50 protein-coding genes (2 of these 50 cut by a window edge) are annotated in these 57,226 nt (G+C 65.2%); 23 read left to right on the top strand and 27 right to left on the bottom strand.

The features are described 5' to 3' along the window. Together BMW89_RS22195 and BMW89_RS22190 are read left to right on the top strand one after the other, a co-directional pair. Positions 1-684: the 3' portion of a glycine/sarcosine/betaine reductase selenoprotein B family protein gene (locus BMW89_RS22195; RefSeq protein ID WP_092029137.1), read on the top strand. The gene continues 246 nt to the left of window position 1, outside the view; the window shows 684 of its 930 coding nt (coding positions 247-930); its start codon lies beyond the left edge, outside the window; the stop codon is at positions 682-684. A gap of 37 nt (positions 685-721) precedes the next feature. Further along, positions 722-1,915 carry a CaiB/BaiF CoA transferase family protein gene (locus tag BMW89_RS22190; protein WP_092029136.1) on the top strand — a complete coding sequence of 398 codons (1,194 nt, stop codon included), beginning with the start codon at positions 722-724 and terminating at the stop codon, positions 1,913-1,915. A 12-nt stretch (positions 1,916-1,927) separates the two neighbouring features. On the opposite strand, the gene BMW89_RS22185 is transcribed toward BMW89_RS22190, so the two are convergent. Further along, positions 1,928-2,686, bottom strand: a complete 759-nt coding sequence (locus tag BMW89_RS22185; protein ID WP_092029135.1) for an SOS response-associated peptidase — start codon at positions 2,684-2,686, stop codon at positions 1,928-1,930. A 63-nt stretch (positions 2,687-2,749) separates the two neighbouring features. On the opposite strand from BMW89_RS22185, the gene BMW89_RS22180 reads away from it, so the two are divergent. The 4 genes from BMW89_RS22180 (at position 2,750) to BMW89_RS22165 (ending at position 4,667) form a co-directional block, all read left to right on the top strand. After that, positions 2,750-3,250 (top strand): hypothetical protein, encoded by a 501-nt coding sequence (locus BMW89_RS22180; RefSeq protein WP_092029134.1) that lies wholly within the window; start codon positions 2,750-2,752, stop codon positions 3,248-3,250. A 3-nt stretch (positions 3,251-3,253) separates the two neighbouring features. Further along, on the top strand, positions 3,254-3,688 hold the full coding sequence (locus BMW89_RS22175) for an NUDIX hydrolase (RefSeq protein WP_092029133.1): 435 nt from the start codon (positions 3,254-3,256) through the stop codon (positions 3,686-3,688). Positions 3,689-3,742: 54 nt separating this feature from the next. After that, positions 3,743-4,120 carry a TIGR02301 family protein gene (locus tag BMW89_RS22170; protein WP_092029132.1) on the top strand — a complete coding sequence of 126 codons (378 nt, stop codon included), beginning with the start codon at positions 3,743-3,745 and terminating at the stop codon, positions 4,118-4,120. 280 nt (positions 4,121-4,400) lie between these two features. Further along, on the top strand, positions 4,401-4,667 hold the full coding sequence (locus tag BMW89_RS22165) for a hypothetical protein (RefSeq protein ID WP_092029131.1): 267 nt from the start codon (positions 4,401-4,403) through the stop codon (positions 4,665-4,667). Positions 4,668-4,672: 5 nt separating this feature from the next. Here the strand turns inward: BMW89_RS22165 and BMW89_RS22160 are convergent, their stop codons facing one another. Both BMW89_RS22160 and BMW89_RS22155 read right to left on the bottom strand, forming a co-directional pair. Continuing rightward, a complete protein-coding gene (locus BMW89_RS22160; RefSeq protein ID WP_092029130.1) occupies positions 4,673-5,542 on the bottom strand; it encodes a sulfurtransferase in 870 nt (289 codons plus the stop codon). A gap of 154 nt (positions 5,543-5,696) precedes the next feature. Then, positions 5,697-7,031: a dihydroorotase gene (locus BMW89_RS22155; RefSeq protein WP_092029129.1), complete on the bottom strand. Its 1,335-nt coding sequence runs from the start codon at positions 7,029-7,031 to the stop codon at positions 5,697-5,699. Between the two features lie 101 nt (positions 7,032-7,132). Here BMW89_RS22155 and ygfZ point away from each other — a divergent pair, with 101 nt between their 5' ends. The 6 genes from ygfZ to BMW89_RS22125 all read left to right on the top strand — a co-directional run bounded on the left by ygfZ (position 7,133) and on the right by BMW89_RS22125 (position 13,629). Next, on the top strand, positions 7,133-8,008 hold the full coding sequence (ygfZ, locus tag BMW89_RS22150) for a CAF17-like 4Fe-4S cluster assembly/insertion protein YgfZ (protein ID WP_092029128.1): 876 nt from the start codon (positions 7,133-7,135) through the stop codon (positions 8,006-8,008). Then, on the top strand, positions 8,005-8,631 hold the full coding sequence (locus BMW89_RS22145) for a DNA-3-methyladenine glycosylase I (protein ID WP_092029127.1): 627 nt from the start codon (positions 8,005-8,007) through the stop codon (positions 8,629-8,631). Before ygfZ ends, BMW89_RS22145 begins: the two co-directional genes overlap by 4 nt. Next, positions 8,628-9,242, top strand: a complete 615-nt coding sequence (locus BMW89_RS22140) for a YfbR-like 5'-deoxynucleotidase (RefSeq protein WP_092029126.1) — start codon at positions 8,628-8,630, stop codon at positions 9,240-9,242. Before BMW89_RS22145 ends, BMW89_RS22140 begins: the two co-directional genes overlap by 4 nt. 125 nt (positions 9,243-9,367) lie before the next feature. Further along, positions 9,368-9,874: a tyrosine phosphatase family protein gene (locus BMW89_RS22135; protein ID WP_092029125.1), complete on the top strand. Its 507-nt coding sequence runs from the start codon at positions 9,368-9,370 to the stop codon at positions 9,872-9,874. 19 nt (positions 9,875-9,893) lie between these two features. Beyond that, positions 9,894-10,862, top strand: a complete 969-nt coding sequence (locus tag BMW89_RS22130) for an NUDIX hydrolase (RefSeq protein WP_092029124.1) — start codon at positions 9,894-9,896, stop codon at positions 10,860-10,862. A gap of 49 nt (positions 10,863-10,911) precedes the next feature. Continuing rightward, positions 10,912-13,629: a DUF2339 domain-containing protein gene (locus BMW89_RS22125; RefSeq protein WP_092029123.1), complete on the top strand. Its 2,718-nt coding sequence runs from the start codon at positions 10,912-10,914 to the stop codon at positions 13,627-13,629. 3 nt (positions 13,630-13,632) lie between these two features. Here the strand turns inward: BMW89_RS22125 and BMW89_RS22120 are convergent, their stop codons facing one another. From BMW89_RS22120 to BMW89_RS22085, 8 genes are all read right to left on the bottom strand, one after another. Continuing rightward, a complete protein-coding gene (locus tag BMW89_RS22120; RefSeq protein ID WP_177196255.1) occupies positions 13,633-15,321 on the bottom strand; it encodes a methyl-accepting chemotaxis protein in 1,689 nt (562 codons plus the stop codon). 279 nt (positions 15,322-15,600) lie between these two features. Then, positions 15,601-17,571 carry a methyl-accepting chemotaxis protein gene (locus BMW89_RS22115; RefSeq protein WP_092029121.1) on the bottom strand — a complete coding sequence of 657 codons (1,971 nt, stop codon included), beginning with the start codon at positions 17,569-17,571 and terminating at the stop codon, positions 15,601-15,603. A 206-nt stretch (positions 17,572-17,777) separates the two neighbouring features. Next, on the bottom strand, positions 17,778-19,514 hold the full coding sequence (locus BMW89_RS22110) for a methyl-accepting chemotaxis protein (protein ID WP_092029120.1): 1,737 nt from the start codon (positions 19,512-19,514) through the stop codon (positions 17,778-17,780). A 205-nt stretch (positions 19,515-19,719) separates the two neighbouring features. Next, positions 19,720-21,462: a methyl-accepting chemotaxis protein gene (locus tag BMW89_RS22105; protein ID WP_092029119.1), complete on the bottom strand. Its 1,743-nt coding sequence runs from the start codon at positions 21,460-21,462 to the stop codon at positions 19,720-19,722. Positions 21,463-21,693: 231 nt separating this feature from the next. After that, positions 21,694-21,927: a DUF6894 family protein gene (locus tag BMW89_RS22100; protein ID WP_092029118.1), complete on the bottom strand. Its 234-nt coding sequence runs from the start codon at positions 21,925-21,927 to the stop codon at positions 21,694-21,696. Positions 21,928-22,081: 154 nt separating this feature from the next. Beyond that, on the bottom strand, positions 22,082-22,681 hold the full coding sequence (locus BMW89_RS22095; protein WP_092029117.1) for a hypothetical protein: 600 nt from the start codon (positions 22,679-22,681) through the stop codon (positions 22,082-22,084). 113 nt (positions 22,682-22,794) lie between these two features. Continuing rightward, positions 22,795-23,781, bottom strand: coding sequence for an acrylyl-CoA reductase (NADPH) (gene acuI, locus BMW89_RS22090; protein ID WP_092029116.1), 987 nt, complete (start codon positions 23,779-23,781; stop codon positions 22,795-22,797). A 41-nt stretch (positions 23,782-23,822) separates the two neighbouring features. After that, on the bottom strand, positions 23,823-25,076 hold the full coding sequence (locus BMW89_RS22085) for an MFS transporter (protein ID WP_092029115.1): 1,254 nt from the start codon (positions 25,074-25,076) through the stop codon (positions 23,823-23,825). 339 nt (positions 25,077-25,415) lie between these two features. On the opposite strand from BMW89_RS22085, the gene nadA reads away from it, so the two are divergent. The 3 genes from nadA to nadC are packed head-to-tail and all read left to right on the top strand — an operon-like array spanning position 25,416 to position 29,041. Then, positions 25,416-26,534 carry a quinolinate synthase NadA gene (nadA, locus tag BMW89_RS22080; RefSeq protein ID WP_092029114.1) on the top strand — a complete coding sequence of 373 codons (1,119 nt, stop codon included), beginning with the start codon at positions 25,416-25,418 and terminating at the stop codon, positions 26,532-26,534. 9 nt (positions 26,535-26,543) lie between these two features. Beyond that, complete coding sequence (locus BMW89_RS22075; RefSeq protein ID WP_092029113.1) at positions 26,544-28,151, top strand: L-aspartate oxidase; 1,608 nt, start codon at positions 26,544-26,546, stop codon at positions 28,149-28,151. 11 nt (positions 28,152-28,162) lie between these two features. Then, the gene (nadC, locus tag BMW89_RS22070; RefSeq protein WP_092029112.1) at positions 28,163-29,041 is read left to right on the top strand and encodes a carboxylating nicotinate-nucleotide diphosphorylase; all 879 of its coding nucleotides are present in this window, start codon (positions 28,163-28,165) and stop codon (positions 29,039-29,041) included. A gap of 157 nt (positions 29,042-29,198) precedes the next feature. On the opposite strand, the gene BMW89_RS22065 is transcribed toward nadC, so the two are convergent. The 3 genes from BMW89_RS22065 to BMW89_RS22050 form a co-directional block, all read right to left on the bottom strand. Beyond that, entirely contained in the window at positions 29,199-30,665 is a 1,467-nt protein-coding gene (locus BMW89_RS22065) for a cell wall hydrolase (RefSeq protein WP_177196237.1), read from the bottom strand. 512 nt (positions 30,666-31,177) lie between these two features. Then, positions 31,178-34,114: a pyruvate, phosphate dikinase gene (gene ppdK / locus BMW89_RS22055; protein ID WP_177196236.1), complete on the bottom strand. Its 2,937-nt coding sequence runs from the start codon at positions 34,112-34,114 to the stop codon at positions 31,178-31,180. A gap of 96 nt (positions 34,115-34,210) precedes the next feature. After that, a complete protein-coding gene (locus tag BMW89_RS22050; protein ID WP_007594951.1) occupies positions 34,211-34,366 on the bottom strand; it encodes a DUF3096 domain-containing protein in 156 nt (51 codons plus the stop codon). A 221-nt stretch (positions 34,367-34,587) separates the two neighbouring features. Between BMW89_RS22050 and BMW89_RS22045 the strand changes: the two genes are divergently transcribed. Further along, complete coding sequence (locus tag BMW89_RS22045) at positions 34,588-34,941, top strand: DUF1236 domain-containing protein (protein WP_092029108.1); 354 nt, start codon at positions 34,588-34,590, stop codon at positions 34,939-34,941. A 275-nt stretch (positions 34,942-35,216) separates the two neighbouring features. On the opposite strand, the gene glyS is transcribed toward BMW89_RS22045, so the two are convergent. The 6 genes from glyS to BMW89_RS22015 form a co-directional block, all read right to left on the bottom strand. Continuing rightward, positions 35,217-37,316 carry a glycine--tRNA ligase subunit beta gene (glyS, locus tag BMW89_RS22040; RefSeq protein ID WP_092029107.1) on the bottom strand — a complete coding sequence of 700 codons (2,100 nt, stop codon included), beginning with the start codon at positions 37,314-37,316 and terminating at the stop codon, positions 35,217-35,219. Beyond that, a complete protein-coding gene (locus BMW89_RS22035) occupies positions 37,316-38,251 on the bottom strand; it encodes a glycine--tRNA ligase subunit alpha (RefSeq protein WP_092029106.1) in 936 nt (311 codons plus the stop codon). Before BMW89_RS22035 ends, glyS begins: the two co-directional genes overlap by 1 nt. A 194-nt stretch (positions 38,252-38,445) precedes the next feature. Further along, complete coding sequence (locus BMW89_RS22030; protein ID WP_092029105.1) at positions 38,446-38,637, bottom strand: hypothetical protein; 192 nt, start codon at positions 38,635-38,637, stop codon at positions 38,446-38,448. A 104-nt stretch (positions 38,638-38,741) separates the two neighbouring features. Further along, positions 38,742-39,650, bottom strand: a complete 909-nt coding sequence (locus BMW89_RS22025; protein ID WP_092029104.1) for a S49 family peptidase — start codon at positions 39,648-39,650, stop codon at positions 38,742-38,744. A 216-nt stretch (positions 39,651-39,866) separates the two neighbouring features. Beyond that, positions 39,867-40,634, bottom strand: coding sequence for a tRNA1(Val) (adenine(37)-N6)-methyltransferase (locus tag BMW89_RS22020; protein ID WP_092029103.1), 768 nt, complete (start codon positions 40,632-40,634; stop codon positions 39,867-39,869). Continuing rightward, on the bottom strand, positions 40,627-40,854 hold the full coding sequence (locus BMW89_RS22015) for a putative signal transducing protein (protein WP_008131471.1): 228 nt from the start codon (positions 40,852-40,854) through the stop codon (positions 40,627-40,629). Before BMW89_RS22015 ends, BMW89_RS22020 begins: the two co-directional genes overlap by 8 nt. 133 nt (positions 40,855-40,987) lie before the next feature. On the opposite strand from BMW89_RS22015, the gene BMW89_RS22010 reads away from it, so the two are divergent. The 5 genes from BMW89_RS22010 to BMW89_RS21990 all read left to right on the top strand — a co-directional run bounded on the left by BMW89_RS22010 (position 40,988) and on the right by BMW89_RS21990 (position 45,692). Beyond that, entirely contained in the window at positions 40,988-41,995 is a 1,008-nt protein-coding gene (locus BMW89_RS22010; protein WP_092029327.1) for a polyprenyl synthetase family protein, read from the top strand. Between the two features lie 354 nt (positions 41,996-42,349). Next, a complete protein-coding gene (locus tag BMW89_RS22005; protein ID WP_092029102.1) occupies positions 42,350-42,865 on the top strand; it encodes a winged helix-turn-helix transcriptional regulator in 516 nt (171 codons plus the stop codon). A 1-nt stretch (position 42,866) separates the two neighbouring features. Continuing rightward, positions 42,867-44,129, top strand: coding sequence for a beta-ketoacyl-ACP synthase II (gene fabF, locus BMW89_RS22000; protein ID WP_092029101.1), 1,263 nt, complete (start codon positions 42,867-42,869; stop codon positions 44,127-44,129). 59 nt (positions 44,130-44,188) lie between these two features. Further along, a complete protein-coding gene (locus tag BMW89_RS21995) occupies positions 44,189-44,821 on the top strand; it encodes a LysE family translocator (protein ID WP_092029100.1) in 633 nt (210 codons plus the stop codon). Further along, positions 44,814-45,692 (top strand): alpha/beta fold hydrolase, encoded by an 879-nt coding sequence (locus BMW89_RS21990; RefSeq protein WP_092029099.1) that lies wholly within the window; start codon positions 44,814-44,816, stop codon positions 45,690-45,692. The genes BMW89_RS21995 and BMW89_RS21990 overlap by 8 nt, the downstream gene beginning before the upstream one ends. 101 nt (positions 45,693-45,793) lie before the next feature. Here the strand turns inward: BMW89_RS21990 and BMW89_RS21985 are convergent, their stop codons facing one another. The 3 genes from BMW89_RS21985 to BMW89_RS21975 all read right to left on the bottom strand — a co-directional run bounded on the left by BMW89_RS21985 (position 45,794) and on the right by BMW89_RS21975 (position 50,477). After that, positions 45,794-46,678 (bottom strand): 4-(cytidine 5'-diphospho)-2-C-methyl-D-erythritol kinase, encoded by an 885-nt coding sequence (locus BMW89_RS21985; protein ID WP_092029098.1) that lies wholly within the window; start codon positions 46,676-46,678, stop codon positions 45,794-45,796. A 25-nt stretch (positions 46,679-46,703) separates the two neighbouring features. Further along, positions 46,704-48,500, bottom strand: coding sequence for a tetratricopeptide repeat protein (locus BMW89_RS21980; protein WP_092029097.1), 1,797 nt, complete (start codon positions 48,498-48,500; stop codon positions 46,704-46,706). Positions 48,501-48,815: 315 nt separating this feature from the next. Further along, positions 48,816-50,477, bottom strand: a complete 1,662-nt coding sequence (locus tag BMW89_RS21975) for an electron transfer flavoprotein-ubiquinone oxidoreductase (protein WP_092029096.1) — start codon at positions 50,475-50,477, stop codon at positions 48,816-48,818. A 134-nt stretch (positions 50,478-50,611) separates the two neighbouring features. Here BMW89_RS21975 and BMW89_RS21970 point away from each other — a divergent pair, with 134 nt between their 5' ends. Continuing rightward, entirely contained in the window at positions 50,612-51,418 is an 807-nt protein-coding gene (locus BMW89_RS21970) for a uracil-DNA glycosylase (protein ID WP_092029095.1), read from the top strand. A 131-nt stretch (positions 51,419-51,549) separates the two neighbouring features. Here the strand turns inward: BMW89_RS21970 and BMW89_RS21965 are convergent, their stop codons facing one another. The 4 genes from BMW89_RS21965 to BMW89_RS21950 form a co-directional block, all read right to left on the bottom strand. Next, positions 51,550-53,058 carry a glycosyltransferase family 39 protein gene (locus tag BMW89_RS21965; protein WP_092029094.1) on the bottom strand — a complete coding sequence of 503 codons (1,509 nt, stop codon included), beginning with the start codon at positions 53,056-53,058 and terminating at the stop codon, positions 51,550-51,552. Positions 53,059-53,157: 99 nt separating this feature from the next. Next, the gene (gene rnhB, locus BMW89_RS21960; RefSeq protein ID WP_092029326.1) at positions 53,158-53,913 is read right to left on the bottom strand and encodes a ribonuclease HII; all 756 of its coding nucleotides are present in this window, start codon (positions 53,911-53,913) and stop codon (positions 53,158-53,160) included. A 77-nt stretch (positions 53,914-53,990) separates the two neighbouring features. After that, the gene (locus BMW89_RS21955; RefSeq protein WP_092029093.1) at positions 53,991-54,446 is read right to left on the bottom strand and encodes a VOC family protein; all 456 of its coding nucleotides are present in this window, start codon (positions 54,444-54,446) and stop codon (positions 53,991-53,993) included. Positions 54,447-54,470: 24 nt separating this feature from the next. Beyond that, positions 54,471-55,634: a PA0069 family radical SAM protein gene (locus BMW89_RS21950; RefSeq protein WP_092029092.1), complete on the bottom strand. Its 1,164-nt coding sequence runs from the start codon at positions 55,632-55,634 to the stop codon at positions 54,471-54,473. Between the two features lie 210 nt (positions 55,635-55,844). On the opposite strand from BMW89_RS21950, the gene BMW89_RS21945 reads away from it, so the two are divergent. Then, a protein-coding gene (locus BMW89_RS21945) for a phosphoketolase family protein (RefSeq protein WP_177196235.1) crosses the window boundary here: on the top strand, positions 55,845-57,226 show its 5' portion. 1,006 nt of this gene lie beyond the right edge of the window; only the first 1,382 of its 2,388 coding nucleotides appear in the window; its start codon is at positions 55,845-55,847; its stop codon lies beyond the right edge, outside the window.

Here is a 57,226-nt window from a genome sequence, read left to right as displayed (position 1 = left end):
AATGGCAGCGCAAAGTTCTATCAGGTCTATGACGGCGACACGGCGAAGCAGCACGATCTGCGCATCTCGCATATCGGCTACGACCGCAAGCACACCACGGCGACCGACAACGGCACCTGGTTTCCGCTGCCGCAGCTTTTGAAGGCACACGCTGCCGGCCGGATCGGCGAGATCGCACCGCGCTTCTTCGGCGCGCCGACCAACCGCAGCCATCGCGTTACGCTCGACACCGACGCGCCGGAGATTTTGGCGCGCTGTCTGGCTGACAAGGTGGACGTCGCCGTGCTGGTGCCGAACTGTCCGGTCTGCCATCAGACCACCGCTTTGGTGGCGCGGCATCTCGAAGCCAACGGCATCCCGACCGTGATCATGGGCTGCGCCAAGGACATCATCGAGCACGCCGCCGTGCCGCGCTTCTTGTTCAGCGACTTCCCACTCGGCAATTCCGCCGGCAAGCCGCATGACGTCGCCTCGCAGGCGCAGACGCTGGAGCTGGCACTGAAGCTGCTGGAGACCGCGAGCGGTCCGCAGACCACCATGCAGTCGCCGCTGCACTGGAGCGAGGATGCCTCCTGGAAGCTCGACTACAACAACGTTGCGCAGCTCTCGCCGGAAGAACTGGCGCGCCGCCGCGCCGAATTCGACAAGCAGAAGGAGCTCGCGCGCGGCAACCGCGCCGCCTGAAATCCTCCGATAACAATAATCAAACGGGGAGAGAAACGTGACGCGACCGTTCGAGGGCGTGAAGATTCTGGACTTCACGCAAGTGCTGGCCGGCCCTTATGCCAGCTACCAGCTGGCGCTGCTGGGCGCGGACGTGATCAAGGTCGAGCGGCGCGAGGGCGAGGACATGCGCCGCACGCCGCTCTCGCGCGAATGGGCAGAACGCGGGCTGGCGCCGGCCTTCCAGGCCATCAACGGCAACAAGCGCAGCCTGACGCTGGATCTGCAAAAGCCTGACGCGATTGCGATCGTGAAGAAGCTGGCGGCGCAGGTCGATATCGTCATGGAAAACTTCCGCCCCGGCGTGATGGACAAGCTCGGCATCGGCTATGAGGCACTCTCCGCGATCAATCCGAAGCTGATCTATTGCGCGGTGTCAGGCTTCGGCCAGACCGGCCCGGACCGCCTGCGGCCCGGCTATGACGGCAAGATGCAGGCGCTGTCAGGCATCATGGCCATCACCGGCCATGCCGAGACCGGCCCGACCCGCGCGGGCTTTGCGGTGTGCGACGTGCTCTCGGGCGCGACAGCCGCGTTCGGGGTTTCGAGCGCGCTGTATCAGCGCGACCGAACGGGCAAGGGCCAGCTCATCGACGTCTCCATGCTGGAGGCGACGATGGCGTTTCTCTCCGGCCAGATCGCGGATTGGTCGGTCGCCGGTCACCGCCAGCAGCTGTCGGGCAACCAGGCGGTCAGCCGCAGGACCACGGCGAACCTTTTCAAATGCGGCGACGGCCACATCCTGCTCGCCGTCAACAACGAAAAACAATATCGCGCGCTGATGTCCGCGCTCGGCCGCGAGGACACGCTGTCCGATCCGCGCTTCGTCGACTGGTTCGCGCGCAACGAGAACGAGCCGGCGCTCCGCGCCATCATCGAGGAGGCGCTCGCAGCAAAGCCCGCGCGCGAATGGGAGACGATCCTGGAAGACGCCGGCGCGCCCTGCGCCAGCATCTGGAAGGTCGAGGAGGTCATCGACCATCCGCAGATCAAGGCACGCGGTGCGATCCAGGAGCTGGATACGCCCTACGGCCGCCTGCGCTTCGCCGGCAGCGGCTTCAAGCTCGCGCATGGCGGCGGCAAGCTGGACCGGATGGCGCCGGAGCTGGGCGCGGATACCGACGCGGTGCTGGGAGAGCTGGGATTCGATGCGGCGGAGATCGCGGGGTTGAGGGCGCGGGAGATTGTGTGAAGGCGCGGCCCTCTAAAACAACGACCCCTGCCCGTCATCCGCCGAGCCAACTGCTGTCTTCCGCACCACCTTCTTCGGCTTCACGGCCTCGACCTCCATCTCCTCCGCGCTGATCGGCAGCACGAGCTGATCATCGTCATTGGCGACGCGGTTGACGCGGGTGGAGACGGGGTGCCAGGCGAGTTCGCCGATGCGCGGCGCCGTCATAAGCGGCAGGATCGCATCGACCTCGTCGCCCCTGCTATCGAGCCAGCGTTCGAAATCGCGCGGGCTGATGGTCACGGGCACGCGGTCATGCAGCGCGGCCAAATCCTCGCCCGCCGCCGCCGTGACGATCGCGACGGTGTCGAGCTCCTCGCCGTTCGGCCCGACCCAGGTCTCGAACACTGCGGCAAAACCAAGCGGCTCGCCGTCGGCACGGTGGATGAAGAACGGCTGCTTGCGGCCGTCGACCGCCTTCCACTCATAGTAGCCGTCGGCCGGGATCAGGCCGCGACGCCGGCGAATCGCGCGTTTGAAGGCGGGCTTCTCCAGCACCGTCTCCGAGCGGGCGTTGATCAGCAGTGTAAATCCCTTGGGATCCTTGACCCAGCTCGGCAGCAATCCCCAGCGCATCAGACGGAAATGGCGAGCGCCGTTCTCGACCAGCACGACCGGAATCGGCTGCGTCGGGGCGACATTGTACCGGGACGGGAAATTCGGCTGCTCGATGTACCCGAACAGTTGCCGTAAAGCCGCGGGGGCCGAAGTTATGACAAAGCGTCCACACATCCCTGGGTGTCTATATAGGGTCCGTTCAGGTCCTTTTAACCCCGAACGTTAACACTGCGGCAGATGAGCTCAATGGCCTCCCAGCCGGCGCGAATGCATGGACAGACGGGACCCGAGGCCGCGGCCTGGGCCGAGCGGCTGCGCGTGGCCAACATCAACCCGCGGACCGGGCTTGCCACCGACTATCTCAACCATTTCAATGAAGCCGTGATGCTCCTGGAAATGGTCCCGGACATGCCGGAATGCGCTGAAGATTTTCTGACCTGGTCGCCGCTGTCCTACGCCGAGCATTTCACGGCGTCGAATTTCAAGGCACGGGATCTGGCCATCGAGGCTTATGAGAAGGCCGAGCCAAGCGTGCGCACCCAATTCGACCACATCACCGACACCATGACCTCGATCCTGACCGCGGTCGGCTCAGCCATGCGCGAGGTCGAGAAGGACACCACCCGCGTCCGCCTCGCCGAGCAGGCGGCGGCCTGGGTCAAGCCGCTGATCGCGGCCTGTGGCGGCATCATCAATGGCGGCGCGGAAGCCGACGTCGACAACATCATGGCGAATTGAGCTGTGGCCCCGGTCGTCCAGCCCACCCATCCCCAGCTCGCGGTCAGTGCCGCGATTTTTCGCGACGGCAAGGTGCTGCTGACCCGCCGCGCCCGCTCACCCGCAAAAGGGTTCTATTCGCTGCCGGGCGGCCGGGTCGAGTTCGGCGAATCGCTGCACCAGGCCCTGAGCCGCGAGGTCGATGAGGAGACCGGGCTCGAGATCGCGATCATCGGCCTTGCCGGCTGGCGCGAGGTGCTACCGGCCGCGCCCGGCGCCGGCCATTATCTGATCATGTCCTTTGCCGCCCGCTGGATGGCCAGGGAGCCAGCCCTGAATGACGAGCTCGACGATTACCGCTGGATCGCACCGGATGCTCTCGGCAGCCTCGGCGACCTCAAGCTGACCGGGGGGTTGGAAGAGGTCATCCAGTCGGCAGCCCGGCTGATCGGGCTCTGAGGGCCCATTCGGCCCGCCTTGCGTCCACCGCCCCGAGGGGGCATACAGCCGCCGATGTTCACGCGATTTCTGGCCGTTTTTGCCCTGATTCTCGCCTGCGCCGCGGTGCCCGTCCGGGCCCAGGACGTGGCGGCGCCGTTTGACGCCGATTTGCAGCGGCTGGCGGAGATCCTCGGCGGGCTGCATTACCTGCGCGGCATCTGCGGGTCCAACGAGGGCAATAAATGGCGCAGCGAGATGCAAGCGCTGATCGATGCCGAAACCCCCTCCGGCGAGCGCCGCACCCGCATGATGGCCGGCTTCAACCGCGGCTATAACGGCTTCCAGCAGACCTACCGCAGCTGCACGCCGGCAGCGACCGTCGCGATCCGCCGCTACATCGAGGAAGGCTCGAAAATCTCGCGCGATCTCACGGCGCGTTACGCGAATTGAGCTCTCTCTCCTCATCCTGAGGAGCGCGCTCTTCGCGCGCGTCTCGAAGGATGAAAGGCCCGGCTGCCGCATCGGGGCCTGCATGGTTCGAGACGCGTGCTTTGCACGCTCCTCACCATGAGGAATTGGCTGACGAACACGCCACCGGAACCCTGTCATCGTCTTTGTCCACCGCCATTAACCGTTCCTAAAGATGTGGCCTAGCGGTCGTTAATGCGCGTGCTACACCTCTTTGCACAGCGCATCGCCGTGGATCGCGCCCCAGCCCTGATCGAGTTTCATGAGCCAGCCGATTTCCTACGCCCCCGAACGCGCGCCGCTGCCCGATCACGAGCAGAAGCAGGCCGCACTAAGCTATCTCAATGAGGCCTGGGCCGAAGCGCGCCATGAGGGCGTCGACGGCGACTGCCTGGCGCAGGCGAGCCTGTTTGCGGCGTTCGCCGAACTCGTCGGCACCTATGGCGAGGACGCGGTGGCGAAATTCGTCGAGGGCTTTCCCGGCCGCATCCGCAACGGCGAATTCTCCGTCGACATTTCGAGGCAGTAAGCGCTTTAATCCGTCTCGATCGGCAGCGACGGATCTCTCGCCCACTCGCCCATCGAGGCATCATACAGCGTCAGCTTGTCGTAACCGAGCTGCGTCAGCATGAGCAGGTCGATCGTCGCCGAGATGCCGCCGCCGCAATAGCAGATCACATTCTTGTCGCGCGTGACGCCCGCGGCAGCGAATTTCGCCTCGGCATCCGCGAGCGTCGTCAGCGTCTTGTCGGCATTGGTGAGCGTTGCGGCTGATAAATTGACGCTGCCGGGCACGCGGCCGGGCCGGCCATAGCGGCTCGGCTCGAGGCCCTGATGAAATTGCGGCCCGAGCGCATTGACGATCACGGTCGAGGAATCGCCGATCCGCGCCTTCACGGTGTCCTTGTCGACGAAGAAGCCTGCGCGCGGTGCGGCCTTGAAGGTCGTGGCCGGATAACCCTTCGGCGCGCCTGTTACGACCGCCCGCCCCTCTTCCTTCCATTTGTCGAAGCCGCCGTCGAGCACCTGCGCATCGACACCGAGCGAGCGCAGCATCCACCAGAACCGCGTCGACCACATCATGGTGCCGATGCTGTAGAGCACGATGGTCTTGGACGCGTCGGCACCGTGGCGACCGAAGGCGGCCTCCAGCTGGGCGACATCGGGCATCATGAAGAACTGCTGCGCGGAGGTGTCGGAGAACTCGCCTTGCAGATCGAGGAAATCGGCACCGGGAATGTGGCCGGCCGCGAAGGTCTTGTCACCGGGGACAGCACGATAGGGAACGTCGCTGCCCGGCGGCACCGGCTCGTTATAGGTCGTGCAGTCGTAGAGGCGGAGATTGGGATCGCCGAGGTAGGCTGCGAGTTGCTCGGTAGTGATGAGGGGTGTCGGTTGGGGCATCGAACTGCTCTCCCTGTCGAGGGAGTGTAGCTCTCTCCCCTCGTCATTGCGAGCGTAGCGAAGCAATCCAGACTGCCGCCGCGGAAAGATTCTGGATTGCTTCGCTTCGCTCGCAATGACGGGGATGGTGCGTTCGTTCCCCGACAGACGCGCCTTACTGCTTCAGCGTCTCCAGAAACCGCACCGGCTCGCCTTGCGACGCCGTCACCAGCTCGCCCTGCCACATCACGCGGCGGCCGCGGATGAAGGTGCCGACGGGCCAGCCGGTGACGCGGACGCCATCGTACGGCGTCCAGCCGGCTTTCGAAGCGACCCATTTGTTGGTGATGGTCTCGCTGCGCTTCAAATCGACGATTGTGAAGTCCGCGTCGTAGCCAGCTGCGATGCGCCCCTTGCAGGCCATGTTGTAGAGGCGCGCGGGGCCGGCGCTGGTGAGATCGACGAAGCGTGCCAGCGACAGCCGACCCGCGTTGACGTGATCCAGCATCAGCGGCACCAGCGTCTGCACGCCGGTCATGCCGGAGGGCGAAGCGGGATAGGTCTTCTGCTTCTCTTCGAGGGTATGCGGGGCATGGTCCGAGCCGAGCACGTCGATGATGCCCTGCTCGATGCCGCGCCAGATGCCGGCGCAATGGTCAGCGCCGCGCACCGGCGGATTCATCTGCGCGAGCGTACCGAGCCGCTCGTAGCATTCGGGCGCAACCAGCGTGAGATGATGCGGCGTCGCCTCGCAGGACGCGACGTCCTTGTGGTCGCGCAGAAACTCTATCTCTTCCTTGGTCGAGATGTGCAGCACGTGGATGCGCTTGCCGGTCTCGTGCGCGAGCTTGACCAGACGCTGCGTTGCCATCAGCGCCGCGGCCTCGTCGCGCCAGACCGGATGCGAGCGCGTGTCGCCCTCGATGCGCAGCGGCTTGCGCTCGTTGAGGCGGTATTCGTCCTCGGCGTGGAAGGCGGCACGGCGGCGGATCACCTGAAAAATGCGGCGCAGGCTTTCGTCGTCCTCCACCAGCAGCGCGCCGGTCGAGGAGCCGATGAACACTTTTACGCCCGCACAGCCCGGCGCGCGCTCCAGCACCGGCAGATCCTGCACGTTCTCGCGGGTGCCACCGATGAAGAAGGCGAAATCGCAATGCATGCGGTGATGGGCGCGCTTCACCTTGTCGGTGAAAGTGGCTTCCGTCACCGTCAATGGCGAGGTGTTCGGCATCTCGAACACGGCGGTGACGCCGCCCATCACGGCGCTGCGCGAGCCGGTCTCGAGGTCTTCCTTCTGCTCCAGCCCAGGCTCGCGGAAATGCACCTGCGTGTCCATCACGCCGGGCAGGATGTGCAGGCCCTTGCAGTCGATCACCTCAGCAGCGGAGGCCTGCGACAGCGGGCCCAGCTCGGCGATCCGACCGTTGGTGACGCCGATATCGCGAACACCCTCGCCGTCCTGGTTGACGACGGTGCCGCCCTTGAGGATCACATCGAAGCGCTGGGTCATGGCTGAAGGCCTCTCTCGTCCCCAAGCGCAGGGCTTGAGGTCTTGTCGTTTATGCCTTGCGGGCTTACGTTCCGGAGCAACATGTCGCAAGAGATTTTCGCATGAAATCAGCGTTTCTTCCGGACCGGGGCGTGATCAAGGTCGCGGGCGAGGATGCGCGCAACTTCCTCAACGGCCTGATCACGACCGACGTCGACAAGTTGAAGCCGGGCCTGGGGCGATTCGGCGCGCTGCTGACACCGCAGGGCAAGATCATCGTAGATTTCCTGATCACGGAAGCGCCCGCCGGCCATGGCGGCGGGTTCCTGATCGACTGTCCGAAGGCGCTGGCCGAGGGCCTCGCCACCAAGCTGAAATTCTACAAGCTGCGCGCCAAGGTCACGGTGGAAAACCTCGATCTCGGCGTGCTCGCGGCCTGGGACGGCGCGCTTGCCGCGCAGCCGGACCTCGCCTTCGCCGATCCGCGCAATGGCGAGCTCGGCACCCGCATCCTGATCCCCGAAGATCTCAAGCAGAAGCTGTCCGATCTCATCGGCGCCGAGCTGGTCGATGCCGCCGACTACGAGGCGCATCGTATCGCGCTCGGCGTGCCGCGCGGCGGGCTCGATTTCATGTACAGCGATGCGTTCCCGCACGAGACCAACATGGACCGTCTGGCCGGCGTCGATTTCGACAAGGGCTGCTATGTCGGCCAGGAGGTCGTCTCGCGCATGCAGCATCGCGGCACCGCGCGCACGCGCAGCGTCAAGATACTGCTCGATGGGCCCTCGCCGGAGACCGGCGTCAGCGTTATGGCCGGTGACAAGTCCGTCGGCACGATGGGCTCATCGGCACAAGGAAAGGGTATCGCGCTGGTGCGCATCGACCGCGTCGCCGATGCGCTGGATGCCGGCCAACCGCTCACCGCCGGTGGCCTCGCTCTCACGCTAGCCGAACCCGACGTCGTCCGCATTCCCTTGAAGCAGCCCATCGCATGAGCCGTGCCCCCCGCCTGCATCCCGACGGAATCACACGTTGCCCCTGGCCCGGCGAAGACCCGGTCTATGTCGCCTATCACGACACCGAATGGGGCGTGCCGGAGTATGACGACCGTGCGCTCTATGAAAAGTTGATCCTCGACGGTTTTCAGGCCGGCCTCTCCTGGATCACGATTTTGCGCAAGCGCGACAATTTCCGCAAAGCCTTCGACGATTTCCAGCCGGAGAAGATCGCGCGCTACAACGAGAAGAAGGTCCACGCGCTGATGAACGATGCCGGCATTGTTCGCAACAAGGCCAAGATCGACGGCGCGATCCTGAGCGCGAAGTCGTATCTCGACATTATGGAGAAGGGCCCGGGCTTCTCGAAACTGCTGTGGGACTTCATGGGCGGAAAGCCCAAGGTCAATAATTTCAAGACCACCGCGAGCGTGCCGGCCTCGACGCCGCTGTCGACGCAGATCTCCAAGGAGCTGTCGTCACGCGGCTTCAAATTCGTCGGTCCGACCATCGTCTATGCCTTCATGGAGGCGACCGGCATGGTCAACGACCATCTCGTCGACTGCCATTGCCACGCGAGCTGCGGCAAGTCGCAGCGCAAGCCGCGCCTCAAGACCAAATGACGGCGAAGAAGTCTGCACGCGACGTGGCCTCCCGCGCCTGGCAGCGCATGCTGTCGGGCCGGCGGCTCGATCTGCTCGATCCCTCCCCGCTCGATGTCGAGATCGCCGACATCGCCCATGGGCTAGCGCGCGTCGCACGCTGGAACGGGCAGACGACCGGCGCGCATATCTTCTCGGTCGCGCAGCACACGCTGCTGGTGGAGACCGTGATGCGGCACGAAAACCCGCGCGTCGATGAGCGCATGCGGCTCGCAGCGCTGCTGCACGATGCGCCCGAATATGTCATCGGCGACATGATCTCGCCGTTCAAGGCGGTGCTCGACGGCCATTACAAGGCGGTGGAGAAGCGCCTGCTCGGCGCCATCCACATCCGCTTCGGCCTGCCGCCGGCGCTGCCCGACGAGATGACGCTGGCCATCAAGGCCGCCGATCGCGGCGCGGCCTATCTGGAGGCGACCGAGCTTGCCGGCTTCAGCGATGCCGAGGCCAAACGCCTGTTCGGCAGGGATCCCGGCCTCTCCGACAGCGTCCGGCGCGACTATCTCACGCCCTGGACCGCGGCGCGGGCCGAGAAGCAGTTTCTGGAGCGGTTTGGCGCGGTGTTTGCGTAGGTCTCGGTGGGCAAAGGCGCACTTGCGCTGTGCCCACCATCTTCTCGCGTTTGCGGCAAAAGTGGTGGGCACGCTTCGCTTTGCCCACCCTACGGCACCGGCTATAATCAAGAAAAAGGTCCGCCATGATCCACGTCTGTTCCCTCGCCGCCCTTCCCGAAACCGTCCGCCTCACCGGGGCCAGCCATGTGCTGACCGTGATGGCCAATGTCGAGCAGGTGGCGCGGCCGGTGTCGGTGCTGCCGGCCAACCATCTCAAGGTGTCGATGGACGACATTACCGAGGAGATGGACGGCTTTGTCGCGCCGTCCGAGGGGCATATCGAGCAAGTGCTGAATTTCGTGCGCGGCTGGGACCGCAATGCACCGCTGGTGGTGCATTGCTATGCCGGCATCAGCCGCTCCACCGCGAGCGCCTTCGCGGCGGTGTGTGCGCTCAATCCGGAGCGCGACGAGATCGAGATCGCAAAGAAAATCCGCGCGGCCTCCCCGATCGCCTCGCCGAACCGGCGCATCGTCGGCCTCGCCGACCGCGCATTGGGGCGCAACGGCCGCATGCTGCGCGCGCTCGACGAGATGGGCCCGGGCGCGATGATGGTGGAAGGCCGCCCCTTCGTGATCGAGCTCGAATGACAGCTGCGATTATCATCGCATGAGCGACAAGCTGCTGACCCCGATCGAGATCGGCCTGACTGCCGCGATCGTCGCGATCGAGGATCATGAGCCGCTGATCCTGACCGCACGCGGCAGCGACGGATTGGCCGGCCTGCCGTTCGGTCCGTTCGATGCGCCGAGCCATCGCACCTTCGAGATCGGCCTGCGCGCCTGGGTCGAGGAACAGGCGGGCCTGCGGCTTGGCTATGTCGAGCAGCTCTACACCTTTGGCGATCGCGGCCGCCATGCGGAGGCCGGTGACACCGGTGCGCATATGGTGTCGATCGGATATCTTGCACTGACGCGCGCTGTCGGTGGCGAACTCGCCGCTGATGGAGCGAGCTTCGAGCCATGGTATCGCTTCCTGCCCTGGGAAGACTGGCGCGAGGAGCCGCCGGCGATCATCGCGCGCGACATCATACCGGCGCTGACCAAATGGGCCGAAGAGGAGACGCCGGAGACGACGCGCGCATTGCCGCGCAAGGATCGCGTGCGGTTCTATTTCGGCCTCGACGGTGCGCCCTGGGACGAGGAGCGCGTGCTCGATCGCTACGAGCTGCTCTACGAGGCCGGGCTGATCGAGGAAGCCCGGCGCGACGGCCGGCCTGCGGCATTGGCGCGCAAGACGCTTCCCGCGCTCGGCACCTCGATGCGGTTCGATCACCGCCGGATTCTCGCCACGGGAATCGCGCGGCTACGCGCAAAACTGAAGTATCGTCCTGTGGTGTTTGAACTTTTGCCCGCCGAGTTCACACTCACTGAGTTGCAGTACACGGTGGAGGCGATCTCCGGCCGGCACCTGCACAAACAAAATTTCCGCCGCCTGGTCGAAACCGAAGCCCTGGTCGAACCGACCGGGGTGATGTCGACACAGACGGGCGGACGTCCGGCGGCGCTCTACCGCTTCCGGCGCGACGTGCTCCAGGAGCGGCCCGCGCCGGGCTTGCGCGTGCGCTCCCGGCGCTAGACTTTGAGATTCGCGACCGGCCCCTGCCCGCCGGTTGCCTGGAGGCTTCATGTTCGACGGCCCGTTTGACGTCTTTGCGCTGATCATTGCGATCGTCGCTATCCTGATCGCGATCAAGGCTTCCGGTCAGGCGGCCGAGCTGCGCCGCCGGCTGAGCTCGCTCGAAGAGATGTTTCACGCGCAACGGAGGGTGCAGCCGCCGCCGCTGATGCCCGCACAGGTGCAGGCTGAGGCGCCGGCGACGATGGCCGCAGAGCCGCCTCCACTCGCGCCTGAAGCCGAGGCAGCGCCGCCGCCGCTCGTCACCGAAGCTGTTACCCCGCCGCCGCTCGCAGCGAGCACGGAGGCCGCTGCACCGCCGCCGCCGCCCGCGTCGGCAGCAGATTCCAGAGAACCCGGCTTCGAGGAGCGTCTCGGCACCCGCTGGGTGGTGTGGATCGGCGGCCTTGCGCTGGCGCTCGGCGGCTTCTTCATGGTGCGCTATTCGATCGAGGCCGGCCTCATCGGCCCCGGCGTGCGCGTATTCCTCGGCGGCCTGTTCGCACTGGCGCTGCTGGCCGCCGGCGAATGGTCGCGGCGCAAGGAAAGCATCTCCAACATCGCCGCGCTGCCGATCGCCAACATTCCCGCGATCCTCACCGCGGCCGGCACGGCGGTGGCGTTCGCGACCATCTATGCGGCCTATGCGCTCTACGGCTTCCTCGTGCCTGCGACGGCCTTCGTGTTGCTCGGAATCGTTGCGATGGGCACACTGGCCGCCGCGCTCTTACACGGGCCTGCGCTTGCCGGCCTCGGCGTGGTCGGCGCGTTCGTGACGCCGGTCCTCGTCTCCAGCGGCAAGCCCGATTACTGGGCGCTCTACGTCTATCTCGCCGTCGTCACCGCCGCGAGTTTTGGTCTCGCCCGCATCAGACTGTGGCGCTGGCTCGCGGTGACCACCATCGCCTTCGCTTTGCTCTGGGTCTTCCCGGGCCTCGACACCGGCGATTTGCAGGTCGCGCCGCACGCCTTCCATGTCATCGCGGGTTTTGCGCTCGCCGCACTGCTGGTCGTCTGTGGCTTCATGTTCGGCCCGACCATCGAGGACGGGGAGATCGAGCCGGTATCGTCGAGCTCGCTCGGCGCTTATCTGTTCGGCGCGATGTTGATCGTGTTGTCGAGCGCGCATGCTGATCTCGCGCTGATCGCCTTCACGCTCCTCGTCGGCGCGACACTGTTCGTTGCGTGGCGTGCACCCTCAGCTACAGGCGCGCTGGGCGCCGCCGCTGCGACCGTCTTCATCGTGTTCGCCGAATGGGCGGTGCTCGCCAACCCTGACATGCTGGTGCTGCCGGGCGGCCCGATGCCCGGCGTCGGACCGGTCGCGACCGATGGCTCGGTGACGCTGCATCTGGTGACGGCCGCGATCTTCGCCGCCGGCTTCGGTATCGCGGGCTTTTTCGCGCAGGGCCGGTCGAGCTCGGCAATCATTCCGGTGGTGTGGTCGGCCGCGGGTGTCGCCACGCCAATCGCGATCCTCGTTGCACTCTATGCCCGTATCGCTCATCTCGACCGCTCGATCCCGTTCGCGATCCTCGCGGTGCTGCTCGCCGCCGCCTTTGGCGCTGCGACCGAGGCGTTGATGCGCCGCGAAGATCGGCCGGGCGCCCCGACCTCCATCGCGCTGCTCGCAACCGGCACGCTCGGTGCGCTGGCGCTGGCGCTGACCTTCGCACTGGAAAAGGGCTGGCTCACCATCGCGCTGGCGTTGATGTCGCTCGGCACCGCCTGGATCTCGCTACAGCGGCCGATCCCGGTCCTGCGGCGGCTGGCGGCCATCTTCGCCGCGATCGTCACCGCGCGCATCGCCTATGATCCGCGCATCGTCGGCGATGCCGTCGGCACCACGCCGATTTTGAACTGGCTATTGTGGGGTTACGGCCTGCCGGCGGCCTCGTTCTGGGGAGCCAGCATCTTCCTGCGCCGCCGTGGCGACGACGCGCCGCTGCGCACGGTCGAGGCCGCCGCGATCCTGTTCACGGCCCTGTTCGCCTTCATGGAGATCCGCCATTTTGCGACCGGCGGCAACATGACGTCCGCGCCCTCGCTGCTCGAATGCGCGCTTCAGGTCTGCATCGCGCTCGCCATGGCAATCGGGCTGGAACGCCTGCGGTTGCGCAGCCGCAGCGTCGTGCACAATGTCGGCGCGGTCGTGCTCACGGCGATCGCCGGCCTCATCAGCGTGTTCGGCCTCTTCATCCTGGAGAACCCGCTGATCTGGCACGTCGATGTCGGCGGTGCCGTGTTCAACCTGCTACTGCTCGGCTATGCGCTGCCCGCGGTATTGCTGCTGCTGCTCTCCTATGCGGTGGTCGGCGCGCGCGGCAAGGTCTACGCCAACACCATCGCCGCCAGCGCGCTGCTGTTTGCGCTTGCCTATGTCACGCTGGAGATTCGTCGCTTCTATCACGGCCCGATCCTCTCCACCGGCGAGACGACGGGTGCCGAGCAATACACCTATTCGATCGGCTGGCTCGGCTTCGGCGTGGTGCTGCTCGGAATCGGCATTCTCGTCAACTCGGAACGGGCGCGGCTGGCGTCAGCCGCAGTGATCGCGCTGACGATACTGAAGGCCTTCGTGATCGACATGTCGACGCTGACAGGCGTCTACCGTGCGCTGTCGTTCATGTGTCTCGGCATCGTGCTGGTCGCGATCGGCTGGCTCTACCAGCGCATCCTGTTCCGGCGGCAGATCGCGCCGCCGCCGGCCCCGCAGACAGGAAGTTGAGGATCAGGCCGCGCGGACCGAATCCAGGAACTGCGCGACCTCGACCTTGAGGCGCGTGCTGTCGGTCGCGAGCGATTTCGCCGCCGACAATACCTCGCCCGAGGCCTCGCCGGTCTCGATCGCACCGCGCTGCACGTCGGTGATGTTCGACGAGACCTCCTGCGTGCCGACCGAAGCCTGCTGAACGTTGCGCGAGATCTCCTGCGTGGCCGCGCCCTGTTCCTCCACAGCGGCGGCGATGGCAGCAGCCACCTCGGACAGCCGTTCGATGGTGCCGCCAATCTCCTGGATGGCGCTGACGGATTCCTGCGTCGCTGACTGGATGCCGGAGACCTGCGCCCCGATCTCGCCGGTCGCTTTCGCGGTCTGCTCGGCCAGCGCCTTCACCTCGGAAGCGACGACGGCAAAGCCGCGACCGGCCTCGCCGGCACGCGCCGCCTCGATGGTGGCGTTCAGCGCCAGGAGGTTGGTCTGGCCCGCGATGGTATTGATGAGCTCGACGACGTCGCCGATGCGGGACGCTGCCTGCGACAGCGCGTTGACGCGGTCATTGGTGCGCGCCGCCTGCTCGACGGCTTCCGCCGCCATGCGCGCCGAATCCTGTACGCGACGGCTGATCTCGGTGATGGAGGACGACAACTCCTCGGAAGCCGACGCCACCGCCTGGACGTTGGTGGAGGCTTCCTCGGAGGCAGCCGCAACGACGGTCGCAAGCTCCTGCCCGCGCTGCGCCGTATTGGTCAGCGTGGTCGCGGACGCCTCGAGCTCGGTGGACGCCGCGGAGACGGTGCCGACGACTTCGCCGATCATGGCCTCGAATTTGCGGGTGATGGCATCGACGCGGCGGCCGCGCTCGATCTTGGCTTCGGCATCGGCCGCAGCGGCTTCGTCGGCGGCCTTCTTGGCGATCAGAGCCTGCTTGAAGATCTGGAGCGCATCCGCCATCGACCCGATCTCGGTCTTTTCGCCGCGATGCGGCACCTCGGCCGAGAGGTCGCCGTCGCCGAGCGACTGCATTGGACGGATGATTGAAGCAATGCCACGCGAGACGTCGCGCACGAGATAATAGGCGGCTCCGATCGCGATCACGACGGAGAGGACGATGATGCCGACCAGCACGCGAAAGATCGTGGCGTAGCTGTCGGCCGCCTGCTTGGTCTCGAGTTCGGCGCCGCGATTGTTCATCTCGATGCCCTTCGTCAGCAACGGATCGGCAGCCTGGGCCATCTTCGCGACCTTGGTCTGCAGCAGCTCGTTGGCGTCGGCCGGGAATTTACCGACGCTCTTGCGCGAGAGCGCCATCACGTCCTGCACGCCGTTCAGGTAGTCGGCCCACGCCTTGGTCCATTGCTGATAGAGCGAGCGCTCCTCGGCGGAGGTGATCAGCGGCTCGTAGACCTTGCGGGTCTGGTCGATGCGACCCTGCAGCGAGGTGAGGCGCTTGTCAGCAGCTTCCTTGCCTTCAGCGGTTTCCTGCATCAGGTGCAGGCGCAGCGCGACGCGCAGCTCGTTGACGTCGGCGCGGATCGAGCCGAGCGCGCGCACGCTCGGCAGCCAGCTCTCCGCGATCTCGACGGTATGCGAGTTGATGTTCTGCATGGTGCCGATCGCCGTGACGCCGACGCCGGCGAGCGAGAGCACGAGGACCGACAGCACGGTCAGAAGCTTGAAGACGATCGACAACTTCGACATCATGATAAATCCCGATGATACCTGGCAACGCGCAACCCACCTGCGCCGCAATCGTCACGGACGACAGGGCGGGGGCATTCCAACAATGCTGGCTGGTTCTTATCCGGTAGGATTGCGCACATAGTTGCAAACACCCGTTAACAGGAACCTACGTGAAACTACGGATTCGCTATCGCGGGCTTTCGATGCTCCACAATCATGCGTTGCAGTGCAGCAGACATCGCGCCATGCCACACCAGCGCACCGCGGCACGCCGCTCGAACGGGACGGTCGACGCCCTTACGCCGCCCGCACCGAGTCAAGGAAGCGCGTAACCTCGATCTTCAGCCGGTTGCTCTCCTGCGAGAGCGATTGCGCGGCCGAATGTACCTGCGCAGAGGCGGCCCCGGTCTCGCCGGCACCGCGTTGGACGTCGCCGATATTCGCCGAGACCTCGGAGGTACCCTGCGCGGCGTGCTGGATGTTGCGGGAGATTTCCTGGGTCGCTGCGCCCTGCTCCTCCACCGCGGCGGCGATGGCCGACGAAATCTCCGACATTCGCGCGATGGTGTCGCCGATTTCCTTGATCGCGCCGACCGAGTCCTGCGTCGCGGTCTGAATCGCACCGATGTGCTGGCTGATCTCGCCGGTGGCCTTCGCGGTCTGCTCGGCGAGTGCCTTCACCTCGCTCGCGACCACGGCAAAGCCTCTGCCGGCTTCGCCCGCCCGCGCCGCCTCGATCGTGGCATTCAGCGCCAGGAGATTGGTCTGACTTGCGATGGTATTGATCAGCTCGACCACGTCTCCGATACGGCCTGCCGCCTTCGTCAGCTCGGCGACGCGCGCATTGGTGCGCTGCGCCTGTCCGACCGCGACGTCGGCGACGCGGGCCGATTCCTGCACCTGGCGGCTGATCTCGGAGATCGATGAGGTCATCTCCTCGCTCGCCGAGGACACCGACTGCACGTTGGTGGACGCCTCCTCCGAGGCAGCAGCCACGGCGGTGGCAAGCCCGTTGCCGCGCTCGGCAGCCTGCGTCAGCGTATTCGACGAGGCTTCGAGTTCGGTCGCCGCCGACGACACGGTGTCGATGATCTCGCCGACCGCGCCTTCGAAGCCGTCGGCAAGGCGCTGCATGTCGGCCTTGCGTTGCGTGCGGCGGCGCGTGTCGGCCTCCAACTGCTCGGCGCGGAGCCGCTCGGCTTCGGTCATGTTGGTCCTGAAAACCTCGACCGCACCGGCCATCTCGCCGATCTCATCCTTGCGCCCGACGCCGGGAACGGAGATCGAAAGATCGCCGCGCGCGAGCTGCGTCATCGCATCGACCATGCCGGACAGCGCCTTCGAGATTGAGCGCCCCAGGACAAAGCCGATGACGCCGAGCACGACGATCGTAACGGCAAAGGCGATCATCATCCACAACCGCACGGCATCGCGGGTTGCGGCCTCCGCGGCGTCGGCCTGCCTGTACATGGCATCGACGGCGGTCCGGAACTCGACCATGACAGGCTCGATCTCGCGGAAGGTCTTCGCCATGCTGGCGTCGAGGGCCGCACTCTGCTGCGCGGTCTCGGCCCAGGCCGCGAACTCGGACTGATATTTCTGGAGCTTGGCCGTGATGTCGTTCATCACCGCCGTGGGGACTGCGACCACCTCTATCGCCTTGGAGAATTCAACCGCAGCCTTCTTCACCTCGGCAATGTATTTGGGGTCACGCCGCAGCATGAAGTCCTTTTCGTGCCGGCGCATCATCAGCATCCAGCTCGTCGTCCTGGGATCGTCGATCTCCTTCAGCTTGGATTCGATGTCGTGCACGGCGGCGCGGAGCGAGCCGGACAGGCCGAGCGTCTCGTTCAACCCGAGCCTGGTCTCGGCCGCCACCAGCGTCGCAAAATCCGACGCGTAGCGCTTGAAGCCCTCCTGGGCCCGCTTCATCTTGTCAGACAGCGTGCTCATGCCGCCGACCGCCATCAGCCGCTGCACCTCGTCGAAATCGCGGTTGATCGGCCCAATCAGCTCGGCATGCGCCCTGGCGTAACCCTCGGTCCGGCGCTGCTGAAAATTCTTCTCGTCGCGGCGCGCCTCCAGCATCTCGATCGAGAGCTGCTTGTCGAGATCTGCGATCGTCCGGGCGCCGTTGGCAACCGCGCGGGAGCCGTCCTGGGAGAGGCTGCCGATCTCGTAGATTGCGCCGAAGGCGACGAGGCCCAACAGTCCGAACAGTCCGATCGCCATGACCTTATGGGTAAGACGAATGGGAGGGCCGCTCATGTAATGTGCTCCAATAGGCTTGATACGCAATACAGGGAGGGCGGCAAGGCACCCGGAATATTGCGGGGATCATGACTGCGTCGGTTTTCCGGAAGGTTAACCGTGCGGCGCTTCGCGCCGCGCATCCAGCTGAAAGCACATGCGAACCGCCGCGCGGTCTCGCGCGACGGTTGTAGTCGATGGATGATGGATGAGGACGGCCGCCCTCAGGCGGCGCGCACCGTGCCGAGGAACTTGCCGACCTCGAGCTTGAGGCGGTTGCTGTCGCCGGACAGCATCTGTGCGGCGGACAGCACCTGCGAAGAAGCCGATCCGGTCTCGCTCGCGCCGCGCTGCACTTCGGTGATGTTGGACGACACCTGCTGGGTCCCTTCCGCGGCCTGCGCCACGTTGCGGGAGATTTCCTGCGTCGCCGCGCCCTGTTCTTCCACCGCGGCCGCGATCGCAGAAGAGATCTCCGACAGCCGTTCGATGGTGTGGCTGATGTCCTTGATGGCGCCGACCGAGTGCTCGGTCGCGGCCTGGATGCCCGCGATCTGCTGGCCGATCTCGCCGGTTGCCTTGGCGGTCTGCTCCGCCAGCGCCTTGACCTCGGAGGCGACGACGGCGAAGCCGCGACCGGCTTCACCGGCGCGCGCCGCCTCGATCGTGGCATTGAGCGCGAGCAGATTGGTCTGGCCTGCGATAGTATTGATCAGCTCGACCACGTCCCCGATCCGCGTCGCCGCCTGGGACAGCTCACCAACGCGGTCCGTGGTGGTACGAGCCTGGCTGACCGCCTCGCTCGCCACGCGCGCCGATTCCTGAACCTGACGGCTGATCTCGGTGATCGAGGACGACAGCTCTTCGGTCGCCGACGCCACCGACTGGACGTTGGTGGAGGCTTCCTCGGAAGCGGCTGCGACCATCGTTGCGAGCCCTTGCCCACGATCGGCGGTCGCGGTGAGCGTCGAGGCAGAAGCCTCGAGCTCGGTCGCGGCCGAGGATACGGTCTCGACGATCTCGCCGATCGCGGCTTCAAAGCCGTCGGCGAGCTTGTGCATTTCGACCTTGCGCTGCGCAGCGGCGGCCTGATCCTGCCGGGTCTTGGCCTCCGCTTCCTCGCGCGCCTTCTGTTCCGATACGATCTTGAACTTCTCCACGGCCGCAGCGACGCCGCCGACTTCGTCCTTGCGGCCGAGACCGGGCAGCACCACGGAAAAATCGCCGCCTGCGAGCTTGTCCATGGCTCCGGTAAGCGCGCGGATCGGCCGCGCGATGGTCAGGAACGACATCAGCCAAGAGCCGAGGAGGACGAGCGCGGCGAACGCACCGACCACCATTCCGATCTGTTCACTCGACGCCATCACCTGCGCGGAGCCGGCGATCTCCTCTTCACCCCTGTGCTTGGCGAAATCCGCAATCTGACCGGCAACCTGATCCATTTCTGCGGCAATCGGGAGGCTCAGCTCGCGGGTGAGGCGCGCCCCTTCCTCGATGAGTTTCGCAAGACGGGCGGTCGCGTCCGAACCGGTTGCGGCGATCGCCTCACTGCGGATCGACGCGACTTGTTGGGCCGCCTTGAGATAATTCGCATTAAGGCTTTTGAGCTTCTCCATTCGCGCGCGGTTCTCTGCCGACTGCGACAGCTTCAACATCGCGTCGGCAACTTTGCCCAACGTCGCGGAGCGCTCGATGAGAGCATCGCCCGCCTTCTGCAACTCACCCGGGTTGTTGGCGAGCCGGATATCCCGGACGCTGAGCTGCATACTGCGCACCGAAAGCTTGGCTTCGATCGCGCCGCGCGCCAGCTCCAGCTGCGCGAATGCGGCCTGGTTGGATCGGCGCACGTTGCCGTTTCCGATCACCTGGCTTGCGATGATGGTGAGGACCAGCAGGATGCCGAAGGCTGACGCAAGCGCCAGCTTGGTCCCGATCCGCAAGTTCTGAACAAGGCTCAACATGGGCAGATTTCCCCCGGGAAATGCGCAGCCGAGTCATTGCCGACCGCCCGCGGCGTTGATCGCCCTTGCCCAAAAAATATGCGACCGCCATTCCAATTTGGTTAACGGCGGCTCCCGGGGAAATACTGGATCGGCGCGTAAACCCCTAAAAATCCAGCACGGAATGCGCGCTTGATGAGTTAACCACACCCCTGGGATAGGAACGTCACGCGGCCCGCACCGTCTCCAGAAATCTTCCGACCTCAAGCTTGAGACGATTGCTGTCGCCGGACAGCATCTGCGCGGCGGACAGGACCTGTGAGGATGCCGAGCCGGTCTCGCTTGCACCGCGCTGCACGTCCGTGATGTTGGACGAGACCTGATGGGTCCCTTCCGCCGCCTGTTGCACGTTGCGGGAGATCTCCTGCGTCGCTGCGCCCTGTTCTTCCACCGCGGCCGCGATCGCAGAAGATATCTCCGACAGCCGTTCGATGGTGTTGCTGATGTCCTTGATGGCGCCAACCGAGTGCTCGGTCGCGGTCTGGATGCCGGCGATCTGCTGACCGATCTCGCCGGTCGCCTTGGCGGTCTGCTCCGCCAGCGCCTTGACCTCGGAGGCGACGACGGCGAAGCCGCGACCGGCTTCACCGGCGCGCGCCGCCTCGATCGTGGCATTGAGCGCGAGCAGATTGGTCTGGCCTGCGATGGTGTTGATCAGCTCGACAACATCGCCGATCCGCGTCGCTGCCTTGGACAATTCGCTGACGCGCTCGGTCGTGGTACGGGCCTGACCGACGGCCTCACTCGCCACGCGCGCGGATTCCTGAACCTGCCGGCTGATCTCCGTGATCGAAGAGGACAGTTCCTCTGTTGCCGATGCCACGGACTGCACGTTGGTGGAGGCTTCCTCGGAGGCTGCGGCAACGACGGTGGTGAGCTGTTGGGTGCGCTCGGCCGTCGATGTCAGCGTGGTGGCGGATGCCTCGAGCTCGGTCGAGGCCGATGACACCGTGCCGACGATCTCGCCGACGGCGCCTTCGAAACTGTCAGCGAGCCTGCGCATCTCGGATTTGCGCTGCTCGGACGCGGCCTGGTCCTGCCGCGCCTTGGCTTCCGCTTCCTCGCGCGCCTTCTGCTCGGACACGATCTTGAATTTCTCGACGGCGCCGGCGACCTCGCCGACCTCGTCCTTGCGGCCAAGGCCGGGCAGCACAACGGAGAAGTCGCCTCCGGCAAGCTTCTCCATCGCCACCGTCAGCGCCCGCATAGGCCGCGCGATGCTGAAGACGGAGAAGATGCACGCGCCGATCAGGACCAGCGCGACCAGCATGCCGGTGATGAACGAGGTCCGCGCCACCGACGCAGCTTCCGCCTCGGCCTCGGCACGCGCCTCACCGCTTCTCTGCTTCGCGAAGTCGGTGATCTGGTTGGCCAGCTCCGAAATCTCTGCGTTGATCGGCACCAGCGTCTCCTTGCGGAAGCGATCGACCTCGGCGGTCAGCTTTGCGAGTTGCGCCGCTGCTTCGCCGTCCTTCTTGCCGTCGAGCGCGAGCTCTTGCTTCCGGATCGCCTCGATCTGCTGTTGCCCCTTGCCGAAGTTGCCGATCAGCACGGTCAGACGATCGATCCGCTTATGGTTCTCCGGCGAGCGAGACAGCTTGGCCATTTCGCCGGCGAATTTCAGGGCTGCCGTCTGTCGATCGTTGAAATAGGTAACGGCCTTCTGCATCTCGGCAGGCGAGGACGACGTCAGGATATCGCGAATACCGATCTGCATCCCGCGGACCGAGGCCTTCGCCTCCGCAGCGTTCTGCGCGATCGACTGCTGCCCCGATGCGCCATTGCTGAGCTTCTGGACCTCAGTGCCTCCGCTCATCTGGAGATAGATCATCAGCGCGACGAGGGCGATGGTCAGCGCGGAGGTGATGGCGAGCTTGGTGCCAATTCGCAGGTTCTGAATGAACGACATTGAACTATTCCTGGGATACGCATTGGCGCGACGAAGCGCGTGAACAATCCGGAGAGGCTAACTGCGAGGTTGCTCATTAACGTTAAGTGCGGCCCCGATCCCTTAGGTAGAAGTACGGAAAAGGCTGCTCAACACGGCGGATTTGCACAGCTTTCACGCGCAACCAAACGAACCTTCGCGGATTTGCAGGCACCGCATTCGTTAACGCCGGCGCCGTTGTTCGCAGCCGAATCAGCTCACCGCCTCTCCCACGAGGCTGATGCGAAAGACGGGCTTCTTGTCCTCATCGAGCAATTCCATGCTCCACTTGGCGTTCGGCTTCAGGTTACGGACGATGCTGCCGAGCAGGTTGGCAGAAACCTCGGTCATCTCGGTCCAGGCCGCGGCGCGATCCTCGAACTCGTACGGCTGATCGGCGGCGCCGGAATAGCGTCCGGTACTGATGCGGAAAAAGTACAGCGACATCGTCAAAACCTTGCGCCCCCCGGCCGTACGCAAACTGCGGCGCGAACAGCTACCAACGCATGAAAACCGCCGTCCGTATGACTACGGCGCGGCGGCTTGATGCGCGATGGATGTCTTCACCGAAAAGATGCGCGGACTGTCCCGCGCGGCCTGTTCACTGGGTGGAACGGCGCAGTTCCAGCGGAGCGTCGTTCTTTGCGGGCTCCGATTTCACTTCCGACTTCACCGGATCGAGGCGGCTGCTCTCGACACGCGGCGTCTCGATGCGCGCGGCGACTTCGGTGTTCGTCGCGCCGACCGACCCGGTGTGCTCCGAAGAGCGCAGCGAACGCGGACGCGCCACGGCACGCGCCATCAGCATCTGATTGCCACCCTGGTGGTGGAAGTCGCAATAGGCGAAGCCCATGCCCGACACCGAGCCGCGGAAGCTGCGATCGTCGGTCTTTTCCAGGTTGAAACAGGGCTCGAACGGAATGCCCTTGATCGCGGCGCAGACGTTCTGGCCGCGGATCTGGAGCGTGTTGCCGGGCAGGCGGAGATGTTTCACCGGGCCTGCACCCGAGAACTGCACCGCGCCAGCGGCGCCGAGATCGTCCAGGATGCGGCCTGCGCCGCGGGTGCCGTCGAAACAGGTGAAGGCGAACACCTTGCCGGCGACGAAGCGGCGCGCCTCGTCGGCATTCATGCCACCGGCAATGGCCGGCGCAAACGTCATGGCCGCCGTGACAGCCCCCAACACAATACGCGCAAGCATGCTCAACTCCGAACCAACCCCAGCAGCGGGCGATGCCTTATCTCTTTACCCGCTGCTTACCATACTAACCAAGGCGACATTGAAGCAGCTTGGTTGGCAAAGTCTGAACGCCGTCAGACAATTTTTACCACGATGCGGCCGCGGACCTGGCCGGCCAGGATTTTCGCACCCCATTCCGGAACTTCGGCGAGCGGAATTTCATGAGTGATTTCAGATAGTTTTGTCCGATCAAGGTCCGAGGCAAGGCGTTGCCAGGCAGCCTTGCGCAACTCGATCGGGCACATCACGGAATCGATGCCGAGAAGGCACACCCCGCGCAAAATGAAGGGTGCGACAGAGGACGGCAGGTCCATGCCGGCGGCGAGGCCGCAGGCCGCGATCGCCCCGCCGTACTTCGTCATCGACAGGAGATTCGCCAGCGTCGTCGAGCCGACGCTGTCCACGCCGCCCGCCCAGCGCTCCTTGGCAAGCGGCTTGGCCGGTGCCGACAATTCGTTGCGGTCAATGACTTCGGCAGCACCGATCTCTTTCAGATAGTCCGCTTCCGAGACGCGACCGGTCGAGGCGATGACGTGGTAGCCGAGCTTCGACAGCACCGCGGTCGCGACCGAGCCGACGCCGCCAGCCGCGCCGGTCACCACAACCGGGCCGCTCTTCGGCGACAGGCCATTCTTCTCCAGCGCCAGCACCGACAGCATCGCGGTGAAGCCGGCGGTGCCGATCGCCATGGCGTCGCGTGACGAAAGCCCTTGCGGCAAGGCGACCAGCCAGTCGCCCTTCACACGCGCCTTCTCGGCATAGGCGCCGAGATGGGTCTCGCCCATGCCCCAGCCGGTGCAGACGACCTTGTCGCCCGGCTTCCACGCTGGATGCGAGGAGGCTTCGACCGTTCCGGCGAAATCGATGCCGGCGATCATCGGAAAGCGGCGCACCACGGGCGCCTTGCCGGTGAGCGCGAGGCCGTCCTTGTAGTTCAGCGTCGACCATTCGACGCGGACGGTGACATCGCCGTCCATCAGCTCGGCCTCGTCGAACTGCGCGAGCGTGGCGGTGGTGCCCTTGTCCGCCTTGTCGATCCGGATCGCCTTGAATGTGGCCACGACTGCACTCCCTGACTTTGTTTCAGGGATTGTTTAGCCGATCAGGCAGGCTGCGCAACCGCTCGCTGGACCGGTTTTTCCACTATCGGAAGATTGATCAGCGCGGAGAGCACGCCGAACAGGATCGAGAGCCACCAGATCGGCGTGTAGGAACCGAACTTTTCGAACACGATGCCGCCGAGAAAGACGCCGAGGAAGCCGCCGACCTGATGGCTGACGAAAGCAAAGCCATAGAGCGTTGCGAACCAGCGTGTCCCGAACATCAGCGCCACCAGCGCCGAGGTCGGCGGCACGGTCGACAGCCAGGTCAGGCCTGAGACCGCGCCGAACGCGATCGCCGAGAACGGCGTGATCGGGAACGAGATGAAGGCGAGCGTCGCAAGCGCGCGGGTGAAGTAGATGGTCGAGAGGATGAAGCGCTTGGGCATATAGTTCTGGAGATAGCCGACGCTCAGCGATCCCATGATGTTGAACAGGCCGATCGCCGCGATCACCCAGCCGCCGGTTTGCGTGGAGATGCCGTTATCGACCAGGAAGGCCGGCAGATGCACGGTGATGAAGGCGAGCTGGAAGCCGCAGGTGAAGAAGCCGAGCACCAGCAACACGTAGGAGCGATGGCCGAAGGCTTCCGCGAGCGCCTTCGTGAAAGTCTGCTCGTCTGCGGGCGCCGCGCCGGCGGAGCTTGCCACCGGCGGCGTCGAGAGTGCCAGCGACAGCGGAATGATCAGCAGCATCAGGAAGCCGAACACGGTGAGCGCCTGCTGCCAGCCGAAATTGTCGATCAGCGCCACACCGATCGGCGCGAACAGGAACTGCCCGAACGATCCCGCCGCGGTGCCGGCACCGAGCGCAAGGCCGCGCTTCTCGGCCGGCAACAGTTTTGTGAATGCCGATAGCACCAGATTGAACGAGCAGCCGGCGAGGCCGAAGCCGACCATCACGCCGGCGCCGATGTTGAGCGACAGCGGCGTCGACGAGTAGCGCATCAACAGCAGGCCGCCGGCATAGAGCAACGCGCCGACGGACATCACGCGGAACAGGCCGAAGCGATCAGCGACTGCGCCGGCGACCGGCTGGCCCAATCCCCACAGCAGGTTCTGAAAGGCAATCGCAAGGCCGAATACGTCGCGGCCCCAGGCGTATTCATGGCTCATCGGCTGCACGAAGAAGCCCAGCGCCGAGCGCGGGCCGAAGCCGAGCATGCCGATGGCGCAGCCGCAGAGAATGATGATCGCCGGCGTACGCCAGGTGGAAGAACGTGAGACCGGACCGAGCTCGCCTGCTTGAGTCGACATGGTGCTCCCCGTCTGTCGTTGGCGGATCCGGACTAGGCAGCCGCGAGTCACGCATTTAATGCAGATGCATGAAAATCCCAAGTCAAAAATGATTGCGTGCCACGAAGGGCTGCTGCGGGAGTATTGCGTTTCAACGCGGCCATGGACGACATAACGGAACCTGTCTTGACGGGAATGTGTGCGGGAGGACCTAGCGGTCTTGGGCCGCCCGTGTTATCTTCGATCTGCTCAGATTGAGTATATGTAAGCTCTGGCGAAACCGACCGGCCCTCTCGGCCGGATTTCTCAGGCTCAACATATACTCAACTAGAGCATAATTGCTACGCACGGGAGGCTTCGATGCCGATCACTGGAATTTACGGCCCCGACGACTTTGCAGGCCGGCCGCAGGGCCGAGTTACCGACCAGGTCACGACCGCCCCCCGCGCCGCGCCGGCGCGAACAGGGGCCGCGCTGCCGATGCCCTCGCTGGAATGGACGAGCGAGGTCGAGCAGGCGACCGCGCCGCTCTACGAGCGCGTCAAGCACGTGATCCCGCCGATCGAATGGCCGCTGATGGCGCCGACCATCAAGGCGATCAACGACCTGAAGCAGGCGCGCGGCGCGGTGATCCTCGCGCACAATTACCAGGCGCCAGAGATTTTTCACTGCGTCGCCGATATCGGCGGCGACTCGCTCCAGCTCGCGGTCGAAGCCACCAAGGTGAAATCAGGAATCATCGTCCAGTGCGGCGTGCACTTCATGGCGGAGACATCAAAGCTGCTCAACCCCGAGAAGACGGTGCTGATCCCCGACTCGCGCGCCGGCTGCTCGCTCGCGGCCAGCATCACAGGCGCGGACGTGCGGCTGCTGCGTGAAAGATTTCCCGGCGTGCCTGTCGTCGCTTACGTCAACACCTCCGCGGACGTGAAGGCCGAGGTCGACATCTGCTGCACCTCGTCGAACGCAGTGCAGGTGGTGGAGAGCCTGAACGCGCCGACCGTGATCTTCCTGCCCGACCGCTATCTCGCGACCTATGTCGCCTCGAAGACCGACGTGAAGATCATTGCCTGGAAGGGCGCTTGCGAGGTGCACGAGCGCTTCACCGGCGACGAACTGCGCGCCTATCGCGAGGCCGATCCCTCCGTGCAGATCATCGCGCATCCCGAATGTCCGCCGGACGTGCTGGCGGAGGCCGACTTCACCGGCTCGACCGCGCACATGATCAACTGGGTGCGCGAAAAGCGACCGCGGCGCCTCGTGATGATCACGGAATGCTCGATGGCCGACAATGTGCGGGCCGAGCTGCCTGATGTCGAGATGCTGCGCCCCTGCAATATCTGCCCGCACATGAAGCGCATCACGCTGTCCAACATCCTGGAGAGCCTGCTGACGCTCGGCGAGGAAGTGACGATCGATCCCGCGCTTGCGGAGCGTGCACGACGCTCGGTGGAGCGGATGATCAATCTGAAGAATTGAGAGCTGAACATGCAAGACAATATCCATAACCTCACCCGCAGCACCGACGACGTCGTCATCGTCGGCGGCGGCCTCGCCGGACTGTTCTGCGCGTTAAAACTCGCACCGCGGCCGGTGACGCTGATCTCGGCCGCGCCGCTTGGCCAAGGCGCATCATCCGCATGGGCGCAAGGGGGCATCGCCGCGGCGGTGGCGGAGGGCGATACGCCGGAAGCGCACGCTGCGGATACGATTGCAGTCGGCGGCGGCATCGTCGATGACGCCCTCGCGCTCGGGATTGCGCGCGAGGCTGCGCCGCGCATTCATGACCTGCTCGGCTACGGCGTGCCGTTCGATCGAGATCTTGAAGGCCGGCTCGCAGTGGGGCGGGAAGCCGCGCATTCGACACGCCGCATCGTGCATGTGCGTGGTGACGGTGCGGGCGCGGCGATCATCGCGGCGCTGAGCGAAGCCGTGCGCCGCACGCCGTCGATCCGCCTGATCGAAGGTCTCGTCGCCGAAGCACTGCTGACGGAGGACGGCGCCGTCACCGGGCTCCAACTGCGCGAGGCCGGCAAATTTGCAGCGAAACCGATAATGATCGCCTCGCGCGCGGTGGTGCTGGCGACCGGCGGCCTCGGCCATCTCTACGCCATCACCACCAACCCGCTTGAAGCCAGCGGCTCCGGCCTTGCGATCGCAGCCCGCGCCGGCGCCGTCGTCGCCGATCCCGAATTCGTGCAGTTCCATCCCACCGCCATCATGGTCGGCCGCGACCCGGCACCGCTGGCAACGGAGGCGCTGCGCGGCGAAGGTGCGACGCTGATCAACAGCAATGGCGAGCGCTTCATGACCGCACTCCATCCGTTGGGAGAGCTCGCGCCACGCGACATCGTGGCCCGCGGCGTGTTCGCCGAGATTGCGGCCAGGCGTGGTGCCTTCCTCGATGCGCGGCAGGCGCTGGGCACGCGCTTCACCGACAAATTTCCGATGGTGCATGCGAGCTGCATCGCCGCCGGCATCGATCCCGCCACACAGGCCATTCCGATCGCGCCGGCCGCGCATTATCACATGGGCGGCATCGCGGTGGACGCGCGCGGCCGCAGCTCGATCGACGGGCTCTGGGCCGGCGGCGAGGTATCGTCTACCGGCGCGCATGGCGCCAACCGGCTCGCCTCGAATTCGCTGCTGGAGGCCGTGGTCTATGCCGCGCGCATCGCCGACGACATCGCCGGCCGCGCGATCCCCTCGCCTGCCCGCCTCCCCGATGCGCTGGCGCCGTCGCGCGGCGGCGCACCGGATGCTGCGGTCGTGCAGCGGCTGCGCGCAATGATGAGCGCGCACGTCGGCGTGATCCGTGACGGTGATGGACTTGCGGAGGCCGTGCGCAGCTTTGCCGCGCTCGAATACGAAGCCACCAGCGTTGCCGTTCGCAACATGGCGATTTCGGCCCTGCTCGTCGCGGCTTCGGCCTGGACCCGGCACGAGAGCCGCGGCGCTCATTTCCGCATCGACCATCCAGCGGACGTGCCTGCGCTGGCGCAGAGAACAATGACCACGCTCGCCGCAGCGCGCGAGGTCGCAGAAAACCTCACCGAACGTCCGATGCCGCACACCGCGCAATCCATGATCGCCTGACGGAGTTTGTCATGATCACCCCGACCTCCCTGCTCTATCCCGACGCCTTCGTCTCTCCGCTCGCAATCGACGAGGCCGTGCAGCGCGCGCTCGACGAAGATCTCGGCCGCGCCGGCGACATCACCTCGCTGGCAACGATCCCGGAAGCAACAAAGGCGCAAGCCATCCTGGTCGCACGGCAATCCGGCGTGATCGCCGGCCTGCCGCTGGCGCTGGCGACGCTGCAAAAGCTCTCGCCCGACGTCGACGTGCGTGCCCATGTCCGCGACGCCGCGCGCGTCGCCCGCGGGCAGCACGTGCTGACGATCTCGGGGCCGGCGCGCGCCATCCTCACGGCGGAGCGGACGGCGCTGAATTTCGTCGGCCGCCTGTCGGGCGTCGCAACGCTGACGGCCGACTACGTCGCGCGCACCGAAGGCACGACAATGCGCATCTGCTGCACGCGCAAGACGACGCCGGGATTGCGGGCGCTGGAGAAATACGCGGTGCGCTGCGGCGGCGGCTTCAACCACCGCTTCGGGCTCGACGATGCGATCCTGATCAAGGACAATCACGTCGCCGTCGCCGGCGGCATCCGCCCCGTGCTGGAGCGCGCGCGGGCGCATGCGGGACATCTCGTCAAGATCGAAATCGAGGTCGATACGTTGGCGCAATTGCGCGAAGTGCTCGGCACCGGAATGGCTGACGCCGTGTTGCTCGACAACATGGATCTCGCGACGCTGCGCGAGGCGGTGCGGATGAATGAGGGGCGCCTCAAGCTGGAGGCATCGGGCAGCGTCACGCTGGACTCGATTGCGGCTATTGCGGCGACCGGCGTCGACTACGCCTCGTCAGGCGCGCTGACGCACTCGGCCCCGAACTTCGACTGCGCGCTGGATATCGAGGCGTGAGGCGGTATGCCCCCTCGCCCCGTTCTTACGGGGAGAGGGTTGGGGTGAGGGGCCTCTCTCCACATATGCGACTGTCGAGAGGCCTGTACCCCCTCACCCGGATTGCATCTTCGATGCAATCCGACCTCTCCCCGCAAGCGGGGTGAGGTAAGAAAGACTACCTTCGCTCGACCACGCCCATCTCGGCGGAGCTCTTGGCTTCCTGCGTAAGCTCGGCAGAAAGTGCTGCCGTCTGCGCAGGGGTGCCCCAGCTCGGTTCCTCGCTGCCGTCGCCCCAGGCGCGCGGCCGGTAGAAGGTGTGCACGCCGAACTTGTACATCTTCTTCATCTCGGCGACCCAGGACGGGCGCACCCAATAGGCGTGGTAGTGCGTGGACTTGCCGACTTCGGGCAGCCAGATCTGGCCGTCGAGCATCGCCTTCGATATCTTCTTGGCGCGCTCCCACATCTCGGGCTCGCGGATCACGTCGGGATTGTTGTCGCAGGCAAAGGTGAACTGGCAGGCGAGATGGCGGTGCTTGTTCTGATAGACCGCGCCGCACACGGTGTCGGGATATTTGCCGGAGAACACGCGGTTCATCACGACCTGCGCGACCGCCATCTGGCCGCGCACGGCCTCGCCCCGGGATTCGAAGTAGACGGCTTCGGCCAGACACTTCTCCGACTTCGCGCGCGACTTGTCGTCGAGTGCCAGCCGCTCCGCCGGCGATTTGGCGCGCTGGTTATCGGCGTTGACCTCGCCTTTCGGCGCGACGCTCTCACCGCTCTCGATGTCTTTCGCAATATCAGCCGTGGGCGGCGTCAGCGAGGCCGTCACCTTCATATCGGGGTCGGGCATCACGATCAGCGGCTCGGCGCCGGGCTGCCAGCTCTCGATGCTCTCGAGATTTCCGCCGAGCGAGGAACTGCCGAAAAAAAGATTCGAGGTTTTCACGCGGAAGGGATCGCGCGGCTGTGCCGCCGGAATGGTGGCCTGCTTCAGCGCGTCGAGCGGCTGGACTGCGAACGCGCGCGCGGCGTCACTGGCTTGTGGCGCGTTGGTGTATTGCGGCAACGGCGGAGCGCGCAGTGCTTCCGCAAGCTCGGGATCGAGCGCGGCTGCGGACTCAGGCGACATTGCTTGCGACATCACCTGTGGCAACGCGGCGGTCTTGGCGCCGAACACCGAGCTGTTGGACGTTGCGGGATCTTCCAGCGCCGGCACGGCAGCTGGTGCGCTCGCTTCGGGAGCCTGCGTCGGTGTGATCGTTGCGAGGCGATCACCCTTCATGGAACGATCGACCTTGGGAAAATCGGCGGCCTGGTAGCGCGGCGGCGCCTGCAGCGCCGGATTGCGGCCGATTGCGCCGGTGACGTCGCGACCATCGAGGCTTGCGAGGCGAACCATCGCGCTCTGCGGAATCGAGGTACCGATGGGGCGGGAAAAGCTGTAGGTGGCGAGCTGGATCGAGGACGCTGCGGAATAAACCTGCTTCTGCCAACGCTCGGCGACGCCGGGCTGACGGGCCAGCAAAGAGGCAATGTCCTGATAGCCGGTCTCTCTCGGCATCAATGCGAAGATGCAGAGACCGATGCCGAAGGACGCGAACCGCGCGCCCTTCGGATGGTTACGCAACACTGACATCAACACGCTCACGCTACACTTACGCTCGAAAAATCAAACCGCAGTACTTCCGTGCAATTTGATCTTTATCGTGGGTATCTAATTTAGGTTTCCGGGGCGTTAATTGGCGTTGCGCGCGCGGCACACTCAAGCGATTGCAGGTGTTTTCACGGAGCGATTGCGTGCGTGGTAAATGCCCGCTGACGTGAAACGGTAAACATCTGGTCAACGCGAATGGTGAAGGAACTCTTGCGCGTGCGTATCACTACGGGACGCGTGAGGTTCCGTTTGATTGCGCAACACATCCACATCGACGGTGTCATGCCCCGCGAAAGCGGGGCATCCAGTACGCCGCAGCTTCTCGCTTCCATCACCGCTTCCTCGGAGTACTGGATCGCCCGGTCAAGCCGGACGATGACAGCGAGAGTGTGATGGCCAGCGCTCGCAATGACGGTGGGGAGAGAGCGGTGCGCAAAATGAAAGAGGCGGGGTTTTGCCCCGCCTCTTCGATTTGAACGTTTCAACTCTTCTAGCTACGCCTGGCTCGCGACCGCCTTGCCCAGCGCGGCTTGCGCGGCGGCAAGTCGCGCGATCGGCACGCGGTAGGGCGAACACGAGACATAGTCGAGGCCGATGTCGTGGCAGAAGGCGACGGAGGCGGGATCGCCACCGTGCTCGCCGCAGATGCCCATCTTGAGCTTCGGGCGCGTCTTGCGGCCGCGCGCGACGCCGATCTTGACGAGCTCGCCGACGCCGACCTGGTCGAGCGCAACGAACGGATCGACCGACAAGATGCCCTTCGAGACGTAGGGACCGAGGAAGCTTGCCGCATCGTCGCGGCTGATGCCGTAGGTGGTCTGTGTCAGATCGTTGGTGCCGAACGAGAAGAACTCGGCGCTCTCCGCGATCTCGGCCGCAAGCAGGCAAGCGCGCGGCAGCTCGATCATGGTGCCGACCTGATAGGTCAGCTTGGTGTTGGTGTCGCGCATCACCGCTTTCGCGGTCGAATCGATCCGCGCCTTGACGAGGTCGAGCTCCATCTTGGTCGCGATCAGCGGCACCATCACCTCGAGGCCGACGGCCTTGCCGGTGCGCTTCTCGGCCTCAACCGCGGCTTCGAAGATCGCGCGCGCCTGCATCTCGGCGATTTCGGGATAGGCGATCGCAATACGGCAGCCGCGGAAGCCGAGCATTGGATTGAACTCCGACAGCTCGCGCGCGCGGTCGGCGAGACGCCTGGGGTCGGTGTTCATGGCACGCGCCACTTCCTCGACCTCGGCATGGGTGTGCGGCAGGAACTCGTGCAGCGGCGGATCGAGCAGACGGATCGTGACCGGCAGGCCCTGCATGATCTCGAACAGCTCGACGAAGTCGGCGCGCTGCATCGGCAGCAGCTTTGCGAGCGCAGCGCGGCGCGACTGCTCGTCCTCGGAGAGGATCATTTCGCGCACCGTGCGGATGCGCGTCTCCTCGAAGAACATGTGCTCGGTGCGGCAGAGGCCGATGCCTTCGGCGCCGAACTTGATCGCGGTGCGCGCGTCCTCCGGCGTATCGCCGTTGACGCGCACGCCGAGCTTGCGGACCTGGTCGGCCCATTTCATTAGCGTGTTGAACTCGCCGGAGAGCTCCGGCTCGATCATCGGCATGCGGCCGGCGAGCACCTGGCCGAGCGAACCGTCGATGGTGATGACGTCCCCGGTCTTGTAGGTGCGCGAACCGATGCTCATGGTGCCGCGGCCATAGTCGACGCGGATGGTGCCGCAGCCGGAGACGCAGGGCTTGCCCATGCCGCGTGCGACCACCGCAGCATGCGAGGTCATGCCGCCGCGGGTGGTCAAGATGCCTTCGGCGGCGTGCATGCCGTGGATGTCTTCCGGGCTGGTCTCGATGCGGACCAGAATCACCTTGCGCCCGTCGGCCTGGAGCTTGGTTGCTTCGTCCGAGGAGAACACGATCTCACCGGAGGCAGCTCCAGGCGATGCAGGCAGGCCAGTCGCGATCACGTCGCGCTTGGCGTCGGGATCGATGGTCGGATGCAGCAGCTGGTCGAGCGAGGCCGGATCGATCCGCATCACCGCTTCTTTCTTGGTGATCAGGCCTTCATTGGCGAGCTCGACCGCGATGCGCAGCGCCGCTTTCGCGGTACGCTTGCCGCCGCGGGTCTGGAGCATCCACAGCTTGCCCTGCTCGACCGTGAACTCCATGTCCTGCATGTCGCGGTAGTGCTTCTCGAGCAGCGTGTAGATCCGCGTCAGTTCCTTGAAGGCCTCGGGCATCGCCGCTTCCATCGACGCTTTGTCGGAGCCGGATTCCTTGCGCGCTTCCTCGGTGATATCCTGCGGCGTGCGGATGCCCGCCACCACGTCCTCGCCCTGCGCGTTGATCAGGAACTCGCCGTAGAGCTTGCTCTCGCCGGTCGAGGGATTGCGGGTGAAGGCAACGCCGGTCGCCGACGTCTCGCCCATGTTGCCGAACACCATGGCCTGCACGTTGACCGCGGTGCCCCAGGACTCCGGGATATCGTGCAGCCTGCGGTAGGTCACCGCGCGCGCGTTCATCCAGGATGAGAACACCGCACCGATCGCGCCCCAGAGCTGGTCATGCGGATCCTGCGGAAAGTCCTTGCCGGTCTCGCGGGCGACTGCGTCCTTGTACTTGCCGACCAGCTGGACCCAGTCATCGGCGGTGAGGTCGGTGTCGAGCGTATAGCCCTGGCCGTCCTTGAAGGTGTCGAGGATTTCCTCGAAGTGGTGATGTTCGAAGCCGAGCACCACGTCGGAATACATGGTGATGAAACGGCGATAGCTGTCATAGGCGAAGCGACGGTCGCCGGAGAGCTCCGACAGCGCTTCCACGGTCTCGTCGTTGAGGCCGAGGTTGAGCACGGTGTCCATCATGCCCGGCATCGAGGCGCGGCCGCCGGAACGCACCGAGACGAGCAGCGGGTTCTTGCCATCGCCGAAGATCTTGCCGGTCAACTTGCCGACATAGTTGAGCGACTTCTCAACCTGCGACTGCAATTCCTTCGGGTAGGACTTGTCGTGTGCGTAGAAATAGGTGCAGACCGAGGTCGGGATGGTGAAGCCGGGAGGAACCGGCAGGCCAAGATTGGCCATCTCGGCGAGGTTCGCGCCCTTGCCGCCGAGCAGGTCGCGCATCTCGGCTTTGCCCTCGGCCTTGCCGTCACCGAATGTGAACACCCATTTGCCGGCCTTGGCGGCGGCTGGCGCGGCCTTCTTCGGTGCGACCTTCGGCGCAACCGGCTTGGTCACAGCCTTTGCAGCAGCCTTGGCTGCGGGCTTCACAGCCGGCTTGGCAGGAGCCTTTGCGACAGCCTTGGCGGCAGCCTTTGCGACCGGCTTCGGCGCGCTCTTGGCCAGCGCCTTGCGGGCTGCCGGCGCGGCTTTCGCGGCGGCGGAAGACTTTGATTTCGCTAGAATTTTCTTAGGCTTCGAGGCGGCTTTGGCCATAGCTTGCACACAACCTGCGAGAGGAACGGGAGTTCGCGCGCCTTACACCACTTTGGGCAGGCCCGCGCAAGTCGAAGAGTTCCGGAGAATGAAGGCCTAGAGATGGAGCCACTTCAATAATCCGAGCCCGATCGCACCATTTATGATGAGAAAGATCGCAACGATCAGGTTGAGCAGCCGGGGCATGATCAGAATGAGCACGCCCGCAAGCAGCGACAGGATCGGCGAGATGTGGGCGACGGTGATGTGCATGGATGGTCTTTCCGTACGTTAAGGCGAATCGCGGCCGGATCATACCGGACCAGGTTCCGCGGGTAGAGACGCGCAAGACGCGAGCGGGTTCCCGGCTTCGCGAAATCTGCCCGAAAATGCCGCGAATGCGGCAGGGCATTTCCGGAACATCGCGCGCGTCACAGCATTGGCAACCGGTCGCGCCACTGGCGCCGGCTGAAATCATGTTGAAGGAGTAGCCCATGCGGAACAGGATTCTCGCTCTCGCTGCGCTTGGCGTCGCGCTCGGTGCGCCGATCGCGGCACAGGCGCAAACAGGTATCACGGTGGGACGCGCGCCTGTCGTGGTCGACAGCGGCCCGACGATTACGGTCGAACAGCGGCCGGCCTTCCGCGACTATGTCGTCGAACAACGTGTGCCGGCCTTCCGTATCCCTGATCGTGTCGTGGTCGGTGCCACCTTACCCGAAACCGGGGTCACCTATTACGACGTGCCGCAACGTTTCGGCGCCACCACCTATCGCTACACGGTAGTGAACGGCGAGACCGTGCTGGTCGAGCCGCGCTCGCGGCGCATCGTCGAGGTGATGGACTAGTTGAGTTCAACTCGATGTCCGGCGCGTCAAATCAGGCTGACGCGCATCGCGTAGTCGGACATCAGGCCCCGTCCGGTCGTCCCCCCGCCGGGCGGGGCTTTTTTGCGCGCATTTGTGCACACTCTCGTGTCCCGGACGCGGCGCAGCGCGTAGCGGTGCGACGCAGAGCCGGGACCCAGAATCTTTTTTGCGGCGGCATGGGCCCCGGCTCTGCAGCGCACCGCTGAAGAAGCACTGCGCTGCGTCCGGGGCACGAGAGCGTCAGGTACCGCGCCTCAATCCTGGATCTTCGAGAAATCCGCCACCGCACGCGTGGCGCTGCGGATTTCGTTGAGCAGTTTTAGCCGGTTCTCGCGCACCTTCGCATCGTCGTCGTTGACGCGCACCTTCTCGAAGAACGCATCGACCGGCGGACGCAGTTTCGCCATCGCGCTCATCGCAGCGGCAAAGTCTTCCTTGGCGACAGCGGCGCTCGCTTCCGCCTTGACCTCACCGATCGCCTTCGCCAGCGCCTTCTCCTCATCGAGGCCGTAGAGCGCAGCATCCGGTGAACCGTCGAAGCTGCGCTTGTCCTTCTTCTCCTCGATGCCAAGGATGTTGCTCGCGCGCTTAATGCCGGCGAGCAAATTCTTGCCGTCGTCGCTCTCGAGGAATTTTCCGAGCGCCTCGACGCGTCGGATGATCATCAGAAGATCGTCCTGGCCGCCGAGCGCGAACACGGCATCGACGAGATCGTGCCGCGCCCCCTGCTCGCGCAGCTGGACTTTTAGGCGGTCGGCGAAAAAGGCGAGGAGATCGCTCGGAAGCTTTTCGGCGTCGGCAGGCTTCGCTGACAAGCCGGCGAGTGCGGACGCCGCCACCTTCATGAGCGAAAGACGCAGCGCGTTCTCGGCGATCAACCTGATCACACCGAGCGCCGCACGACGTAGCGCATATGGGTCCTTGCTGCCCGTCGGCTTCTCATCGATCGCCCAGAAGCCAACGAGCGTATCGATCTTGTCAGCAAGTGCGACCGCCACACTGACCGGATCGGTCGGCACGCGATCGGTTGGGCCCTGCGGCTTATAGTGCTCTTCGCACGCAGCCGCGATGGACGCATCCTCGCCCTGCGCCAGCGCATAGTACTTGCCCATCAGGCCCTGCACTTCCGGAAACTCGCCGACGACTTCCGTCAGCAAGTCCGCCTTGGCGAGGTGCGCGGCACGCGTCGCCTTGGCGACATCGGCGCCGACCAGCGGCGCGATCTCCGCGGCCAGACGCCCGATGCGCTTGATGCGCGCCGCCTGCGTGCCGAGCTTCTCGTGGAAGACGATCTGCTCGAACTTCGGCAGACGGTCCTCGAGCTTGGTCTTCAGGTCCGTCTCGTAGAAGAACTTCGCATCCGACAACCGCGGACGGATCACGCGCTCATTACCGGCGACGATGGTCTTGCCACCGTCGGACGCCTCGATATTGGCGGTGAGGACGAACTTGTTGGTCAGTTTGCCGGTCTTGGCATCCCTGACGACAAAACACTTCTGGTTGTTGCGGATGGTGGCGCGGATCACCTCTTCCGGGATCGCGAGATATTCCTGCTCGAACGATCCCATCATGACGACAGGCCATTCGACGAGACCGGACACCTCGTCCAGCAGCGCCTGATCCTCGACCAGTTCAAAGCCTTGCGCGAAGGTCAGCTCCTTGGCGTCGGCGAAGATGATATCCTTGCGAGCCTGCGGATCAAGGATGACCTTGGCAGCCTTCAGCTTTGCTTCGTAGTCCTCGAACCGGCGGACCGAAATCGCAGCCGGCGCCATGAAGCGATGGCCGTAGGTGGTCTGGCCGGTCTCGATACCGTCGATCGAGAATTTTACGACATCGGGCTCTTCGGTCTCGAGCCCAAACGTCGCGGTGATTGCGTGCAGCGGACGCACCCAGCTGAGCGAGCCCGGCTTGCCGGAGCGCGCGCCCCAGCGCATCGATTTCGGCCAGGGGAAGGTGCGGATGATCACGGGCAGGATTTCCGCGAGCACGTCGATTGCGTCGCGGCCGGATTTTTCGATCAGCGCGATATAAAAATCGCCCTTCGGGTCGCGCTGGATCTTGGCCTCATCCAGCGACGACAAGCCTGTCGCTTTCAGAAACCCCTGCACGGCGGCATCGGGCGCGCCGATCTTGGGGCCTTTGCGTTCGGTCTTGAGGTCGGGCTGACGCGCAGGGATTCCATGCACGGTGAGCGCGAGGCGGCGCGGGGTCGAGAACGCCTTGGCGCCCTCGTAGACGAGGCCTTCGGCGACGAGCTTCTCGGTGACCATGCGGCGCAGATCGTCGGCCGCCTTGGCCTGCATGCGCGCGGGGATTTCTTCCGAGAACAGTTCAAGCAAAAGATCGGGCATCAAGCCGCTCCGCCCGCTTCAGTATGGATCCAGGCCTCGCCGCAGGCTTTTGCAAGTTCGCGCACGCGAAGAATGTAGCTCTGCCGCTCGGTCACGGAGATCACACCGCGCGCATCGAGCAGGTTGAAGACATGGCTCGCCTTGATGCACTGGTCGTAGGCCGGCAGCGCCATCAGATGCGCCTCGCGCTTGCCATCCTTCCATCCTGCATCGAGATATTTCTTGCACGCCGTCTCGGCCATCTTGAACTGCTCGAACAGCATCGTCGTGTCGGCGACTTCGAAATTGTGCTTCGAATATTCCCGCTCGGCCTGCAGGAACACATCGCCATAGGTGACCTTGGCGTCACCGTCGCGGCCGTTGAAGTTGAGGTCGTAGACGCGATCGACGCCCTGCACATACATCGCGAGACGCTCGAGCCCGTAAGTGAGTTCGCCTGCGACCGGCGCGCATTCGACACCTGCGACCTGCTGGAAATAGGTGAACTGGCTGACTTCCATGCCGTCGCACCAGCACTCCCAGCCGAGACCCCAGGCGCCCAGCGTCGGGCTCTCCCAATCGTCCTCGACGAAGCGGATGTCGTGCACTGACGAGTCGATGCCGATCGCAGCGAGCGACTTCAGATACAGCTCCTGAAGGTTCGGCGGCGACGGCTTCATGATCACCTGGAACTGGTAATAGTGCTGCATCCGGTTCGGGTTCTCGCCGTAGCGGCCGTCCTTGGGCCGGCGCGAGGGCTGCACATAAGCGGCGTTCCAGGGTTTTGGCCCGAGCGCGCGCAGCGTGGTCGCCGGATGGAAGGTGCCTGCGCCCATCTCCATGTCGTAGGGCTGCAGGATGACGCATCCCTGCTCGGCCCAGAAGGTCTGGAGCGCGAGGATAAAACCCTGGAACGAGCGTTCCGGGCGCATATGGGCGGGCAATGAAGCGTCCATCGTCAGATCGGGCTCTCGCGGGGGGTTGAATCGCGCGGGACCGTATCGACGGCGGGGGTGGGAATCAAGGCAAAGGGGGCTGGGAGAGGACCCAACCTCCGTCGTGCCCGGGCTTGTCCCGGGCATCCACGTTCTTCGTGGGGCGCCAAAGCCGTGGATGGCCGGGACAAGCCCGGCCATGACGCGTGTGGTCGCTAACCCGGCCGGTACGAACCGGTATTCGGATCACGCTTCAGCGTCTGGATATTCCCCATATGGGCGGCCTCGGCGACGCGCGAGAGGCGCATCTCCTCCAGCTCCTGGTTGATCCGGACAGCGGTCTTGTAGGCCCAGCGGACCACGGCAAGCCCGCCCAGGACGCCCGCGAATGCGACGAACGGCGGCATCTGTCGATCCTTGTTGAGTGCTCAGCCCCCACGCGCATTCTTGCGCAGTCGGGGCCGGGCCGCAATTGGCTCGGCCCGGACCAAATGGCGCGGGCGGGCTCCGCCTAGAACCCGAATTTCGCCCAAATCGCCCGCGTCTCGACCGCCGAGATCAGCTCGTCCGGCAGGCCGACCATTGATTCCATGGCCGAAAGCTGCCCCGCGCCGGGCGATTTCCGCCCCAAAAGGCTGGACAGCAGACCGGTCGGCTGGGCAATCACGGGGGTGAGAACCTTCTCGCCGTAGCGGCCACGAAGAGTTGAGCGGAGATCGCCGATGCTGTCGGCGAGCCCCAGCGCGATCGAACTCTCGCCGGCCCAGTATTCGCCCGTGAACAGCGTGTCGTCGGCGCCCTTGAGGCGTGCGCCGCGGCTCTCCTTCACCAGCGCAATGAAGATCTGGTGGATCTCGCGCTGAAGCGCCTTCAGCTTGGCGACATCATCAGGGTTCTCGGGCAGGAACGGATCGAGCATCGCCTTATGCGTGCCGGCCGTGTAGAGGCGCCGCTCGATGCCGAGCCGCTTGATCGCCTCCTGGAAACCAAAGCTGCCGCCGACCACGCCGATCGAGCCGAGGATCGAAGAGGGATCGCAGATGATCTCGTCGCCGGCACAGGCGATCATGTAGCCGCCGGAGGCCGCGACGTCCTCGACGAACACGAGCACCGGCAGCTTCTTCTCTGCCGCGAGCTGCTTGATGCGCAGATAGATCTGGCGCGACTGCACCGGCGAGCCGCCGGGTGAATTGATCACCAGCGCCACCGCCTTGGCGTTCCGATATGAAAACGCCCGTTCCAGCACGCGCGCGACGCCCGCGAGCGACATGCCTGGGCGCAGCGGCGTCACCGCACCGATCACGCCGGAGAGTCGCACCACCGGCACGACGGCCGTACCGGGGCGGAAGCGCGCCGGCAGATAGCGCATGAGCTTATCGGCCCAGCCGGAACTCTGGGAATCGTTCAATTGTTCGGCCATGCCGTTACCTCTGGTTAATCATTTCTTATCACGCGAGTGTCATTGGAAGTGCCTGGAACGTGTTTTGCAGTTTTCCCGTTGGGAAGCTGCAATGAAGCAGCGGAGGAAATGCCATGAAGATCTATCTGCTGATGCTGCTGATCGGTGCGCTGTTCATGGCGATCCGCTTGACGTCCCCGCAAGAACAGCAGTCGGAATCGCTTCCGCAGTAGGTCATCACGGTTCCACCAGGGGTAGAACCGCTCGTCCCTCCAGAATATCCGTCACCTCTTTTTTAGGCACGCGTGACTCATCGTTGAGCATGAGCCCCGGCAACAATCGCGTCGGAGCCCGGCCGCCTTTGATGGCGCGCACCAGCACGCGGATCGCGGGCCGTCCCGCCTCGCCGTGAACCGGCAGGATCGCGAGACTCCCGAAGCCGCGTGACAGCGCTGCCAAAACCTCCGTGATCCCATCTGCGCGCCAGATCAATGTCAGCGTGCCATTCGATCGAAGAATGCGCCGCGCTGTATGCACCCACGCATGCAGCGTCTCCTCCGTTGCCACATGCGCGCTTTGACGCATCTGGTCCGGCGAACCGCGATGGCGGGCGGGATCGTTGAAGGGCGGGTTAGTCAGCACAACGTCGACACTGTCGGGCCCGAGCCCATGTACCGCGAACGCCTGCGCATCGGCCGCGACGTCGAGCACCATCACCTCGGCGGCGATCGCGTTGGCCACCGCATTGGCGCGCGCGAGTTCCGCCAGTTCCGGATCGATCTCGACCAGGCTCAGCCCGATACCGGCGACGCGCCGGCCGAGCGCCAGCCCGGCGGTGCCGACGCCGGCACCGAGATCGACCACGCGATCGCCTGCCCGCGCCTCCGTCGCCGCCGCGAGCAGGATGGCGTCATGGCCAGCGCGATGGCCACTCCGCTTCTGCTTCAGCCGCAACTGCCCGCCGAGAAAGGCGTCCTCGGTGATATCTGTCAGCGCCTCAATCATCGCCGCGCAGTTCGTGGCTGAGACCGGCCTCGGTGAGGAGCGCCCGCGCCTCCTGGGCATCGTCCTCATGGACCAGGATCCGCCGCGGCAAAATGCCGAGCGAGCCCTCGATGATGCTCATGTTCTGATCCAGCACCAAATGGTGGATGTTGGCGCCGTCGAGCAGCGCGCCGATCGCCGACACCAGCACCATATCGTTGGTTCGAACCAGTTCACGCAAAACTGAGGTCTCCTGCCTGAAGGGGGCTAAAGGGGCAAATATCAATGGTTCCGCAGGCCTTGCCGCATCCGCTGCCAGTTTCTATTGTATTTCCATCAGAATAGCCCCTCCGGGGCAAATATTGGAGACCGGCGTGGCCGTCATCGTACCTTTCGAAACTCCCGGCGCGTCGATCGAACAGCTGGTTGCCCTTGTCGCCGGTGACATGGAGCGCGTCAACGCCACGATCCTGTCGCGGACCGGGTCTGATGTGACCATGATCCCGGAGGTCGCCAACCACCTCATCTCCTCCGGCGGCAAGCGTCTGCGCCCGATGCTGACGCTCGCCATGGCCAATCTCGCCGGCTACACCGGCGACGGCCACATCAAGTTAGCTGCCAGCGTCGAGTTCATGCACACCGCCACGCTCCTGCACGACGACGTCGTCGACGAGAGCGAGATGCGCCGCGGAAAACTGTCGGCGCGGATGCTCTGGGGCAACGAGGCGAGCGTGCTGGTCGGCGACTTCCTGCTGGGACAAGCTTTCCGCATGATGGTCGAGGTCGGTTCGCTCCGCGCGCTCGACATCCTGTCGGCCGCCGCCGCCACCATCGCCGAGGGTGAGGTGATGCAGCTTGCCGCCGCCAAGAACACCGCGACCACCGAGGACGAATATCTCGCCGTGATCCGCGGCAAGACCGCCGAGCTGTTCGCGGCCGCCTGCGAGGTCGGCCCTGTGATCGCCAACCGCCCCAAGGCCGAGCAGACCGCCTGCCGCTCAGTCGGCATGAATCTCGGCATCGCCTTCCAGCTGGTCGACGACGTGCTCGACTATGGCGGCAAGAGCGCAAAACTCGGCAAGAACACCGGCGACGACTTTCGCGAGGGCAAGATCACCCTGCCGGTCGTGCTCGCCTTCCGCCGCGGCAACGATACCGAACGCGCGTTCTGGATCAAGGCGCTCGAGCGCGGCGAGATCGGCGACAGCGATCTCGACCACGCCATCGGGTTGATGAACAAGCACCGTGCGCTCGAAGACACAATCAGCCGCGCCCACCACTACGGCGCCATGGCCGTCGACGCGCTGGCGCTGTTCCCGTCGTCACCGATGAAGAGCGCGCTGGAGCAGGTCGTGGCGTTCTGTCTGGCGCGGTCGCATTAGGCGACTGGCTTAAGCTTCCATCGATTCCGCGCCGCTCTTGATCCCGTCATCCTGAGGCGCTCGCGCAGCGAGCCTCGAAGGATACGCGGCCGAGATGCATCCGGGCCTTCGCCCTTCGAGGCTCGCTGCGCTCGCAATAGCTGAGCAAGGTGCGACGACACCGCTCCCTCTCGTGTCCCGGACGCGCTGCAGCGTGAAACGCTGCTGCGCAGAGCCGGGACCCACGCGACACCGAACGATGGGCGAAATGGGCCCCGGCTCTGCAGCGCACCGCCAAGAGGCGCTGCGCTGCGTCCGGGGCACGAGGCGGCCCGGTGACTTGCATTTTGCAAGTTACTCACCTACTTTCCCGCCATGCAGCCCAAATCCGCCTCCATCCTGGAATGCCCGGTCGGCCGCGCCGTGGAGACGGTCGGCGAGTGGTGGAGCATTTTGATCCTGCGGGATGCGTTTCAGGGCTCCACGCGGTTCGACGAGTTCGAACGCAATCTCGGCATCGCGCCGAACATCCTGTCGCGGCGGCTTGCCCATCTCACCAAGACCGGCATGTTCGTCCGCCGTCGCTACAACGAACGCCCGCCGCGTTACGAATATGTGCTGACCGACAAGGCGCGGGATTTCTTCCCCGTCGTCGCAACGCTGCTCGCCTGGGGCAACAAGCATCTGGCGCCGAAGGGCGAAGCCATCCTGCTGGCAAACCGGGACGATCGTCGTCCGTTCGATCCGATCGTGGTGGATGCCACCGACATGCGTCCGATCACGCTTGCCAATGCGGTCATCGTCGCGGGTCCCGGCGCCAGCCGATTGATGCGGCGGCGGCTCACCTCGCTCAAGGCCATGAACCCGGCCGTTGCGCCGGTGGGAGACTGACATGCGTCGTATCGTCGTGACAGGCATGGGCGCGGTGTCGCCGCTCGGCTGCGGTGTCGAACTGTCCTGGCGCCGGCTGCTCGCCGGCCAAAGCGGGCTGCGTCCCCTGCCCGAATGGGCACAAGCACTGCCTGCGCGCATTGCCGGTCTCGTCCCCGACAAGGCCGATGATGCCGAGGGCGGTTTCGATCCCGCGCAAGCCGCCGCGCCAAAAGACCAGCGCAAGATGGACCGCTTTATCCTGTTCGCGCTGCTCGCCACCGCAGAAGCGGTCGCGCAAGCCAAATGGACGCCGCAGGACGCGAGCGCGCTGGAACGAACCGCGACGATCATCGCCTCCGGCGTTGGCGGCTTCCCGGCGATGGCGGAAGCGGTGCGCATCACCGAGCACCGCGGCACGCGCCGGCTCTCGCCGTTCACAATCCCCTCGTTCCTCGCCAATCTCGCCGCCGGCCACGTCTCGATCAAATACGGCTACAAGGGCGCGCTGGGCACGCCTGTCACCGCGTGCGCGGCCGGCGTGCAGGCGATCGGCGATGCCGCGCGCATGATCCGCGCCGGCGAAGTTGATGTCGCGATCTGCGGCGGCGCCGAGGCCTGCATCGACATCGTCAGCATCGGCGGCTTTGCCGCGGCACGCGCACTGTCGAGCTCCTTCAACGACGAGCCCGCGCGCGCTTCGCGCCCGTTCGATCGCGACCGCGACGGGTTCGTCATGGGCGAAGGCGCAGGCATTCTGGTCATCGAGGAGCTGGAGCATGCGCTGGCGCGCGGCGCGACGCCGATTGCCGAGATCGTCGGCTACGGCACGACGGCGGACGCCTATCACATGACATCGGGTCCGCCCGACGGCGACGGCGCCCGCCGCGCCATGGAGATCGCGCTTCGGCAAGCCAACCTCGCGCCCGCGGATTTGCAGCATCTGAACGCGCATGCGACGTCGACGCAGGCCGGCGACGAGAGCGAGCTTGGCGCCATCGCCGCGCTGTTCGGCCGCAACCGGAGCATCGCGGTGAGCGCCACCAAATCGGCGACCGGCCATCTGCTCGGCGCCGCCGGCGGGCTGGAAGCGATCTTCACGATCCTGGCCCTGCGCGACCAGATCGCGCCGCCGACGCTCAATCTCGAAAATCCTGATCCGGGTGCTGACGGCATCGACATCGTCTCAGGCAGCGCGCGGCCGATGCCGATGAAGCACGCCATCTCCAACGGCTTTGGCTTCGGTGGCGTCAATGCCAGCGCGATCTTCCGCCGGATGGGCTAAACGAGGGGCCCCTAAACGAGAAGCCTTGCAATCGCGGCGCGCTACGCTACGAAAACAGGATGATCGAAACGAATTTCTGGCTGTTCCTGGCCGCAGCCTGTCTCATCGCCGCCGTTCCCGGACCCGGCATTTTCTACGTCGCCGCACGCACCCTGTCGGAGGGACGCGCCAGCGGCTTTGCCTCGACCGCGGGCACAGCGCTGGGCGGGCTGGTTCATGTCGTAGCCGGCAGCCTCGGCATCTCCGCGATCATCGTTGCCAGCGCGGAGCTGTTTGCCGCGGTCAAATTCGTCGGTGCGGTCTATCTGGTCTGGCTCGGCATCAAGACGTTTCGCAGTGCCGGCCGCGCGCTGTCGCTCGACAGCGAGCCAATCGGCGACAAGCGCGCGTTCCGTGACGGCGTGCTGGTCGAGGCATTGAACCCGAAGACCGCGGCATTCTTCCTGGCCTTCATTCCGCAGTTCCTCGATCCCTCGGGATCGAGCCCCACGCTGCAATTCATCATGCTCGGCGCAATCTCGGTGACGCTGAACACGCTCGCCGATGTCGTCGTGGTGCTGATGGCCTCGGCAACGCGCACGCAACTGGTCGGCCGGCCGAACCTGATGCGGCGCCTCACCCAGAGCTCCGGCGTTTTCATCGCGGGCCTCGGCCTCTCGCTCGCACTGGCGCGGCGGCCGGCAAATGGTTAGTGCCCCGCAAAGCCGCTTCTATGAATCACACGGCCTGCGGTTGCATTATGCCGATTGGGGCAACGACGGCGCGCCGCCCCTGATCCTGGTTCACGGTGGCCGCGATCATTGCCGGAGCTGGGACGTCATTGCCCGCTCGCTGCAGCCGCATTTTCACGTGATCGCGCCCGATTTGCGCGGCCACGGCGATTCGGACTGGACCAAAGGCGGCAGCTACGCGCTGACGGAGTATGTCTACGATCTCGCTCAGCTGGTCCGCAGCATCGCAGCGCCTCAAATCACGCTCGTCGGTCACTCGATGGGCGGCATGGTGAGCCTGATCTTTACGGGTTCATTTCCCGAGCTGGTGTCGAAGCTCGTCGTCCTCGACGGCGTGACCATGCTGCCGGACACGCCGAAATCGCCCGCGCATGAGCGCATCGGAAAATGGGTCGGTCAGCTCGACAGATTGCACGACCGCACGCCGCGCCGCTATGCCACCCTCGCGGACGCGGCGGCGCAGATGGTGCTTCACAACAAGCGGCTGTCGCGCGACCTCGCGCTGCACCTCGCGACCCACGGCGCGCGGCAGAACGAGGACGGCACCTATAGCTGGAAGTTCGATCCCTATCAGCGCGCCTCTGCGCCGCACCGGCTCTGGCCGGACGATCACGTCGCGCTGTGGTCGCGCATCACGTGCCCGACGCTGCTGCTCAATGCCGGCGAGAGCTTTCTGGCCGGCGCCAGGGCTGCGGGCCTCGAGCGCTATTTCCAGCAAGCGCGCATCGAGACCATTGCCGGAGCCGGACACTGGCTGCAGCATGACAAGCCGCAGGAGGTGTTGGGTGAGATCCGGCAGTTCTTGGACTTGGCCGAGGACGGCGCGGGTTAGCTCAGCTCCATCCGCGTCATTGCGAGCGCAGCGAAGCAATCCAGACTGTCACCGCGGACGGACTCTGGATTGCTTCGCTGCGCTCGCAATGACGAACAGATCTAGCTCAACGTCCCCGCATGCACCCACCAGCCGGGGTGATCGCGCCGGATCTTCTCGGCCGCGGTGTGCGCCTCGGTCGGCGCGCCATAGATAGCAAAACACGTCGCGCCGGAGCCGGACATGCGGGCGAGCTTGACGCCGGCGGAATCGCGCAAGGCTTCCAGCACCTCGCCGATCACAGGCTCGATCCGCAGCGCGGGCGCTTCGAGATCGTTGGGGACGGTTTCGAGAACATCGACCCAATCGGCAATCGAGCCGCCCCCCTCCGGCCAGGCCGGAGCGTCGAGGACATCAGCGGCGCCGACCAGCAGTTCGCCGTTGCGCAGGCCCAATTCCCTAAACACGTCCTTGGTCGCGACGGGCACGCGCGGATTGACCATCACGCAGGGCATGCTCGGCAGCGCGAGCGGCAACAGCTGCTCGCCGACGCCGGTCATGTCGCAGGCGCGCGAGAACAGGCACACCGGCACATCGGCACCGGTCGCGAGTGCGACCTTCTGGAGGCGGGGATCATCGAGCGACATATTGTTGAGACGCGCCAGCAGCCGCAGCGCCGCCGCGGCATCCGCCGAGCCGCCACCGATGCCAGCCGCAACGGGGAGCACCTTGTCGAGCGCGAAGGCTCCGAGCTTCAGGCCCGGCACAGCTTCGGCCAGCAGCTTGGCGGCCTTGAACACGAGATTGTCGGACATCTCGCCACAAGCCGCGGCCAGCGGCCCCGTGGTGGCGAGCTTCAGCTCACCGCCCGGCTCCAGCGTCAGCCGGTCGGCGCAGTCGGCGAACGCGACGACGCTTTCGAGATCATGATAGCCGTCGGCACGACGGCCGATCACGCGAAGGGTCAGATTGACCTTCGCGCGCCCTTCTTCAATCAACGCCGGCATTGGCGAGCAACCCCCAAACGCACCCTTAACCGCCCTTGCCGTCGTCCTTCTTCTTCTCCGCTTGCGCGGCCGAAGAGTTCGAAGTGTCCTCGGTCATGCCGTTGGCGATCTTGGCCTCGATCTTCGGAAGGTCATCCGGCTCGGGCTTGAGATCGCGCGCGTGCGCCCACTGGAATTTGGCTTCCAGCGTGCGGCCGACGCGCCAATAGGCATCGCCAAGGTGATCGTTGATGGTGGGATCTTCGGGCTTGAGGTCGATCGCACGCTCGAGGTTCTTCACCGCCTCTTCGTAATTGCCGATGCGGTAATAGGCCCAGCCGAGGGAATCGACGATGTAGCCGTCGTCGGGACGCTGCTCGACGGCGCGCTTGATCATCTTCATGCCTTCGTCGAGATTCACGCCCTGGTCGATCCAGGAATAGCCGAGATAGTTGAGGACATGCGGCTGGTCGGGCTGCAGCTCGAGCGCCTTCTTCATGTCGGCTTCAGCCTTGCCCCATTCCTTTGAGCGCTCTTCGCAGATGCCGCGATAATAATACCAGACGCTGTTGGCCTTGTCGTTGCCGGCAGGCAGCACGTCGATGCCGCGCGAATAGGTCGCGCCGCAGTCGCCGAACTTCTTGCGGCCGCGCTCGAGATTGCCGAGCGCCATGATCGCTTCGAGATCCTTGGCATCGTCAGTGGTAACGCCCTTGAGGATCTTGATCGCCTCGTCGGTGCGGTCGGCCGAATCCAGATCAATGGCGAGCTGGATCTGCGCGTTGCGCTTGAGCGGCGAGGTCGCCGGCACGCGCTCATAGACCTTGATCGCCATCTGCGGCCGCTTCACTGATTCATAGAGATCGGCGAGCGAGAGCAGCGCCAGCGGATGGGTCGGCTGGAGATAGAGCGAGAGCTGGAGATAGACCAGCGCCAGATCCTCGCCGCCGCGGCGGGTCAGCGTGGCGCCGATGCCGTAGAGCGCTTCGGCGGCGCCGGCTTGCGCGGAGTCGGCCAGCGGCGGCATCTTCTTGCCGGCCTTGGTGTCGCGCAGGCCTTCCACGATCAGCGGATGGCGGGCCAGCTTCTTGTCGAACGCCTGGTAGACGGCGGTCGCGGCGGCGGAGTCCTTGTTGCGTGACAGCCAGCGCGCATAGGCTTCGGTCACGCGCAGCATGGAATCGTCGAGCTTGTAGGCGCGCTCGAACCGGGTGCCGGCGTCCTTCTCCTTGCCGGAGAGTTCCAGGATCATGCCGGCATGCAGGTCCTTGAACAGCGGGTACCATTCCGGACCTGCGAGCTTGTCGATGGTGGCGACACCGCCCTTGGCATCGCCGGCGCCATAGGCGGCCCAGCCCGACAGCAGGGTTGCAACGAGATCGGTGATGGGGCCGCGGATCGACTGATTGATGTTGGTCTGCGCGGTCGCGTACTTCTTGAACTTGAGATCGTGCACGCCGACGACGAGACGCGCGACGCGGTTGGTCTTGTCGATGGTGAGGATGCGCTCGGCGAGCTTGACCGCTTCGTCGATGTCACCGTCGGCGACCGACGAGATGAAGGCGCGGTCGAGCAGCTCGTTGTTCTTGGGGTCGGTGCGGAGCGCCGAGCGGTAGAACGCGGCGGCCGAAGCCGCGTCGCGCTCGACGCTGGCATGGCGGGCGGCGAGATAGCTGCCGGAGGTGGTAAGCGCCTTCAGATCGTTTCGATTCGGAAACTGCGCCGCCGTGTCGGACGGATGGTCCGGCGTCTGCGCCAGGACCGCGCCGGGGACCGTCGCGATCGCGGTGCCCATCAGGGCGATGGCGGCAACAGTCCAGCGGTTGAAACGATTTGAAAACATCAGGGCTCGCCTTGAGTTGGTAGTGCCTGGGTGTGCAGCAGAAGGCCGTCTCGCATACGTACGCGGCCGGCGACATCGGGACCGGAACCGTCAGGCCCGGACAATGCCGCTTTTGGCGCTTCACCGCAAGGATTCGGGCCGGGCGATCCCCTCCGCACGCCCCAAATCGACCGACAGCGCCCCAAGACGCTGCCAGTATGGCCTTATCGTGGCCGGAGGCCGCTACCCCGCCTCGGTTCTCACGCGAACGTGCGTCACAATGCCGGGGGCGCGTCGCATTGGCCCCGGCTTGATCGCTTTGGTCCGATCCCCGGCTTACATCGCCTCGTAGTTCGGACCGCCGCCGCCTTCCGGGGGAACCCAGGTGATGTTGCCGTTGGGGTCCTTCACGTCGCAGGTTTTGCAGTGGACGCAGTTCTGCGCGTTGATCTGGTAGCGCGGGCTCGTGCCCTCCTCGACCCACTCATAGACGCCGGCCGGGCAATAGCGATTCGAGGGACCGGCGAACACGTCGTGCTCGGACATCTTCTGCAGGTTCATGTCGGCGACCCGGAGATGGACCGGCTGGTCCTCCTCATGGTTGGTGTTGGACAGGAACACCGAGGACAGCTTGTCAAAGGAGATCTTGCCGTCCGGCTTCGGATAGTTCTTCGGCGCGTGGGTCTTGGCAGGATCGAGCGTCGAGCGATCGGCCTTGGAATGCGACTGCGTGCCGAACAGCGAGCCGCCGAACAGCGTATTGCACCACATGTCGAAGCCGCCGAGCGCAACGCCGAGCACGGTGCCGAACTTCGACCACAGCGGCTTGACGTTGCGGACCAGGAACAGATCCTTGCCGACCGACGAGGAACGCCACGCGTTCTCGTAGTCGATGATCTCGTCATTGGCGCGATCGGCGGCGAGCGCAGCCGCAACATGCTCGGCGGCGAGCATGCCGGTGCCCATCGCGTTGTGCACGCCCTTGATGCGGGGCACGTTGACGAAGCCGGCCGCACAACCGACCAGCGCGCCGCCCGGGAAAGTCAGCTTCGGTACCGACTGGTAGCCGCCTTCGGTGATGGCACGCGCGCCATAGGCGAGCCGCTTGGCGCCTTCGAAGGTGCCGCGGATGGAGGAATGAGTCTTGAAGCGCTGGAACTCGTCGAACGGCGACAGATAGGGATCGTCGTAGTTCAGATGCACGACAAAGCCGACGGCGACGAGATTGTCGTCGTAATGATAGAGGAACGAGCCGCCGCCGGTCTTCAGGTCGAGCGGCCAGCCGAACGAATGCTGGATCATGCCCTTCTGATGCTTGGCGGGATCGATCTGCCAGACTTCCTTGAGACCGATGCCGAACTTCGCCGGCTCGCTGTTGGAGTCCAGTGCGAATTTCGCGATCAGCTGCTTGGTCAGGCTGCCGCGCGCGCCTTCGGCGAACAGCGTGTACTTGCCGAGCAATTCCATGCCGCGAGTGAAGGAGTCCTTCGGCTTGCCATCGCGGCCAATGCCCATGTCGCCGGTGGCGATGCCCTTCACCGCGCCCTGCTCGTCATAGAGCACCTCGGCCGCGGCAAAGCCCGGATAGATTTCGACGCCGAGCGCCTCGGCCTTGCGTCCCAGCCAGCGGCAGACATTGCCGAGCGAGCCGATATAGCAATGATGGTTGTCCATCAGCGGCGGCATCATGAAATTCGGCAGCTTGATCGCGCCGCCGGTCGTCATCCAGTAGAAGCGGTCGTCCTTCACCTCAGTCTTCAGCGGGCAGTCGGAATCCTCGCGCCAGTCCGGGATCAGCTTGTCGAGCCCGGCCGGGTCGATCACGGCGCCGGAGAGAATATGCGCACCAACCTCGGAGCCCTTCTCCACCACGACGACGTTGAGATCGGCATTGATCTGCTTGAGCCGGATCGCCGCGGCCAGGCCCGAGGGGCCGGCGCCGACGATGACGACGTCGAATTCCATGGATTCGCGCGGGGGAAGTTCTTCGGTGCTCATCTGATCTCAGCCCTTGAGACGGTCCTTGGTCGTTTGCGCCCTGTTGTTTCCGATTTTTCCGGGTAGGACAACCTCGGAATCGCGTTCCACTGGGATGCAAGCCGCCCCGAACTGATATAAAAGTCCGACTTCCCATGATCCCCGAGCCCGCACCCACCGTCCGAGAGCTACTCGCCTTCTATCTGGAGGCCGGTGTCGACTGCGCGCTCGCGGAGGAGTCGATAGACCGTCTGGCGGAAATGGATACCCCGCCGCCGGCCCCGCGCGCCGCGCCTCCGGTCGAGCCGCCGCGGCCCGTCGCAGCGCCCACGGTCCTGCGCGGCGAGGCCGCACCTGCGCCTGATATCGCGATTGCCTCCGCACGCGAGGCTGCGCGCACCGCGCCGACGCTCGAGGCGCTGCGCGAGCTGATGCAGAGTTTCGAGGGCTGCGCGCTGAAGCACACGGCAACGCGGTTGGTGTTCGCCGACGGCAATCCGCAGGCGCGCATCATGTTCGTCGGCGAAGCGCCGGGCCGCGACGAGGACATCGAGGGGCTGCCCTTCGTCGGGCGCAGCGGCAAGCTGCTCGATTTGATGATCGGCGCCATAGGCCTCAACCGCACCACCGCCTACATCGCCAACGTGATTCCGTGGCGGCCGCCCGGCAACCGCACGCCGACGCCGCAGGAGACGCAAATCTGCCTGCCCTTCATCCAGCGCCAGATCGAGCTTGTAAATCCCGATGTGCTGGTGACGCTCGGCAATCCCTCGACGCAGACGCTGCTGTCGACCCGCGAAGGCATCATGCGCACGCGCGGACGCTGGTTCGAGTACGAGACGGGCCAACGCACCATCCGCGCGCTCGCGACCTTCCACCCGGCCTACCTGCTCCGCTCGCCATCGTACAAGCGGCTGGCCTGGCAGGACCTGCGGGCGATCGCGAAGGTGCTGGCGGGATAATGCTCTCGTGTCCCGGACGCGATGCAGCGCGCAAGCGCTGCTTCGCAGAGCCGGGACCCAGAATGCCGCAACATGGGCCCCGGCTCTGCAGCGCATCACTACGTGCTGCGCAGCGTCCGGGGCACGAAAGCCTACGTCCCCTTCGGCCGCACGATGGCCCAGCCGATGCGCAGCAGCTGCTGGCGGCCGGTCACCAGCCATTCGAAGGCGCGCGGCACTTCCGGCACGATGCCGGGGAAGCGCGCGAGGATTTCCGGCGGCGGGGTGCCGGCGGTATCTGAAGCGCGCCAGACCACGACGCCGCCGGTTTCGCCGAATTTGACCTGGTTCATCCATGGCGTGCGCGCGGGCTCGGCATCGATGAACAGATGCGGCCGGCCGGAATGCAACGCGATCAGGCTGGCGAGCTGGGTCTCGCCGGCGACCGCGCGCAGGCGGAGATTGGTGCGGCGGGCAAAGCTCTCGTCGAAGAAATCCGAGATCGCGCGCGCCGGCATCGAGGTCGCGATCTCGTTGGTCGCGGTCCAGGGCAGGAACAGCACGGCGAGCACGACACCGATGGCGGGCGCGACGACGGCGGCGGCCCAGACCATGCGCAGCATCCGCGCGCGGCGCATCGCGATGAGATCGCCGGCCGCCACGACCACGGCAAGCCCGGACATCACCAGCACGACGCCGGCGCCGCCGACAACGGATTCGAGGCCCAGCAGGCTCGAGATCAGCACCGCACCGAACGCAGGCGCCAGCGCGAAGAAATACACAAAATTGCGCGCGAGCGGCTCGACCGGCGGGCGATAGATGATCGGCGCATCCTCAACCTTGGCGACGAACAGGCCGGTGTTGAGGAAGGTCAGCGCCGGAATCGCCGCAGCCCCGAGCACGAGCCCGCCGAGCAGCCAGGCCGCGTGAATCGCGCGGGCATTTAGCTCCGCGAGTTGCGGCAAGGTCGGCAGCACCAGCGTCTCGGGGCGCATCAGCCAGACCGCGTAGGGCAACGCCAGCACGGCGACGACGATCAGCGCGAACAGCGGATCGAGCGCGCGCAGCGTGCGGCGGCCGCCGGCGGTCGAGAGCGCGAAGACGACCAGCAGCAGGAGCAGGAAAATGGCTGCGGGCGTGGTCAGCAGCAAGAGGCCGGCCTCGATCGACCAGGCGAACCAGGCATTGCCGCGGCGCTGGCCGATGATCTGCCAGGAGTGCAGCAGCAGCAGCGCCCAGAGCGGCCGCGCCAGCACCAGCGGGCCGAAGTCGAGCGCGGGCGAGGAGAACGCCAGCACCGTCATGGTCAGGAGCACCGCCAACACCGCCTGCTGCGAGCCGACCACGGCACGGGAGAGATAATACAGCGTGATGAAGGTCGCGATCTCGCAGAGCTCGGCCAGCACATAGACGCCGAACATGTTGCCGCCGGCGGCGCGATAGGCGATATCGGCAAGCCAGATCGGCAAGGGCGGGCCGAGATCAGTCCCGACCTGGTATTCACGGCCGAACGCCAGCAGGGTCGCGAGGCTGCCGGGCGGGCTGCGATAGAACAGCAGCGCCACGAACAGCCACATCGCGGCCTGGAGCAGCACGGCGATCCACACGATCAGCCGCGGCCGGGCGCGAATGAGCTCGATGACCAGGGAGGTAAACCGCATGCAACGTCCGACAGATGCAGCCAACCCGTCCAGCCGGCCCTATTCGCTCACGACTGTTTTGATAGAGGGCGCTGCGCGTCGTGGCAACGACCGTCTGCTCTAGAGGCGCGCTGAAGCGTCGATTTCGATGGCCGTCTCCACCTGCACCTCGACCTCGGTGACCTCGAACAGGTCCTGCACCGGCGCGACGGTCCAGGGCATGTGCTTGGCGCGGGCGGCGGCGACGGGGGCGAAGAAGCTGCGGTGGTGGATGGTGGGACCGAGGCGGTTCAGCGCATCGAGGTGCTCGGGGACGCCGTAACCCTTGTGCTGTTCGAAACCGTAGCCGGGGCAGTCCTGCGCCAGCGCGCACATCAGCCGGTCGCGCGTCACCTTGGCAACGATCGAGGCGGCTGCGATCGACAGCACGATGCCGTCGCCGCCGATCACGGCCTCGCAGTCGCATTCCGTGTCGAGCCGGTCGCGGCCGTCGACGAACACATGGCGGGGCGCCTCGGGCAACGCCACCACGGCGCGCTTCAGCGCCCACAGCGAGGCACGCAGGATGTTGTCGCGGTCGATACGGGCGCGTGAGGCGACGACGACCGAGACCTGTGCGGTGGCGCAGATCCTGTCGAACAATTTTTCGCGCGCCGCCGCCGTCAGGCGCTTGGAATCATCGATGCCGCGCGGGATGCGGTCGGGGTCGAGAATCACCGCGGCTGCCACCACCGGGCCGGCCAGCGGCCCGCGGCCGGCCTCGTCGCATCCCGCGATCGGCCAGACCCCGCGCTTGATCAGCGCGCGCTCGCGGCGGAAGCTGGCTTTGCCAACCGGCGCCTTGGCTGGTTTCTTGGCGGACTTGTCCCGAATCATGGCCGGGATCGTGCGCAAGCAGCCTCGCCTGCGCAACCGGGAACCAATCGCAATTCCCGTTATTCAGGCCGGCCGCCCTACTCGGCCAGATGCACCCGGCGGTCCTCACCGACATCGATGCCGGGGGCGACGACGACCTCCCACGGATGACCGTCAGGATCGGAAAAATAGCCGGAATAGCCGCCGTAATCGGTCTCACGCGCGGCCTTCAGCAGCTTCGCGCCCTTGCCTAGCGCGAAAGCCAGCACCGCATCGACCTCCTCTCGCGTGCGACAGTTCCATGCGAGCGTGATGCCACGGAAGGTCGTCGGCCTCGGCGGATCAGGCAGCTTGGCGTCGGCCGCGAGCTGATCCCAGGGAAACAGCGCGAGCACGGGGCCGCCGGTATCGTAGAAGGCAACGGCCTCACCTGTTACCTTCAGCCGGCGCGAAAAACCGAGCGCGTCGTAAAAGGCGATGCTGGCGCGGATGTCGCTGACGCCGAGCGTGATGACGGTGAGCCGCGGCACCGGAGCCGGTAGTTCCTTACTCATGATTACGTCTCTTCCACTTTCCGCTCAGAACAGGCTGAGCTGCTCGCCGTTCTTCTTCGGCCGCACAAAATGATCCGTCGTCAGCTTGGAGCGCCGCTTGTTGAGCCCGAGCCTGTCGCAGGCGATCTCGAAGCGGCGGCCGATGGTCCAGGCCATTGGTCCGGTGCCCTTCATCCGCTCGCCCCATTTCGCGTCGTAGTCACGGCCGCCGCGCATGTCGCGGATCAGCGTGAAGACGTGGCGGTAGCGGTCGGGATAGTTGGCCATCAACCATTCGCGGAAGAGATCGCGCACCTCGAGCGGCAGCCGCAGCAACACGTAGGAGGCTTCCTTGACGCCGGCATGCGCCGCGGCATCGAGAATGCGCTCGATCTCGGAATCGTTCAGCGCGGGGATCACGGGCGCGACCATCACGGTGGTGGGAATGCCGGCTTCCGAGAGCTGCTTCAGCGCCTCCAGCCGTTTCGACGGCGTCGAGGCGCGCGGCTCCATGGTACGCGCGAGCTTTGGATCGAGCGAGGTCACGGAGATCCCGACCTTGGCGAGGTTGCGCTTGGCCATCCTCGCGAGGATGTCGATGTCGCGCACGACCAGCGCCGACTTGGTGACGATGCCGACCGGATGGCCCGCACGCTCCAGCACCTCCAGAATGCCGCGCATGATTTTGTGCTCGCGCTCGATCGGCTGATAGGGATCGGTGTTGGTGCCGATCGCGATCATCCGCGGCTCGTAACCGGCCGCCGCGAGCTCCTTCTCGAGCAGCGCCGGCGCGTCAGGCTTCACGAACAGCTTTGTCTCGAAGTCGAGCCCCGGCGACAGGCCGAGATAGGCATGCGTCGGCCGCGCGAAGCAGTAGACGCAGCCATGCTCGCAGCCGCGATAGGGATTGATCGAGCGGTCGAAGCCGATATCGGGGGATTCGTTGCGGGTGATCACCTTGCGCGAGGTGTCGACCGCAACCGTCGTCTTGAACGGCGGCAGCTCTTCCAGGCTCTGCCAGCCGTCATCGAAGGCAACGCGGGCCTCGGCCTCATAGCGGCCACTGGCATTGGATTGCGCGCCCCGACCTCGCCTGCGCTGGCGGTCGATGGCGACCGCCAGTTCAGGAAAGTCGGAAGGCGCACCCGCCGGCTCGGAGGGCGCCGTGACCGGCGGGTGCTTGAGAGCAGAAGAAGAAGCTGGACTCATGAAGCCAAGATAGCACGTCGAAGGAACAAATCAAGAACACAAACAAAAAACGTGAAAACAACCCCATGCACAGTAGCGCTGCCCAAACTTCGCGCGCCTGCCTTTGACCTCACGCAACACCGCTGTCACCTCGATCCCGTTTGATGCCGCCAGAGGATCGATCGTGCCGGAACTCAGTTGGTGACGATCGCGGTGAAGGTCTCCAGGAACATGACAAATCAACAACAATCGACCGGCGCGCGCAGCGAGCTCGATCTGCTCGACCGCTACTGGCGGGCTGCGAACTACCTCTCCGTCGGGCAAATCTACCTGCTGGACAATCCGCTGCTGCGCGAGCCCCTGCGGCCCGAGCACATCAAGCCGCGTTTGCTCGGCCATTGGGGCACGACGCCGGGTCTGAACTTCATTTACGCCCACCTCAACCGCGTCATTCGCGCGCTTGATGTCAACGTGCTCTATGTCTGTGGTCCCGGCCATGGCGGCCCGGGCATGGTCGCCAATACCTATCTCGAGGGCAGCTACAGCGAAATCTATCCTGATATCGCGCGCGATACGGACGGATTGCACAAGCTGTTCCGACAGTTCTCCTTCCCCGGCGGCATCCCCAGCCACGCGGCGCCGGAAACGCCTGGCTCGATCCACGAAGGCGGCGAGCTTGGCTACGCGCTGGTGCACGCCTATGGCGCCGCGTTCGACAATCCCGACCTGGTCGTGGCTTGCGTTGTCGGCGACGGCGAGGCCGAGACCGGCCCGCTGGCGGCGTCCTGGCACTCCAACAAGTTCCTGAACCCGGCCCATGACGGCGCGGTGCTGCCGATCCTGCATCTCAACGGCTACAAGATCGCCAATCCGACCGTGCTCGGGCGGATGCCCGACAGCGAGATCCGCGATCTCTTCCGCGGGTTGGGCCACGAGCCGCTGTTCGTCGAAGGCGATGATCCCAGATTGATGCACCAGGCCATGGCGGATGCGTTCGATGTTGCATTCGCCAGCATCCGCTCGATCCAGCAGCACGCTCGCAGTGAGCGCAAAAACGTCGAGCGTCCGCGCTGGCCGATGATCGTGCTGCGCAGCCCGAAAGGCTGGACCGGCCCGAAGGAGGTCGACGGCAAGAAAGTCGAAGGTTTTTGGCGCGCGCATCAGGTTCCCGTTGCGGGCTGCCGCGAGAATCCGGCGCATCTGAAGATCCTCGAAGACTGGATGCGCAGCTACGAGCCGGAAAAACTGTTCGACGCGAGCGGCACGCTCGTCCCCGAGCTTCAGGCACTCGCGCCCGAAGGTACCAAGCGCATGGGCGCCAATCCGCATGCCAATGGCGGGCTGCTGAAGAAGGAGCTGAAGCTGCCGGACTTCCGCAGTTTTGCATTAGAGGTGCCGCAGCCCGGCGCCGTCACTGGCGAAGCCACGCGCGAGCTCGGCAAATTCTTGCGCGAAATCATCCGCCTCAACGCGCAAGAGCGCAATTTCCGCATCGTGGGTCCGGACGAGACGGCGTCAAACCGGCTCGATGCCGTGTTCGAGGCGACCGAACGGGTGTGGATGGAGCCGATCGAGCCTTATGACGTGCACCTCGCGCAAGAGGGCCGCGTGAT

The organism is Bradyrhizobium sp. OK095, from assembly GCF_900109945.1.
GTDB lineage: Bacteria > Pseudomonadota > Alphaproteobacteria > Rhizobiales > Xanthobacteraceae > Bradyrhizobium.
Note: the sequence above shows the minus strand (reverse complement) of the source record. Positions and strands in the feature narration are given on the sequence as shown.

Bases quoted from the DNA above. Each gene is read 5' to 3' on its own strand.
- BMW89_RS22045 (WP_092029108.1), top strand. From the start codon at position 34,588: ATGCGGAACAGGATTCTCGCTCTCGCTGCGCTTGGCGTCGCGCTCGGT.
- fabF (WP_092029101.1), top strand. From the start codon at position 42,867: ATGCGTCGTATCGTCGTGACAGGCATGGGCGCGGTGTCGCCGCTCGGC.
- BMW89_RS22025 (WP_092029104.1), bottom strand. From the start codon at position 39,650: ATGGCCGAACAATTGAACGATTCCCAGAGTTCCGGCTGGGCCGATAAG.
- BMW89_RS22120 (WP_177196255.1), bottom strand. From the start codon at position 15,321: ATGTCGAAGTTGTCGATCGTCTTCAAGCTTCTGACCGTGCTGTCGGTC.
- ppdK (WP_177196236.1), bottom strand. From the start codon at position 34,114: ATGGCCAAAGCCGCCTCGAAGCCTAAGAAAATTCTAGCGAAATCAAAG.
- BMW89_RS21965 (WP_092029094.1), bottom strand. From the start codon at position 53,058: ATGCGGTTTACCTCCCTGGTCATCGAGCTCATTCGCGCCCGGCCGCGG.
- BMW89_RS22155 (WP_092029129.1), bottom strand. From the start codon at position 7,031: ATGACCCAGCGCTTCGATGTGATCCTCAAGGGCGGCACCGTCGTCAAC.
- BMW89_RS22050 (WP_007594951.1), bottom strand. From the start codon at position 34,366: ATGCACATCACCGTCGCCCACATCTCGCCGATCCTGTCGCTGCTTGCG.
- BMW89_RS21975 (WP_092029096.1), bottom strand. From the start codon at position 50,477: ATGAGCACCGAAGAACTTCCCCCGCGCGAATCCATGGAATTCGACGTC.
- BMW89_RS22165 (WP_092029131.1), top strand. From the start codon at position 4,401: ATGAGCCAGCCGATTTCCTACGCCCCCGAACGCGCGCCGCTGCCCGAT.
- BMW89_RS22100 (WP_092029118.1), bottom strand. From the start codon at position 21,927: ATGTCGCTGTACTTTTTCCGCATCAGTACCGGACGCTATTCCGGCGCC.
- BMW89_RS22075 (WP_092029113.1), top strand. From the start codon at position 26,544: ATGCAAGACAATATCCATAACCTCACCCGCAGCACCGACGACGTCGTC.
- BMW89_RS22005 (WP_092029102.1), top strand. From the start codon at position 42,350: ATGCAGCCCAAATCCGCCTCCATCCTGGAATGCCCGGTCGGCCGCGCC.
- BMW89_RS21995 (WP_092029100.1), top strand. From the start codon at position 44,189: ATGATCGAAACGAATTTCTGGCTGTTCCTGGCCGCAGCCTGTCTCATC.
- BMW89_RS21955 (WP_092029093.1), bottom strand. From the start codon at position 54,446: ATGAGTAAGGAACTACCGGCTCCGGTGCCGCGGCTCACCGTCATCACG.
- BMW89_RS22140 (WP_092029126.1), top strand. From the start codon at position 8,628: ATGACGGCGAAGAAGTCTGCACGCGACGTGGCCTCCCGCGCCTGGCAG.
- BMW89_RS21985 (WP_092029098.1), bottom strand. From the start codon at position 46,678: ATGCCGGCGTTGATTGAAGAAGGGCGCGCGAAGGTCAATCTGACCCTT.
- BMW89_RS22035 (WP_092029106.1), bottom strand. From the start codon at position 38,251: ATGGACGCTTCATTGCCCGCCCATATGCGCCCGGAACGCTCGTTCCAG.
- BMW89_RS21950 (WP_092029092.1), bottom strand. From the start codon at position 55,634: ATGAGTCCAGCTTCTTCTTCTGCTCTCAAGCACCCGCCGGTCACGGCG.
- BMW89_RS22110 (WP_092029120.1), bottom strand. From the start codon at position 19,514: ATGTTGAGCCTTGTTCAGAACTTGCGGATCGGGACCAAGCTGGCGCTT.
- BMW89_RS22085 (WP_092029115.1), bottom strand. From the start codon at position 25,076: ATGTCGACTCAAGCAGGCGAGCTCGGTCCGGTCTCACGTTCTTCCACC.
- BMW89_RS22145 (WP_092029127.1), top strand. From the start codon at position 8,005: ATGAGCCGTGCCCCCCGCCTGCATCCCGACGGAATCACACGTTGCCCC.
- BMW89_RS22030 (WP_092029105.1), bottom strand. From the start codon at position 38,637: ATGCCGCCGTTCGTCGCATTCGCGGGCGTCCTGGGCGGGCTTGCCGTG.
- BMW89_RS22115 (WP_092029121.1), bottom strand. From the start codon at position 17,571: ATGAGCGGCCCTCCCATTCGTCTTACCCATAAGGTCATGGCGATCGGA.
- BMW89_RS22065 (WP_177196237.1), bottom strand. From the start codon at position 30,665: ATGTCAGTGTTGCGTAACCATCCGAAGGGCGCGCGGTTCGCGTCCTTC.
- BMW89_RS21990 (WP_092029099.1), top strand. From the start codon at position 44,814: ATGGTTAGTGCCCCGCAAAGCCGCTTCTATGAATCACACGGCCTGCGG.
- BMW89_RS22185 (WP_092029135.1), bottom strand. From the start codon at position 2,686: ATGTGTGGACGCTTTGTCATAACTTCGGCCCCCGCGGCTTTACGGCAA.
- BMW89_RS22020 (WP_092029103.1), bottom strand. From the start codon at position 40,634: ATGATTGAGGCGCTGACAGATATCACCGAGGACGCCTTTCTCGGCGGG.
- BMW89_RS22105 (WP_092029119.1), bottom strand. From the start codon at position 21,462: ATGTCGTTCATTCAGAACCTGCGAATTGGCACCAAGCTCGCCATCACC.
- BMW89_RS22130 (WP_092029124.1), top strand. From the start codon at position 9,894: ATGAGCGACAAGCTGCTGACCCCGATCGAGATCGGCCTGACTGCCGCG.
- BMW89_RS22125 (WP_092029123.1), top strand. From the start codon at position 10,912: ATGTTCGACGGCCCGTTTGACGTCTTTGCGCTGATCATTGCGATCGTC.
- BMW89_RS22180 (WP_092029134.1), top strand. From the start codon at position 2,750: ATGAGCTCAATGGCCTCCCAGCCGGCGCGAATGCATGGACAGACGGGA.
- BMW89_RS22170 (WP_092029132.1), top strand. From the start codon at position 3,743: ATGTTCACGCGATTTCTGGCCGTTTTTGCCCTGATTCTCGCCTGCGCC.
- BMW89_RS22160 (WP_092029130.1), bottom strand. From the start codon at position 5,542: ATGCCCCAACCGACACCCCTCATCACTACCGAGCAACTCGCAGCCTAC.
- BMW89_RS22095 (WP_092029117.1), bottom strand. From the start codon at position 22,681: ATGCTTGCGCGTATTGTGTTGGGGGCTGTCACGGCGGCCATGACGTTT.
- glyS (WP_092029107.1), bottom strand. From the start codon at position 37,316: ATGCCCGATCTTTTGCTTGAACTGTTCTCGGAAGAAATCCCCGCGCGC.
- nadC (WP_092029112.1), top strand. From the start codon at position 28,163: ATGATCACCCCGACCTCCCTGCTCTATCCCGACGCCTTCGTCTCTCCG.
- rnhB (WP_092029326.1), bottom strand. From the start codon at position 53,913: ATGATTCGGGACAAGTCCGCCAAGAAACCAGCCAAGGCGCCGGTTGGC.
- BMW89_RS21980 (WP_092029097.1), bottom strand. From the start codon at position 48,500: ATGTTTTCAAATCGTTTCAACCGCTGGACTGTTGCCGCCATCGCCCTG.
- nadA (WP_092029114.1), top strand. From the start codon at position 25,416: ATGCCGATCACTGGAATTTACGGCCCCGACGACTTTGCAGGCCGGCCG.
- ygfZ (WP_092029128.1), top strand. From the start codon at position 7,133: ATGAAATCAGCGTTTCTTCCGGACCGGGGCGTGATCAAGGTCGCGGGC.
- BMW89_RS22135 (WP_092029125.1), top strand. From the start codon at position 9,368: ATGATCCACGTCTGTTCCCTCGCCGCCCTTCCCGAAACCGTCCGCCTC.
- BMW89_RS21970 (WP_092029095.1), top strand. From the start codon at position 50,612: ATGATCCCCGAGCCCGCACCCACCGTCCGAGAGCTACTCGCCTTCTAT.